Annotated in this window: 40 protein-coding genes and 3 pseudogenes; 23 read left to right on the top strand and 20 right to left on the bottom strand. The window is 71.6% G+C overall.

Features of this window, described 5'->3' with window-relative positions; all coding sequences use genetic code 11:
• Positions 1–129: 129 nt before the first annotated feature.
• Positions 130–1,914 (bottom strand): serine hydrolase, encoded by a 1,785-nt coding sequence (locus AB0A61_RS36870; RefSeq protein ID WP_361302640.1) that lies wholly within the window; start codon positions 1,912–1,914, stop codon positions 130–132.
• 172 nt (positions 1,915–2,086) lie between these two features.
• Here AB0A61_RS36870 and AB0A61_RS36875 point away from each other — a divergent pair, with 172 nt between their 5' ends.
• From AB0A61_RS36875 to AB0A61_RS36885, 3 genes are all read left to right on the top strand, one after another.
• Positions 2,087–3,196: a nitronate monooxygenase gene (locus tag AB0A61_RS36875; RefSeq protein WP_361302643.1), complete on the top strand. Its 1,110-nt coding sequence runs from the start codon at positions 2,087–2,089 to the stop codon at positions 3,194–3,196.
• Positions 3,193–4,770: an acyl-CoA synthetase gene (locus tag AB0A61_RS36880; protein WP_361302646.1), complete on the top strand. Its 1,578-nt coding sequence runs from the start codon at positions 3,193–3,195 to the stop codon at positions 4,768–4,770. Before AB0A61_RS36875 ends, AB0A61_RS36880 begins: the two co-directional genes overlap by 4 nt.
• A 119-nt stretch (positions 4,771–4,889) precedes the next feature.
• Positions 4,890–6,410: an acyl-CoA synthetase gene (locus AB0A61_RS36885; protein ID WP_361302649.1), complete on the top strand. Its 1,521-nt coding sequence runs from the start codon at positions 4,890–4,892 to the stop codon at positions 6,408–6,410.
• A gap of 114 nt (positions 6,411–6,524) precedes the next feature.
• Here AB0A61_RS36885 and AB0A61_RS36890 read toward each other — a convergent pair whose 3' ends face one another.
• On the bottom strand, positions 6,525–7,739 hold the full coding sequence (locus tag AB0A61_RS36890; RefSeq protein ID WP_361302652.1) for an MFS transporter: 1,215 nt from the start codon (positions 7,737–7,739) through the stop codon (positions 6,525–6,527).
• A gap of 121 nt (positions 7,740–7,860) precedes the next feature.
• Positions 7,861–9,153 carry a phenylacetate--CoA ligase PaaK gene (paaK, locus tag AB0A61_RS36895; protein WP_361302655.1) on the bottom strand — a complete coding sequence of 431 codons (1,293 nt, stop codon included), beginning with the start codon at positions 9,151–9,153 and terminating at the stop codon, positions 7,861–7,863.
• 191 nt (positions 9,154–9,344) lie between these two features.
• Between paaK and AB0A61_RS36900 the strand changes: the two genes are divergently transcribed.
• Positions 9,345–10,202, top strand: coding sequence for an alpha/beta hydrolase (locus AB0A61_RS36900; protein ID WP_361302658.1), 858 nt, complete (start codon positions 9,345–9,347; stop codon positions 10,200–10,202).
• A 287-nt stretch (positions 10,203–10,489) separates the two neighbouring features.
• On the opposite strand, the gene AB0A61_RS36905 is transcribed toward AB0A61_RS36900, so the two are convergent.
• Positions 10,490–12,109, bottom strand: a complete 1,620-nt coding sequence (locus tag AB0A61_RS36905; protein ID WP_361302661.1) for an acyl-CoA synthetase — start codon at positions 12,107–12,109, stop codon at positions 10,490–10,492.
• A gap of 187 nt (positions 12,110–12,296) precedes the next feature.
• On the opposite strand from AB0A61_RS36905, the gene AB0A61_RS36910 reads away from it, so the two are divergent.
• The 7 genes from AB0A61_RS36910 (at position 12,297) to AB0A61_RS36940 (ending at position 17,897) form a co-directional block, all read left to right on the top strand.
• Positions 12,297–13,097 (top strand): crotonase/enoyl-CoA hydratase family protein, encoded by an 801-nt coding sequence (locus tag AB0A61_RS36910; protein ID WP_361302664.1) that lies wholly within the window; start codon positions 12,297–12,299, stop codon positions 13,095–13,097.
• 24 nt (positions 13,098–13,121) lie between these two features.
• The gene (locus tag AB0A61_RS36915; RefSeq protein ID WP_361302667.1) at positions 13,122–14,072 is read left to right on the top strand and encodes an OB-fold domain-containing protein; all 951 of its coding nucleotides are present in this window, start codon (positions 13,122–13,124) and stop codon (positions 14,070–14,072) included.
• The gene (locus tag AB0A61_RS36920) at positions 14,069–15,118 is read left to right on the top strand and encodes a thiolase domain-containing protein (RefSeq protein ID WP_361302670.1); all 1,050 of its coding nucleotides are present in this window, start codon (positions 14,069–14,071) and stop codon (positions 15,116–15,118) included. Before AB0A61_RS36915 ends, AB0A61_RS36920 begins: the two co-directional genes overlap by 4 nt.
• A complete protein-coding gene (locus AB0A61_RS36925) occupies positions 15,115–16,281 on the top strand; it encodes a thiolase domain-containing protein (RefSeq protein WP_361302673.1) in 1,167 nt (388 codons plus the stop codon). Before AB0A61_RS36920 ends, AB0A61_RS36925 begins: the two co-directional genes overlap by 4 nt.
• Before the next feature lie 82 nt (positions 16,282–16,363).
• Positions 16,364–16,606: a DUF397 domain-containing protein gene (locus AB0A61_RS36930; RefSeq protein ID WP_361302676.1), complete on the top strand. Its 243-nt coding sequence runs from the start codon at positions 16,364–16,366 to the stop codon at positions 16,604–16,606.
• 116 nt (positions 16,607–16,722) lie between these two features.
• Complete coding sequence (locus AB0A61_RS36935; protein ID WP_361302678.1) at positions 16,723–17,322, top strand: ABATE domain-containing protein; 600 nt, start codon at positions 16,723–16,725, stop codon at positions 17,320–17,322.
• Positions 17,323–17,399: 77 nt separating this feature from the next.
• Positions 17,400–17,897, top strand: coding sequence for a hypothetical protein (locus tag AB0A61_RS36940; protein WP_361302681.1), 498 nt, complete (start codon positions 17,400–17,402; stop codon positions 17,895–17,897).
• A 104-nt stretch (positions 17,898–18,001) separates the two neighbouring features.
• Here AB0A61_RS36940 and AB0A61_RS36945 read toward each other — a convergent pair whose 3' ends face one another.
• Together AB0A61_RS36945 and AB0A61_RS36950 are read right to left on the bottom strand one after the other, a co-directional pair.
• Positions 18,002–19,981 (bottom strand): peptidoglycan recognition family protein, encoded by a 1,980-nt coding sequence (locus AB0A61_RS36945; RefSeq protein WP_361302684.1) that lies wholly within the window; start codon positions 19,979–19,981, stop codon positions 18,002–18,004.
• Positions 19,982–20,252: 271 nt separating this feature from the next.
• Positions 20,253–21,395: an aminoglycoside phosphotransferase family protein gene (locus AB0A61_RS36950; RefSeq protein ID WP_361302687.1), complete on the bottom strand. Its 1,143-nt coding sequence runs from the start codon at positions 21,393–21,395 to the stop codon at positions 20,253–20,255.
• On the opposite strand from AB0A61_RS36950, the gene AB0A61_RS36955 reads away from it, so the two are divergent.
• Both AB0A61_RS36955 and AB0A61_RS36960 read left to right on the top strand, forming a co-directional pair.
• Positions 21,394–21,633, top strand: a complete 240-nt coding sequence (locus tag AB0A61_RS36955; RefSeq protein ID WP_361302690.1) for a hypothetical protein — start codon at positions 21,394–21,396, stop codon at positions 21,631–21,633. The two genes, AB0A61_RS36950 and AB0A61_RS36955, sit on opposite strands and share 2 nt — an antisense overlap.
• Positions 21,630–23,123: a hypothetical protein gene (locus tag AB0A61_RS36960; RefSeq protein WP_361302693.1), complete on the top strand. Its 1,494-nt coding sequence runs from the start codon at positions 21,630–21,632 to the stop codon at positions 23,121–23,123. Before AB0A61_RS36955 ends, AB0A61_RS36960 begins: the two co-directional genes overlap by 4 nt.
• 82 nt (positions 23,124–23,205) lie before the next feature.
• Here the strand turns inward: AB0A61_RS36960 and AB0A61_RS36965 are convergent, their stop codons facing one another.
• Positions 23,206–24,636, bottom strand: coding sequence for a SpoIIE family protein phosphatase (locus AB0A61_RS36965; protein ID WP_361302696.1), 1,431 nt, complete (start codon positions 24,634–24,636; stop codon positions 23,206–23,208).
• A 434-nt stretch (positions 24,637–25,070) separates the two neighbouring features.
• On the opposite strand from AB0A61_RS36965, the gene AB0A61_RS36970 reads away from it, so the two are divergent.
• Together AB0A61_RS36970 and AB0A61_RS36975 are read left to right on the top strand one after the other, a co-directional pair.
• Positions 25,071–25,484 carry an SsgA family sporulation/cell division regulator gene (locus tag AB0A61_RS36970; protein ID WP_361302699.1) on the top strand — a complete coding sequence of 138 codons (414 nt, stop codon included), beginning with the start codon at positions 25,071–25,073 and terminating at the stop codon, positions 25,482–25,484.
• Between the two features lie 140 nt (positions 25,485–25,624).
• Positions 25,625–27,652: a phosphocholine-specific phospholipase C gene (locus AB0A61_RS36975; RefSeq protein ID WP_361302701.1), complete on the top strand. Its 2,028-nt coding sequence runs from the start codon at positions 25,625–25,627 to the stop codon at positions 27,650–27,652.
• Here AB0A61_RS36975 and AB0A61_RS36980 read toward each other — a convergent pair.
• Both AB0A61_RS36980 and AB0A61_RS36985 read right to left on the bottom strand, forming a co-directional pair.
• Positions 27,642–28,667: a Gfo/Idh/MocA family oxidoreductase gene (locus AB0A61_RS36980; protein ID WP_361302704.1), complete on the bottom strand. Its 1,026-nt coding sequence runs from the start codon at positions 28,665–28,667 to the stop codon at positions 27,642–27,644. The two genes, AB0A61_RS36975 and AB0A61_RS36980, sit on opposite strands and share 11 nt — an antisense overlap.
• A 72-nt stretch (positions 28,668–28,739) precedes the next feature.
• Positions 28,740–29,840, bottom strand: coding sequence for a chemotaxis protein (locus AB0A61_RS36985; protein WP_361302707.1), 1,101 nt, complete (start codon positions 29,838–29,840; stop codon positions 28,740–28,742).
• A 361-nt stretch (positions 29,841–30,201) separates the two neighbouring features.
• On the opposite strand from AB0A61_RS36985, the gene asnB reads away from it, so the two are divergent.
• Entirely contained in the window at positions 30,202–32,043 is a 1,842-nt protein-coding gene (gene asnB / locus AB0A61_RS36990) for an asparagine synthase (glutamine-hydrolyzing) (RefSeq protein ID WP_361302710.1), read from the top strand.
• Between the two features lie 69 nt (positions 32,044–32,112).
• Here the strand turns inward: asnB and AB0A61_RS36995 are convergent, their stop codons facing one another.
• The gene (locus tag AB0A61_RS36995; RefSeq protein WP_361302713.1) at positions 32,113–33,708 is read right to left on the bottom strand and encodes an alpha/beta hydrolase; all 1,596 of its coding nucleotides are present in this window, start codon (positions 33,706–33,708) and stop codon (positions 32,113–32,115) included.
• 268 nt (positions 33,709–33,976) lie between these two features.
• Here AB0A61_RS36995 and AB0A61_RS37000 point away from each other — a divergent pair, with 268 nt between their 5' ends.
• Entirely contained in the window at positions 33,977–34,648 is a 672-nt protein-coding gene (locus AB0A61_RS37000) for a chaplin (RefSeq protein ID WP_361302716.1), read from the top strand.
• 134 nt (positions 34,649–34,782) lie between these two features.
• On the opposite strand, the gene AB0A61_RS37005 is transcribed toward AB0A61_RS37000, so the two are convergent.
• Positions 34,783–34,947 (bottom strand): GNAT family protein, encoded by a 165-nt coding sequence (locus tag AB0A61_RS37005; protein ID WP_361302719.1) that lies wholly within the window; start codon positions 34,945–34,947, stop codon positions 34,783–34,785.
• Between the two features lie 65 nt (positions 34,948–35,012).
• A pseudogene (locus AB0A61_RS37010) lies at positions 35,013–35,408 on the bottom strand (hypothetical protein); the annotation flags it as partial.
• Positions 35,409–35,460: 52 nt separating this feature from the next.
• Between AB0A61_RS37010 and AB0A61_RS37015 the strand changes: the two are divergent.
• Together AB0A61_RS37015 and AB0A61_RS37020 are read left to right on the top strand one after the other, a co-directional pair.
• Positions 35,461–36,315, top strand: coding sequence for a GNAT family N-acetyltransferase (locus tag AB0A61_RS37015; RefSeq protein WP_361302722.1), 855 nt, complete (start codon positions 35,461–35,463; stop codon positions 36,313–36,315).
• Between the two features lie 68 nt (positions 36,316–36,383).
• Entirely contained in the window at positions 36,384–37,160 is a 777-nt protein-coding gene (locus tag AB0A61_RS37020; RefSeq protein ID WP_361302725.1) for a GNAT family N-acetyltransferase, read from the top strand.
• A gap of 14 nt (positions 37,161–37,174) precedes the next feature.
• Here AB0A61_RS37020 and AB0A61_RS37025 read toward each other — a convergent pair whose 3' ends face one another.
• The gene (locus AB0A61_RS37025; RefSeq protein WP_361302728.1) at positions 37,175–37,768 is read right to left on the bottom strand and encodes a TetR-like C-terminal domain-containing protein; all 594 of its coding nucleotides are present in this window, start codon (positions 37,766–37,768) and stop codon (positions 37,175–37,177) included.
• On the opposite strand from AB0A61_RS37025, the pseudogene AB0A61_RS37030 reads away from it, so the two are divergent.
• Positions 37,710–37,936, top strand: a pseudogene (locus tag AB0A61_RS37030) (epimerase); the annotation flags it as partial. The gene AB0A61_RS37025 and the pseudogene AB0A61_RS37030 sit on opposite strands and share 59 nt — an antisense overlap.
• Before the next feature lie 659 nt (positions 37,937–38,595).
• Here the strand turns inward: AB0A61_RS37030 and AB0A61_RS37035 are convergent.
• The 4 genes from AB0A61_RS37035 to AB0A61_RS37050 all read right to left on the bottom strand — a co-directional run bounded on the left by AB0A61_RS37035 (position 38,596) and on the right by AB0A61_RS37050 (position 42,965).
• Positions 38,596–39,993 (bottom strand): pyridine nucleotide-disulfide oxidoreductase, encoded by a 1,398-nt coding sequence (locus AB0A61_RS37035; RefSeq protein ID WP_361302731.1) that lies wholly within the window; start codon positions 39,991–39,993, stop codon positions 38,596–38,598.
• A 26-nt stretch (positions 39,994–40,019) separates the two neighbouring features.
• The gene (locus AB0A61_RS37040; protein ID WP_361302734.1) at positions 40,020–41,195 is read right to left on the bottom strand and encodes an MAB_1171c family putative transporter; all 1,176 of its coding nucleotides are present in this window, start codon (positions 41,193–41,195) and stop codon (positions 40,020–40,022) included.
• Positions 41,196–41,259: 64 nt separating this feature from the next.
• A complete protein-coding gene (locus tag AB0A61_RS37045) occupies positions 41,260–42,441 on the bottom strand; it encodes an MAB_1171c family putative transporter (RefSeq protein ID WP_361302737.1) in 1,182 nt (393 codons plus the stop codon).
• Complete coding sequence (locus AB0A61_RS37050; protein WP_361302752.1) at positions 42,438–42,965, bottom strand: toxin; 528 nt, start codon at positions 42,963–42,965, stop codon at positions 42,438–42,440. The genes AB0A61_RS37045 and AB0A61_RS37050 overlap by 4 nt, the downstream gene beginning before the upstream one ends.
• Before the next feature lie 663 nt (positions 42,966–43,628).
• Between AB0A61_RS37050 and AB0A61_RS37055 the strand changes: the two genes are divergently transcribed.
• Entirely contained in the window at positions 43,629–44,537 is a 909-nt protein-coding gene (locus tag AB0A61_RS37055) for a hypothetical protein (RefSeq protein WP_361302740.1), read from the top strand.
• A 27-nt stretch (positions 44,538–44,564) separates the two neighbouring features.
• Here AB0A61_RS37055 and AB0A61_RS37060 read toward each other — a convergent pair whose 3' ends face one another.
• Both AB0A61_RS37060 and AB0A61_RS37065 read right to left on the bottom strand, forming a co-directional pair.
• Positions 44,565–45,287, bottom strand: coding sequence for a polysaccharide deacetylase family protein (locus AB0A61_RS37060; protein ID WP_361302743.1), 723 nt, complete (start codon positions 45,285–45,287; stop codon positions 44,565–44,567).
• Positions 45,284–46,699, bottom strand: coding sequence for a glycosyltransferase (locus AB0A61_RS37065; RefSeq protein ID WP_361302746.1), 1,416 nt, complete (start codon positions 46,697–46,699; stop codon positions 45,284–45,286). Before AB0A61_RS37065 ends, AB0A61_RS37060 begins: the two co-directional genes overlap by 4 nt.
• Before the next feature lie 205 nt (positions 46,700–46,904).
• Here AB0A61_RS37065 and AB0A61_RS37070 point away from each other — a divergent pair, with 205 nt between their 5' ends.
• Both AB0A61_RS37070 and AB0A61_RS37075 read left to right on the top strand, forming a co-directional pair.
• Positions 46,905–47,318 carry a BlaI/MecI/CopY family transcriptional regulator gene (locus AB0A61_RS37070; RefSeq protein WP_361302755.1) on the top strand — a complete coding sequence of 138 codons (414 nt, stop codon included), beginning with the start codon at positions 46,905–46,907 and terminating at the stop codon, positions 47,316–47,318.
• 4 nt (positions 47,319–47,322) lie between these two features.
• The gene (locus AB0A61_RS37075; protein WP_361302749.1) at positions 47,323–48,324 is read left to right on the top strand and encodes a M56 family metallopeptidase; all 1,002 of its coding nucleotides are present in this window, start codon (positions 47,323–47,325) and stop codon (positions 48,322–48,324) included.
• A gap of 364 nt (positions 48,325–48,688) precedes the next feature.
• Here the strand turns inward: AB0A61_RS37075 and AB0A61_RS37080 are convergent.
• A pseudogene (locus AB0A61_RS37080) lies at positions 48,689–49,227 on the bottom strand (alpha/beta hydrolase); the annotation flags it as partial.
• Positions 49,228–49,351 lie beyond the last annotated feature (124 nt).

Consider the following 49,351-nt stretch of genomic DNA (forward strand, 5'->3'; position numbering starts at 1 on the left):
ACCGGCCGAAAGCCCAAGTACGTCCAGTACGAGGACTTCCGGCCGGCACGCCGAGAGCACGCACCGGACGTCACTCCTTGACGGGCGAACGTTGCATGCCGGGGCACTAGGAACTTCCGGCGCAGGACACTAGTCAGCGCGGGCCGTCCACCCCCTGGCCTCGATGCGGGCCGCGTCCGCCGGGCGTGCCTCGTCGAACAGGATGTCGCCGGCCGTCTCGACCCGCAGCGCGTCGACGTAGGCTCCGCGGCCCACGTACAGCCGGTCCGTCGTGTACCGCCAGCGCAGGGCGACCTGGCGGGCCGCCGGGAGACCGGCCGTCAGCCGGTGCCAGACGCGGCCCGAGAAGCCGGTGGCGCTGCCCGCCGGGTGCTGCTCGGGTTCCTCGCCCCGGCTCTCGGTGGTGAACGGGACCGGCTGCCAGGTGGCGCCGCCGTCCGCCGTCGATTCGAGCACCAGCACGTCCGACTGCGGCTCGGTGTCCCACCACAGGGCGCACCCCAGCCGCGCCCCGCCGGCCGAGGTGTCGAGCGCGGGAAGGGTCAGGGTCGCCGTGGTGGCGCTCGTCATGCCCGAGAACCAGGCCGTACGGCCCCGCGCCGGGCGTACCGGTACGGCCCGCGCCAGGTTGTTACCGGCCGCGACCCGGGGCGCGGATCCGGAGCGCCAGCTGCGCACCGGGTGCACGGAGTTGCCGAGGACGATCAGGAAGGAGTCCGTCGTCGGGTCCAGGACCAGGGAGGTGCCGGTGAAGCCGGTGTGCCCGGCGGTGCGCGGGGTCGCCATCGCGCCCATGTACCAGTGCTGGTACAGCTCGAAGCCCAGGCCGTGCTCGTTCCCGGGAAAGGCGGTGTTGAAGTCGGTGAACATCAACTCCACCGAGTCCTCCTGCAGGATGCGGGTACGCCCGTAGGCGCCGCCGTTGAGGAGCGTACGGCCGAGGACCGCGAGGTCCCACGCGCAGGAGAACACCCCTGCGTGACCTGCCACGCCACCGAGGCTGAAGGCGTTCTCGTCGTGCACCTCGCCCCAGACCAGTCCGCGGTCCAGCCCGGACCAGGGCCTGCGGGCGTCCTCGGTGGCCGCGATCAACGGGCGCCAGGAGGCGGGTGGGTTGTAGCGGGTGCGGTCGAGGCCGAGGGGCCCGGTGATCTCCTCGCGCAGCAGCCTGTCCAGCGCGCGTCCCGTGATCTGTTCCAGGACGAGTTGCAGGGAGATCAGGTTCAGGTCCGAGTAGAGGTAGGCGGTGCCGGGCGGGTTGACGGGCGCCTCGTCCCGGATGAGCTCCAGTTTGCCCTCGTGGGTCGGCGCCTCGTACAGCGGGATCCAGGCGCGGAACCCCGAGGTGTGGGTGAGGAGTTGACGGATGGTGATGTTCTGCTTGCCCGCGCGGCCGAAGTCCGGGAGGTAGGAGGCCACCCTGCCCTCCAGCGCCAGGGCGCCCCGCTCGATCTGCTGCACGGCGAGCAGGGAGGTGAACAGCTTGGAGACGGAGGCCAGGTCGAAGACGGTCTCCCGGGACATGGGGATCCGACGGTCGGGCGGGAACTCCACGCCGGTGTCGGTCTTCTCGTCGTACGCCGAGTAGCGCACCGCCATGCCGATCGGCTGGTGCAGCGCCACGATGCCGCCGCGCCCGGCGAGCAGCACGGCGCCCGCATACCAGGGGTGCCTGGGGGAAGGGCCGAGGAACGTCTCCGCGTCTGCCACGAGTTGACGCAGGTGGGCGGGGAGGAGACCGGCGCGTTCGGGTGAGCCGTGCCGCAATGTGGGGTGACCGGCCGCGGTCGCGGCGCCGGCCGGCCCCGCGGGAAGGGCGGCGAGCGCCAGGGCACCACCGAGGACCAGGGAGGCCCGTGCCAGTTGGCGGCGGGTCAGCCCGCCGTCGCCCATGCCTGCCGCATCGTCGGTCATGGTGGGGGCCTCCCGTCGCACCGCCTGAAAGTATCTTTCGGGGCTTGTTGCGCGCGGTGAAACTTTCGTGTCAGTCGGGGCGGGTGTCAACGGTGAGTACCGGCCGAAGAGAATCTGACGGCCTATCAGAAAAGGTCTTCCGTCGTCCGGAGGACTGCGGCATCCTGCGCCCATGCAGACGGAGCTGAGCCAGCAACTCGGAGTCGAGCACGCCGTCTTCGGCTTCACGCCGTTCCCCGCCGTCGCCGCGGCCATCAGCCGGGCCGGCGGCTTCGGGGTGCTCGGCGCGGTCCGCTACACCGCCCCGGACGAACTCAAGCGGGACCTGGACTGGCTGGAGGCACACGCCGAGGGCCGGCCCTACGGCCTGGACGTCGTCATGCCCGCCAAGAAGGTCGAAGGAGTCAGTGAGGCGGACGTCGAGGCGATGATCCCCGAGGGGCACCGGCAGTTCGTCCGGGAAACCCTCGCCCGGCACGGCGTACCCGAACTGCCCGGGGGAGAGACGTCCGGCTGGCGCATCACCGGCTGGATGGAGCAGGTCGCCCGCACCCAGCTCGACGTCGCCTTCGACTACCCGATCGGACTGCTCGCGAACGCTCTCGGCTCCCCGCCCGCCGACGTGGTGACCCGCGCCCACGACCGGGGCGTCCTGGTCGCCGCGCTCGCCGGCAGTGCCCGGCACGCCCACAAGCACAAGGACGCGGGCATCGACATCGTGGTCGCCCAGGGCTACGAGGCGGGCGGCCACACCGGCGAGATCGCCACCATGGTGCTCACCCCCGAGATCGTCGACGCCGTCGCCCCGCTGCCCGTGCTGGCCGCGGGCGGCATCGGCAGCGGGCAGCAGATGGCCGCCGCGCTCGCCCTCGGTGCCCAGGGCGTGTGGCTGGGCTCCGTCTGGCTCACCACCACCGAGGCCGACCTCCACTCGCCCGCCCTGACCCGCAAACTGCTCGCCGCCGGCTCCGGCGACACCGTCCGCTCCCGCGCGCTGACCGGCAAACCCGCACGCCAGCTCCGCACCGAGTGGACCGACGCCTGGGAGGATCCGGACGGGCCCGGCACGCTGCCCATGCCGCTGCAGGGCCTGCTGGTCGCCGAGGCGGTCTCCCGTATCCAGAAGTACGAGGTCGAACCGCTGCTCGGCACTCCCGTCGGCCAGATCGTCGGCCGGATGACCGGCGAGCGCAGTGTCCAGGCCGTCTTCGACGACCTCACCCGCGGCTTCGAGCAGGCGGTCGACCGCATCAACCGCATCGCCGGAAGGAGCGGCAAGTGACGAGCAGCCCCCGTGCAGGCGCCGAGAGCGCACCCCCCACCGGCTTCTGGGCCCAGGCCACCGCCGACGCCGACCGCGGGATCCTGGTCGCCCCGGACGGCGCGGAGTGGACCGCCGGACGGCTGCACGCCGCCGCCAACCGGCTCGTCCACGGGCTGCGCGCGGCCGGCCTGGAACGCGGCGACGCCTTCGCGGTCGTCCTGCCCAACGGCGTCGAGTTCTTCACCGCGTACCTGGCCGCGAGCCAGGCCGGCTTCTATCTCGTCCCCGTCAACCACCACCTCGTCGGCCCGGAGATCGCCTGGATCGTCGCGGACTCGGGTGCCAAGGTGCTCATCGCGCACCAGCGGTTCGCGGAGTCCGCACGCCAGGCGGCCCACGAGGCGGGGCTGCCCGCCACCCAGCGGTACGCGGTCGGGGCGGTCGAGGGCTTCCGGCCCTACTCCGAACTCCTGGAGGGGCAGCCGGACTCGGTGCCCGCGGACCGCACCCTCGGCTGGGTCATGAACTACACCTCGGGCACCACCGGCCGCCCGCGCGGCATCCGGCGCCCGCTGCCCGGCAAACCGCCCGAGGAGGCCTACCTGGGCGGCTTCCTCGGCATCTTCGGCATCCGGCCCTTCGACGACAACGTGCACCTGGTGTGCTCGCCGCTCTACCACACGGCCGTGCTCCAGTTCGCGGGCGCGTCGCTGCACATCGGGCACCGGCTGGTCCTCATGGACAAGTGGACACCACAGGAGATGCTCCGTCTCATCGACGCCCACCGGTGCACCCACACGCACATGGTCCCCACCCAGTTCCACCGGCTGCTGGCCCTCCCCCAGGAGGTGCGGGCCCGCTACGACGTCTCCTCCATGCGGCACGCCATCCACGGCGCGGCACCCTGCCCCGACCACGTCAAACGGGCCATGATCGACTGGTGGGGCCACTGTGTGGAGGAGTACTACGCGGCCAGCGAGGGCGGCGGAGCCTTCGCCACCGCCGAGGACTGGCTGAAGAAACCCGGCACCGTGGGCAAGGCCTGGCCGATCAGCGAGCTCGCGATCTTCGACGACGACGGCAGGCGGCTGCCGCCCGGGGAACTGGGCACCGTCTACATGAAGATGACCACCGGCGGCTTCTCCTACCACAAGGACGAGGCGAAGACGCGCAAGAACCGCATCGGGGACTTCTTCACCGTGGGCGACCTGGGCTACCTCGACGAGGACGGCTACCTCTTCCTGCGCGACCGCAAGATCGACATGATCATCTCGGGCGGCGTCAACATCTACCCGGCGGAGATCGAGTCCGCGTTGCTCGCCCATCCCGCCGTCGCAGACGCCGCCGTCTTCGGCGTGCCGCACGACGACTGGGGCGAGGAGGTCAAGGCCGTCGTCGAACCCGCCCACGGGCACCGGCCGGGCCCGGATCTGGCCGCCGCCCTCCTGGACCACTGCGCCCGCCGGCTCGCCGGCTACAAGCGGCCCCGGAGCGTCGACTTCATCGCCGAGATGCCCCGCGATCCCAACGGCAAGCTGTACAAGCGGCGGCTGCGCGACCCGCACTGGGAAGGACGCACCCGGCCGGTCTGACCGTGGACACCGGGCGGGACGTGCCCGCGGCCGAACCGGGACGCGAACCGCGCAAAAGGGTGTGCGAGGGAAGGCCGAGTGCTTGACCTGTCCGTGCGGCAGGCCGAGGATCACGTGTCATGACGCCTGGACAGGGGAGCACGGTTGACGGAGTCCTGCGCCGCAGCGCCCGGCGCACCCCGGCGCGGGTCGCCGTCGAGTACGGCGAGCGCTCCTGGACGTACGGGGAACTCGACGACGCCGTCTCCCGGGCGGCCGGCGTCCTGCTCGACCAGGGTCTGACGCCGGGCGACCGGGTGGGTGCCTACGGGCACAACTCCGACGCGTATCTGATCGGCTTTCTCGCCTGCGCCCGCGCCGGCCTGGTGCACGTGCCGGTCAACCAGAACCTCACCGGCGACGACCTCACGTACATCGTCGGCCAGTCCGGCTGCACGCTGGTGCTCGCCGACCCGGCCCTCGCGGGCCGGCTGCCCCAGAGCACGAGGACCCTGCCGTTGCGCGACACCGGCGACTCGCTCCTGGCGAGGCTGGCGCAGACACCGCCGTACGACGGGCCCGAGCCGCGCGCCGAGGACCTCGTGCAACTGCTGTACACCTCCGGCACGACCGCCCTGCCCAAGGGCGCGATGATGACCCACCGGGCCCTGGTCCACGAGTACCTGAGCGCGATCACCGCGCTCGACCTCGGCGCGGGCGACCGGCCCGTGCATTCGCTGCCGCTGTACCACTCGGCGCAGATGCACGTCTTTCTGCTGCCGTACCTCGCGGTCGGCGCGACGAACATCGTCCTCGACGCGCCCGACGGCGACCGGCTGTTCGACCTGATCGAGGCCGGTCGGGTGGACAGCCTGTTCGCGCCGCCCACGGTGTGGATCGGTCTGGCCAACCGCCCCGACTTCGCCACCCGCGACCTGGACGCGCTGCGCAAGGCGTTCTACGGGGCCTCCATCATGCCGGTGCCCGTCCTTGAGCGGCTGCGCGCCCGCCTGCCCGAGCTGGCGTTCTACAACTGCTTCGGACAGAGCGAGATCGGCCCCCTGGCCATGGTCCTGGCACCCGACGAGCACAAGGGCCGCATGGACTCCTGCGGGCGGCCGGTGCTGTTCGTGGACGCCCGGGTGGTGGACGAGGACGGCAAGGACGCGCCCGACGGCACACCCGGCGAAATCGTCTACCGCTCCCCGCAGTTGTGCGAGGGCTACTGGGACAAGCCCGAGGAGACCGCCGAGGCCTTCCGGGACGGCTGGTTCCACTCCGGCGACCTCGCGGTGCGCGACGCGCACGGCTACTTCACCGTGGTCGACCGGGTCAAGGACGTCATCAACTCCGGTGGTGTGCTGGTCGCCTCGCGTCAGGTCGAGGACGCGCTGTACACGCATCCGAAAGTCGCCGAGGTGGCGGTCGTCGGCCTGCCCGACGACCGGTGGATCGAAGCCGTCACGGCGTTCGTCGTTGCGAGCGGAGAGGTCACCGAGGCCGACCTGATCACCCACGCCCGCGAGCACCTCGCCCCCTTCAAGGCGCCCAAGCGGGTCCTGTTCGTCGACGCACTGCCGCGCAACGCCAGCGGCAAGATCCTCAAGCGGGAACTGCGGGACCGGTTCGGCGGAGAGCGGACGAACCCCGTCCAGACCTGAGTCTCCCGCAGGGCAGACACGAAGGCGGGGGCATGAACGGCGACACGCTCGGCTCGAACAGGCCCTGCCCGCGCACATCGCCGACGGCCGGCGCACCGGCGCACGGCAATCGCGTCATCGCCGCACCTCCTCGCCGCGGGGCTGCTCCCCGCGGGGCCGGCCGCCGGCCGTCAGGCACGCCAGCACGGCCACGGCGGCGCCGATGTACAGCAGCGCCGGGTAGCTGAGGGCGTCCATGATCTGCCCCCCTGCGGCGCCCGCCAGGGACAGGCCCACGAACAGCGCGCTGTTGTTCCACGACAGCATCGCCGTCGCCCACTCGGGGAACAGGTCGACCAGGTGGCGCTGCTGGGCGGGGAAGAAGGCATACGCGGCCAGCGCGAAGAGCCCCAGCGCGCAGGCCAGGGCCCAGGTGACGGGGTACATCAGCGCCACGACGGCCTCCAGCACGGCGGTCAGCGCCAGCGCCGACCTGGCGACCCGCACGGCCCCCGCCCGGTCGGCGAACCGGCCGCCCACCTGACCGCCCACGACGGCGCCGACGCCGTAGACCACCAGCAGCCACGTCTCGCGGCCCGCCCTGCCGTCGGCGTGCAGCGCGACCGCCAGGAAGGTGTAGAGGCAGTACACGGAGAAGGCCCACAGCGCGGTGACCGCGACGGCGGACATCGCGACGCGGGTACCGGTCCGCCCGCCCGGCTCCGGCGTCCGCCCCGGGGCCGCGGCCGCCGGGACCGGCCGGGCACGCCAGACGAACGCGTGGGGGAACGCCAGCAGGAACGTGCCCCCGGCCAGGATGACGAAGGCGGCCTGCCAGCCCAGATGGCGGCCCAGCAGCGACCCGGCCGGGGCGCCCACCCACAGGGCGGTCAGCAGGCCCGATCCCACGACGGCCAGCACCTGGGCCCGGGCCTGGGGCCGGGCACGGGTGCTGACCAGTGCGTACACAGTGGGGCCGGTGGCGGCTGCTGCGACGCCGGCCACCACGCGGGTCAGCAGCAGCAGGCCGAAGCCGGGAGCCAGGGCGGTGGCGGTGTTGGCCAACGAGAACAGCACCAGGGCCCCCACCAGGACCGTGGCACGGTCCCTGCGGTCGGAGAGCCAGCCCGCGAAGGGCGAGGCCACCACATAGGCGATCGAGAAGGCCGTGACCAGCAAGCCGGTGCTGGTCGCGGAGACGCCGAACGACGCGGCGATGGCGGGAAGCAGCGGTGCCACCACGAACAGATCGGTTCCCACGAGGAACTGGGTGAGCCAGGCCAGCGCGACTGGTCCGGCGGAGAGGCCGGGTGCCGTCTGAACGACCTGCTTGCCGCCCGCCGAGTGCATAACCTGACGCTAGAGGCTCCGCCGAGAGGCGGCCACCGGGGCCCGGCGTGCATGCCGCCCGCTCAGGAACGCGCTGTACTCTCGCGTCCGTGGCCGGGCGCGAACCACACACGGACGTCCGTCACGAGCGCAGATCCACGATCCGCCTGATCTTGCCCACCGACCGCTCCAGCGACTCCGGTTCGACGATCTCCACCGCGACCGACACGCCGATGCCGTCCTTCACCGCCGTCGCGATGGCCCGTGCGGCGGCCTGCCGCACCTCGGGCCCGGCGTCGGGGCGGGCCTCGGCGCGCACCGTGAGGGCGTCGAGGCGGCCCTCGCGGGTGAGCCACAGCTGGAAGTGGGGTGCGACGCCCGGGGTGCGCAGCACGATCTCCTCGATCTGGGTGGGGAAGAGGTTCACGCCGCGCAGGATCACCATGTCGTCGCTGCGGCCGGTGACCTTCTCCATGCGCCGGAAGACGCGCGCCGTGCCGGGCAGCAGCCGCGTCAGGTCCCGCGTCCGGTAGCGGATCACCGGCATGGCCTCCTTGGTGAGCGAGGTGAACACCAGCTCGCCCTGAGCCCCCTCCGGCAGCACCTCACCCGTGATCGGGTCGACGACCTCGGGATAGAAGTGGTCCTCCCAGATGTGCAGGCCGTCCTTGGTCTCCACGCACTCCTGCGCGACCCCCGGACCGATCACCTCCGACAGCCCGTAGAGGTCGACCGCGTCGATCGCGAACCGTTCCTCGATCTCCCGCCGCATCTCCTCGGTCCACGGCTCCGCACCGAAGACGCCGACGCGCAGGGAGGTGCCGCGCGGGTCGACGCCCTGGCGTTCGAACTCGTCGAGGAGGGTGAGCATGTACGACGGGGTCACCATGATGATCCGGGGCCGCAGGTCCTGGATCAGCTGCACCTGACGGGCCGTCATGCCCCCGGACGCGGGGACGACCGTACAGCCGAGCCGTTCGGCGCCGTAGTGGACCCCGAGGCCACCGGTGAACAGCCCGTAGCCGTAGGCGACATGGACGGTGTCGCCGGGACGCCCACCGGCTGCGCGGATCGAACGGGCCACCATGTCCGCCCACATGGACAGGTCGCTGTCGGTGTAGCCGACGACCGTGGGGCGTCCGGTCGTACCGCTGGAGGCATGGATGCGGCGGATGCGGTCCCGCGGTACGGCGAACATCCCGTACGGGTAGTTCTCCCGCAGGTCCGCCTTGGTGGTGAAGGGGAAGAGGGCGAGGTCGGCGAGCGAACGGCAGTCGTCGGGACGTACCCCCGCCTTGTCGAAGGAGTCGCGGTAGAAGGGCACGTTCTCATAGGCGTGCCCCAGCGAGGCCCGCAGCCGCTCCAGCTGCAGCGACCGCAGCTCCTGCGCGTCCAGCCGTTCCCCCGAGTCCAGCAGCTCCGTCGCATCCGCCATCGGGGTTCTCCCTCACCAACCATCTCCCTACGGGCGACCGATCATTCGGTCGAGGCGCTGGAGATCAGTAATCCAGGCCGCCGCTCCCCGGGCAAGACTTTGGCGGCCACTTTCTCGACGACACCGGTGGGGCCGTCGTCCTGCGGAAAAGGCATTGTGGCGGGAGCCGGCGCGCCGGGATGATCGAGCCCGTGCCGACCTTCACCGCGCCCGACGGGACACAGCTGGCCTACCACGTGCGTGGGGAGGGTGAGCCTCTCGTCGTGCTGCCCGGAGGCCCGATGCGGGCCTCCGCCTACCTCGGCGACCTGGGCGGCCTTGCTGCCCACCGCCGGCTGGTCCTGCTCGACCTGCGCGGCACGGGGGACTCCGCGGTGCCGGCGGACCCCGCGACGTACCGCTGCGACCGGCAGGTGGACGACGTGGAGGCCCTGCGCCTGCACCTGGGCCTGGACCGGATGGACCTGCTCGGGCATTCGGCCGGTGGCAGCCTGGCCGTGCTGTACGCGGCCCGGCGTCCCCGGCGGGTCGCACGGCTCGTACTGGTCAGTACCGCCCTGCGGCCTCTCGGTATGCGCGCGGGTGCCGAGGACCGGCTGGCCGCGGCCCGGATGCGCGAGGACGAGCCGTGGTTCGACCAGGCGTATCCGGCGCTGCGGTCCTGGCTGGCCGGTACGGGCGACTACGACGCGGCGTGCGCCCCCTTCTTCTACGGTCGCTGGGACGAGACCGCCCGCGCCCACGCCGAGGCCGACGAGCAGCAGACCAACGAAGAGGCCGCCGACCGTTACTTCGCCGAGGCCGCGTTCGACCCGGTCGCCACGCGTGCCGCACTCCAGGATCTGACCGCCCCGGTTCTCGTTCTCACCGGCGGACTTGACGGCGGACCCCGCCCCGAGCCGGCCCGTCGTGCCGCCGAGGCCTTCCCGCACTCCGAGGTCGCGGTGCAGCCCGGCGCCGGGCACTATCCGTGGCTGGACGACCCCGACTGGTTCGTACGGCGCGTCGGCACGTTCCTCGGCGGCCCCGGACTGCCGCCGACGAAGTAGGTGCGGCTGAAGGGCGAGTAGGCATACCTGGTGCAGGTCGTGCCGTGCCCGGGAGGTCGTGTCGTGTCCCGGACTGGATTCCGGTGCCGGCGAGAACCGCGTCGGCCGGTGAGCAACGCCGCGGGTGCGTGGCGCCGATCGGTCGGCGCGCCGTCCGGCCGCCTCCAGGGCGGCCCGGGGCCGTGAGCTGGTTGCAGCCGCGTGAGGCCGACCGCCGGGCCAACAGCGCTCGCTGTACGACGTCTGCGCTCCTTCACACGAGACGGTCCGGTGGGGCGGGAGATCAGTCAGCGCGCGGCCGCCGCCGCCACCTGCCGCGCCCACCGGTAGTCCGCCTTGCCGCTCGGCGAGCGCCGGACGGACTCGGTGATCACCAACTGGCGCGGGATCTTGTAACCCGCCAGCTGGGCGCGGCAGTGTGCCTGGATCTGCTCGAGTGACGGCTGGGGGGCGCCCTCGCGCAGCTGCACCACGGCCGCCACGTGGTTGCCCCAGGTCGCGTCCGGCACCCCGGCCACCAGCGCGTCGTAGACGTCCGGATGGGACTTGAGCGCCTGCTCGACCTCCTCGGGGTACACCTTCTCGCCGCCGGTGTTGATGCACTGCGAGCCCCGGCCGAGCACCGTGACCACACCCTCCTCGTCGACGGTTGCCATGTCGCCGAGCAGCACCCAGCGCTCGCCGTCCTTCTCGAAGAACGTCTCGGCCGTTTTCCCCGGATCGTTGTAGTAGCCGAGCGGCACGTGGCCGCACTGGGCGACCCGGCCCACCTCGCCGACGGCCACCGGCTCGTGCGTTGCCGGATCGACCACCCGCGTACGGGAGTTGACGCGGATGCGGAAGCCGCGCCCGGGTCCGGAGTCCTCCGTCGCCGTGCCGTTGAACCCGGACTCCGAGGAGCCGAAGTTGTTCAGCAGCATCGCGTCGGGTACCAGTTCGCGAAACTGCCTGCGCACCGTCTCCGACAGGATCGCGCCCGACGACGACACGCTGAACAGCGAGGAGCAGTCGGTGCCCTTCATGGGTCCGTTCAGCGCGTCGATCAGCGGCCGCAGCATCGCGTCGCCCACCAGCGACATGCTGGTGACCTTCTCCTTCTCGACGGTCCGCAGTACTTCCTCGGCCACGAACTTGCGGTGGACCACGATGCGTTGCCCGAAGTGGAAGCCGATGAACGCCGTGAGGGTGGAGGTGCCGTGCATCAGCGGGGGAGTGGGGAAGAAGGTGATGCCGGCGCCGCCGGCCGCCACCCTTTCCGCCAGCTCCTGCGGCCGTTTGACCGGCTCCCCGGTCGGTGCGCCGCCGCCGAGCCCGGAGAAGAACAAGTCCTCCTGCCGCCACATCACGCCCTTGGGCATCCCGGTCGTGCCGCCGGTGTAGATGATGAACTGGTCGTCCGCCGACCGCGCGGGAAATCCGCGTTCGGGCGACCCCGCCGCCTCGGCGTCCCGGAAGGCGGCGGCCGGCACCTCCCGGCACCCGGGCTCCGGCGCCCCCGCCCGCACCAGGTGCCGCAGTCGCTCCGCGCGCGGCAGGGCGGCCGCCACCCGGTCGGTGAACTCCGCGTCGAACACCAGCGCCACCAGATCGGCGTCCCGGTAGAGGTACACCAACTCCTCTTCGACGTAACGGTAGTTGACGTTGACCGGGACGACCCGGGCCTTCAGACAGCCCAGCACCGTCTGCAGGTACTCGACGCCGTTGTACAGGTGCAGACCGAGGTGCTCGCCGGGGCGGATCCCGCTGTCGATCAGGTGGTGGCCGATTCGGTTCGCGGCCGCGTCCAGCTCCGCGTACGTGAGCCGGCGTTCGGCGCCCGTTCCCGGGTGATCGACGTACACGAGTGCCTCGCGGTCCGGGACCACGTCGACGACCGACTCGAACAGGTCGGCAAGGTTGTACTCCACCGCTCCTCCTGACCCAGGCAACGCTCGGCGAAGAAAGGCGCATGCGTCGGCTCGCCGGTCATCAGAGCAAAGGGCACCGCAACTGTGAAGGGCCCGCGCAGCAGAAATCTGACTGCCTGTCAGAAAACTCTTGAAGTGCCCTCCCCACTCCTGCAACCTGTTCTCGTTCAGCAGACGGGAGACCGCAATGGGTGGGACGGAACACCTCACCGTGCGGCGCGAAGGCGCCACACTGGTGCTCACGCTCAACAGGCCCGACGCCAAGAACGCCCTCTCGCTTCCCATGCTGGTCGGCCTGTACGACGGCTGGCTGGCGGCCGACGAGGACGACGCGATCCGCTCGATCGTGCTCACCGGCGCCGGCGGAACGTTCTGCGCCGGGATGGACCTCAAGGCCCTGGCCGGCCAGGGCATGCGGGGGGAGCGGTACCGCGACCGGCTCAAGGCCGACCCGGACCTGCACTGGAAGGCGATGCTGCGCCACCACCGCCCCCGCAAGCCGGTGATCGCCGCCGTCGAGGGGTACTGCGTGGCCGGTGGCACGGAGATCCTCCAGGGCACCGACATCCGGGTCGCGGGCGAGTCCGCGACCTTCGGCCTGTTCGAGGTCAGGCGCGGCCTGTTCCCGATCGGTGGCTCCACGGTCCGGCTGCAACGCCAGATCCCGCGCACCCACGCCCTGGAGATGCTGCTCACCGGCCGCCCGTACGGCGCCCGCGAGGCAGCGGACATCGGTCTCGTCGGCCATGTCGTCCCCGACGGCACCGCGCTCACCAAGGCGCTGGAGATCGCCGGGCAGATCAACGTCTGCGGCCCTCTGGCCGTCGAGGCCGTGAAGGCGTCCGTGTACGAGACCGCCGAACTGACCGAGACCGAGGGTCTGGCCGCCGAACTCAGGCGCGGCTGGCCGGTGTTCGACACGGCCGACGCCAAGGAGGGCGCCCGCGCCTTCACCGAGAAGCGGCCGCCCGTCTACAAGCGTGCGTGACCGAGGCGAAGGAGCAAGCCCGCCATGCCCGACATCCTCAAAGCCCCCCTCGTGGTCGAGTTCCCCTTCACCCGTTCCCTCGGCCCCGTGCAGAGCGCCTTCCTGACCGGACTGCGGGAACGCCTCGTCCTCGGGGTGAGGGCCGCGGACGGCAGGACCCTGGTGCCGCCCGTCGAATACGACCCCGTCACCGCCGAGGAACTCCGCCACCTCGTCGAGGTCGCCGCCACCGGCACGGTCACGACCTGGGCGTGGAACTCCGAACCACGCCGTGGCCAGCCCCTTCCCACGCCCTTCGCCTGGGTCCTGGTCCGCCTCGACGGCGCCGACACCGCCCTGCTGCACGCCCTGGACGCGCCCGGACCGGACAGCGTCCACACCGGCATGCGTGTGCGGATCCGGTGGGCCGGCGAACGCTCCGGCGCGATCACGGACATCGCCTGCTTCGAACCGTACGAGGGCGACGCGTCCGCAACGACCGGCCACAGCGGTGAGTTCGCGGATCCGGTCACCGGCATCGTCGCAGCCGCCCGGCTCGACTACACCTACTCGCCCGGCCGCGCCCAGTCCGCCTACATCGACGCCCTCTCCGGCCGGCGGACCGTCGGCGAGCGCTGCCCGTCCTGCCGCAAGGTCTACGTACCGCCCAGAGGCGCCTGCCCCACCTGCGGTGTCGCCACGACGGACCAGGTGGAAGTCGGTCCCCGCGGCACGGTCACCACCTTCTGCATCGTCAACATCAAGGCCGCACATACACCGAATCTCGACATCGAGGTGCCGTACGTCTACGCGCACATCGCCCTCGACGGTGCCGACCTGGCCCTGCACGGCCGCATCGGTGGAATCCCCTACGACCAGGTGCGGATGGGGCTGCGGGTCGAGCCGGTGTGGACCGACGGGGCCCGCTACCCCGACCACTACCGGCCCACCGGCGAACCCGACGCGGACTACGAGACCTACAAGGAGCTGCTGTGACGCGGAAGATCGCCGTTGTGGCCTTCGCACAGACCGACCACCGGCGCACCAGCGACGAGCTCTCCGAGGTGGAGATGCTCATGCCGGTCCTGCACGACGTCCTCGCCCAGACCGGCCTGAAGACCGCCGACATCGGCTTCACCTGCTCCGGCTCCAGCGACTATCTCGCCGGACGGGCCTTCTCCTTCACCCTCGCCCTCGACGGTGTCGGCGCCTGGCCGCCGATCTCCGAGTCGCACGTCGAGATGGACGGCGCGTGGGCGCTGTACGAGGCGTGGACGAAACTGCTGACCGGGGACGCCGACACCGCACTGGTGTACTCGTACGGCAAGTCCTCGCCCGGCTCGGTGCGCGACGTGCTCACCCGGCAGCTCGACCCGTACTACCTGGCGCCGCTGTGGCCGGACTCCGTCGCCCTGGCCGCCCTCCAGGCCCGGGCCCTGATCGACGCGGGGGAGACCGACGAGCCCGCGCTCGCCGCCGTGGGCGCCCGCAGCCGCGCGGCCGCGGCCGCCAACTCCCATGCCCAGCTGCGCGGTTCGGTGCCCCACGGCGACTACGTGGTACGGCCCTTGCACACCGGCGACTGCCCGCCCATCGGCGACGGCGCCGCCGCGGTGATCCTCGCGGCCGGGGAAAGGGCCCGCGACCTGTGCCCCCGGCCCGCCTGGATCCGGGGTGCCGACCACCGGATCGAGGCGCACGGGCTCGGAGTGCGCGACCTGACCGACTCACCGTCCACCCGCATGGCCGCCGAACGGGCCGGTGCCTTCGACCGGCCGGTCGACACCGCCGAGCTGCACGCGCCCTTCACCTCGCAGGAAGTGGTGCTGCGCAAGGCGCTCAGGCTCGGCGCCGGCGTCCGCGTCAACCCGTCCGGCGGGGCCCTCGCCGCCAACCCGGTCATGGCCGCGGGGCTGATCCGCATCGGCGAGGCGGCCGCCCGCATCCAGCGGGGGGAGTCCGACCGCGCCCTGGCCCACGCCACCTCCGGCCCCTGTCTGCAGCAGAACCTGGTCGCCGTACTCGAAGGGGATCCCCGATGAGCAAGGAGCCCGTGGCCGTCGTAGGGATCGGCCAGACCAAGCACGTGGCGGCGCGGCGGGACGTGTCCATCGCCGGGCTGGTCCGGGAGGCCGCCCGCCGGGCCCTGGACGACGCCGAGTTGACCTGGCAGGACGTCGAGGCCGTCGTCATCGGCAAGGCGCCCGACTTCTTCGAGGGCGTGATGATGCCGGAGCTGTACCTGGCCGACGCGCTCGGCGCGGTCGGCAAACCCATGCTCCGGGTGCACACCGCCGGCTCGGTCGGCGGATCCACCGCCCTCGTCGCCGCCGGCCTGGTCGCCGCCCGGGTGCACGGCACCGTGCTCACCGTGGCCTTCGAGAAGCAGTCCGAGTCGAACGCCATGTGGGGGCTGTCCCTGCCGATCCCCTTCCAGCAGCCGCTGCTCGCCGGCGCGGGCGGCTTCTTCGCCCCGCACGTCCGCGCCTACATGCGGCGCAGCGGAGCGCCCGACACGATCGGCTCCCTGGTCGCCTACAAGGACCGGCGCAACGCCCTGAAGAACCCCTACGCCCACCTCCACGAACAGGACATCACCCTGAAGAAGGTCCAGGCCTCGCCGATGCTGTGGGACCCGATCCGCTACTCCGAGACCTGCCCGTCCTCCGACGGCGCCTGCGCCATGGTCCTCACCGGCCGCACCGGAGCCGCCCGCGCGCCCCGGCCGCCCGCCTGGATGCTGGGCGGAGCCATGCGCAGCGAGCCCACCCTCTTCGCGGGCAAGGACTTCGTCTCGCCGCAGGCCGGCAAGGACTGTGCCGCCGACGTCTACCGGCAGGCCGGCATCGCCGATCCGCGCCGGGACATCGACGCCGTCGAGATGTACGTGCCGTTCTCCTGGTACGAGCCCATGTGGCTGGAGAACCTCGGTTTCGCCGAGGAGGGCGAGGGCTGGAAGCTCACCGAGTCCGGGGTGACCGAGCTCGACGGGGACCTGCCCGTCAACATGTCGGGCGGTGTCCTCTCCACCAATCCGATCGGCGCCTCGGGCATGATCCGCTTTGCGGAGGCGGCCCTCCAGGTGCGTGGGCAGGCCGGAGAACACCAGGTGGAGGGGGCCAGGAGGGTCCTCGGACACGCCTACGGCGGAGGGTCCCAGTTCTTCTCCATGTGGCTCGTGGGATCGCGGCGTCCCGACTCCTGAAAGGTCCCCCACACGTGGCCTGTCGGCGGTCCGACGCGATCGCTAGGCTGGCCGCGGACGACGATTCGGGAGGAGCACGGACGTGGCCGAGAGCACTATCCAGCAGCACCCGCTCGCGGGATGGGACAAGCCGGACCTGGACCTGAGCAACGCCGAGTGGCAGTCCAGCAGCCGCGGCCTGGGGGATGTCCAGATCGCCTTTGTCGAGGGATTCATCGCGATGCGCAACAGCGGCCGCCCGGAAAGTCCCTCCCTGATCTTCACTCCCGCGGAGTGGGGCGCGTTCGTCTCGGGGGCACGAGAGGGGGAGTTCGACCTCACCTGACAGGTGAACCGGTGAACCAAGGCCCTGCCGTGGCCGACGCCGGTGCCCGGCCGGTCCCGGCAGGGAGCCAATGGACGGCGGTGCGCCTGTCATCAAGGGCGCCCAGCATGCGGGGCATGAAGGACCCGCCCGGCACAGACGCGCGCCCCACCCTCGACCTGGCCCTCACCATCCGCCACGACGGCCAGGGCGGCCTCGCCGACGACCTGGCCGACCCGCACGGGCTCACTGCCTGGGTCCGCGCCCACCCGTCCGTCGTACCGCACGCCGACCTCTACCTGGCCGACGCGGCCGTCCTCGCCGCCGTCCACGACCTGCGCGCCGCAGTCCGCGCCCTGTTCACCCGCGCCGTCCGCCCCGCCGAGCCGAGCCCCGCCGACGCCGGCCGGCTGATGCCCGTGGCCGACGCCGTCGAGCGGCTCAACGCGGAGGCCGCCCGCACACCCACCGTGCCGGCCCCGAACTGGGACGAGGACGCCGAACCCGTCGTCCGGCGCCGGGCCGTCAGCGGCCCCGGCGAGCCGACCCCGGCGCTTGCCCAGGCCGCCATCGCCTTCCTCGCCGGCCCCGACCGGCTGCGGCTGCGCGCCTGCCACGCGCCGCGCTGTGTGCGCTACTTCCTCAGGGAGCACCTCCGCCAGGAGTGGTGCAAGCCCTCCTGCGGCAACCGGGCCCGGGTCGCCCGCCACCACGATCGTCACCGGAAGACCGCGTAGCCCGCTCCGGTCGATTCCGCGCCCCCCGGTGGCCTACCGCACGTCACACCGCAGGCCGGGACACGTACCATGGCCGCATGTCGTTCCTCCGTCGCCGCAGCGCCACGCCCGCCGGGCCCGACTTCGACGTACTGGCCATGGACCCGGGCGACTGGCCCGGCAACCTGGGTGCCGGGCTGCTTCCCGCGCCCGACGGCACCTGCCAGGGTGTCTTCCTGCGCTACGACCTCTTCGGCGGCCGCGGGACCGCGATGATCATCGGCAATCTGCCGGAGGGCTCCCCGGCCCGCGACGTCGCCGAGGGCGAGATCCCCTTCGAGGCGGCGCAGCTGCTCCTGGCCCTGGGGAACGACGAGGAGATCACCGTCGTCGGTGTCGAGGACATGCCGGTGCTGCAGGGCGACAACCTCCTGATCGTGCGGCGTCTGAAGCTCTCCGAGAGCCGGATCTCCTGCGTGCAGTTCGACCGCAGCGACGGCGTCCTGGTCACCATCGCCGCCTGGGACCGCCCGATCACCGACGACCTGTACGCCCTCCTCAAGCCGCTGCCCGCCGAGCTCTTCCAGCAGGGCTGACAGCCCGGCCCCTCGATTCCTCGGCTCCCGTCCACCGCCGCCCGACCGGCGCAGGAAGGGCCGGCCCCCGCCCGAGGGGGGACCGGCCCTTCCGGATGCGCGTGCTACGAGCCCGACGGCCGCACCACCACGTCCGCGGCCCGCACGAACGCGACCCGGTGGCCGAACTGGATCTCGTAGTACGGGTCCTTGCCCACCACGACCCGGTGCGAGTCCGTGGTGAAGGTGACCGCGTACAGGTACTCACCCGGCACCGTGTCGCCCACCACGTACTTCTGGCCCGCGAGCAGCTTGTACGGCAGCGCGGAGACGGGCTGGGCGGGGACGCCCGCCGGATAGGCCGCCTTCTCGGGATAGGCGCGCCCGTACACCGGCACGCTGTCCAGCCCCGCCTTCGGCGTCACCACCAGACCGGCCGCGTCCACCGCCGCGGGCTGCTTCGCCGGGTTCTGGAACCACGCCTTCTGCCCCAGGTACCAGATCGCCGTCCAGTCGCCCTGGCGGTCGGCGACCGCGTACTGCTGCCCGGTCTCCGCACGTGATCCCACGTCGTTCACGTCGATGGTGGATCCGCTGCCGTCCGGCCGCAGACCGATGTCCTTGATCAGCGGTGCGGAGGTGTCGGGCTGTGAGTACAGCCGTACCTCGCTGGAACCGTGCGCCGCGCACGGCACGCCGCCGGCGTCGCAGCCGGTGTACTCCGGACGGTTGGCCGTGTAGTCGGGGCGGATCGTGACCAGCCCGCCGTTCTTGCCGGCGGTGGGCTCCAAGGGGTGGTCCAGCAGCTCGAAGTAGTGCCGCCAGTCCCAGTAGGGGCCCGGGTCGGTGTGCATCCCGGGGATGCCCGCGGTGGTCGGGCCCGGCACCGTGTCGTGGCCGAGGATGTGCTGCCGGTCCAGCGGAATGCCGTACTTCTCGGCGAGGTATTTCACCAGCCGCGCCGAGGACCGGTACATCGCCTCCGTGTACCAGGAGTCCGGCGAGGCGAGGAAGCCCTCGTGCTCCAGGCCGATCGACTTGCCGTTGATGTACCAGTTACCCGCGTGCCAGGCCACGTCCTTGGCCTTCACATGCTGGGCGATGTGCCCGTCGGTGGAGCGCAGCGTGTAGTTCCACGACACATAGGTGGGGTCCTGGACGAGGTTGATGACGCCGTCCCAGCGGCCTTCCGTGTCGTGGATGACGATGTACCGGATGCTCTGGGACACCGGCCGGTCACCGAGGTCGTGGTTGCCGTAGTCGTTGTCGCCGAACTGCTGGTACGGCGCCGGAATCCATTCGCAGGAGACCGCGGCGGGGCACTCCGTACCGGCGGAGGAGACATGGCGCAGCCCCGTCCGCCGCAGTTGGGCGGTGTCGGGGGCGAGGTGGGGCCGCGCGGCCAGGACGATCCGCTGCCCGGCGTCCGTGGTGCGCTGCCGGCCGGTGCGGATCACGTCGTACACGTCGTTCGCGTAGGCCGCCGCGGTCGCGCTGTCGTCCGCGCCGGAGAACTGGGCGACCGCCCCGTACCAGGCCGCGGGGTCCTCGCTCAGCGGCTCATGCAGCTTCTTCTGGGCCGCGACCAGCAGCGCGGCACCACCCGCCACGTTCGCGGCCTCGTCGGTGCGCAGCCGCTCGGCCGGGATGCCGGAGAGCTCGGCCGCCCTGGTCAGCGTCTTCAGCCGGGCGGGCAGCGCGGAGGCCTTCGGCAGCTTCGTGGCCGGGTGCAGGGCCCTACGGGCGGCGTCGCCGCGCGCGTCCTCGGCGCCTTCGCTGTGGTGCGGGGCCCGGCTCAGCGCGGTGCGCGCGTCCGTCAGGTGCATCGGGCCGTACCCGCCGGTCACACTCGGCGCGCCGCCGTGCGCGTCCCAGCGGGACTGGAGGTAGGAGACGCCAAGCAGGATGCTGAGCGGCACGTGGTACCTGGTGGACGCGGCGGAGAACGCCCGCTGCAGCCGGCCCGGGTCGGACGCGGCGGCACGTTCCGCCGGGGCGGCGCCCAGCAACGGCAGCAGCAGGACCGCGGACGCGAGTGCGCCCGCGGTCTTGCGGGTGCGTCTGTGGCCCGGCTCGGGTCTGGGGTCGGTGACGGATCCTCGCAATGCAGCCTCCTGGGGCACTCAAGCGTGACGGAGCGTGCGGGGCCGGCGTGGGTCAGTGGTACCGGCTTGCCGACGATCCGTCAATCATGCGCACAGGAAGGTGATTTCCCACGTCAAGCGGGGTTCCGGCGAGTTTCGTGGCGGCGGCTCGCGGGCCTGCGGGGCGTCAGTGGCTTATACCAATGGCCCCCGTGAGGGTGCTCCGGAAGCGGGATACGACAAAGTCCGCGGCGCGCCGCCTTCGGTGGCGCGCCACGGACCGTCGTCCCCGTCAGCGAGTGCCGACCGCCGCACGCACGGCCCGCCGGGCCAGCTGGCAGTCGTCGTGCAGCCGCCGCAGCAGCAGCCGCTGTTCCTCGCCGGACGGCGCAGCACCAGGGTGGGCCGGGCCCGGTGCCGCCGGGGCCGCGTCGTGCATCGAGCGCTGCACGGCCGTCTCGTAGGTGCGGATCTCACGGGTCAGCACCAGCATGAGGTTCACCAGGAAGGCGTCGCGCGCGGCCGGCCCCGCCGCCTGGGCCAGCTGGCTGATCTGCCGCCGCGCCACGGGCGCGTCGCCGAGGACCGACCACAGCGTCGCCAGGTCGTAGCCCGGCAGGTACCAGCCCGCGTGCTCCCAGTCCACCAGCACTGGACCGGCCGGTGAGAGCAGGATGTTCGCGAGCAGCGCGTCGCCGTGGCAGAACTGGCCCATGCCCTGTCGGCCCGCGGCGTGCGCGATGCCGTGCAGCAGCTTCTGCAGGTCGCCCATGTCCCGGTCGGTGAGCAGCCCCAGTTCGTGGTAGCGGGCGATCCGGGCGGCGTAGTCCAGCGGGGCGTCGAAGGTGCCCGCCGGCGGCCGCCAGGCGTTCAGCCGGCAGATCGCGGAGAGGGCCGCCCTGATGTCCGCCCGCGGCGGGGCCTCCGCCGGATGCCGCTGGAGCGCGGCCACCCGGCCGGGCATGCGCTCGATGACCAGCGTGCAGTTGTCCGGGTCCGCCGCGATCAGGCGGGGCGCCCGTACCGGCGGCCGGTGCCGGACGAACGAGCGGTATGCGGCTATCTCGTGCCGGTAGCGCTCGGCCCACGCCGGGGAGTGGTCCAGTAAGCACTTGGCGACGGCCGTGCTGCGTCCGGTCGTACCGACCAGGAGCACGGAACGTCCGCTGCGGCGCAGCACCTGCACGGGGGCGAACTCCGGGCAGATCCGGTGCACCGAGGCGATCGCCGTGCGCAACTGGCTGCCCTGGGGGCCGGACAGGTCCAGCCGTCCGCTGAGCGGCGGGGTGCCGAGCCCCGCGGGACGCCTGGGCCGGCCGGCACCGAGTACGGGCGCCGCCGGACGTGCGGCAGGGTCGAGGTAGGGGCCGCCGCTGCCCGGGCGGGGGCGCAGCGACCGGGGCGGGGCGGACACGGAGGACGATGCTGCGTACATGGGCGAGACAGATCCCTTCGTGTGCCTGCTGGTGGTGCGCGCTGCCCGGCCCGGCCGCCCGGGTGCACCCTGGGGAATGTCCCTCGGTGACCGGGTCGGGGTGGCGCGGTTCTACCTGACACCCGACCGCCACTGGCACACCATCTGGCGCACCCTGGCGAACCCTGGCGAATACTCGCCCGGCAACTCCGGGCGGGTCTACTGTCAACTCAGCCGAGTACCTGGGGGCTTGACGTGACAGGACAACCCAACACCCGTCTCGCGGACCTGTTCGGCCTGGCCGGCTGGTCCAAGGGAGAACTCGCGAGGCTGGTCAACCGGCAGGCGGCGGCCATGGGTCACCCCCAGCTGGCGACCGACACCTCGCGGGTGCGGCGTTGGATCGACATGGGGGAGATCCCGCGCGATCCGGTGCCGAGGGTGCTGGCGGCCCTGTTCACCGAGCGTCTCGGCCGTGTCGTGACCATCGAGGACCTCGGTCTGGTACGGCACGGGCGCACGGGGAAACGGCAGGGCGGCGGGAGTGCGGAACATCCCGACGGAGTGCCGTGGGCGCCCGAGCGGACCGCCGCGGTCCTCACCGAATTCACGGGAATGGACCTCATGCTCAACCGACGCGGCTTGGTGGGCGCGGGTGCCGCGCTCGCCGCGGGATCCGCACTCAGCAGCGCCATGCACGACTGGCTGCAGACCGATCCGACCCTCACGGCCGACGCCCCCGGCCCCGACCAACCCCTGCACGCCGACCCCGCCGGGTTCGACCGCTACGAGGCCGCCCCCATCGGGTCGCAGGAGATCGAGGAACTGGAGCGCTCGGTGGAGGTGTTCCGAGCCTGGGACGCGGCCCGCGGCGGCGGGCTGCAGCGCAAGGCGGTGGTGGGACAGCTCAACGAAGTGGGCGGCATGCTCGCCTACCACCACCCACCCCACCTCCAGCGGCGCCTGTGGGGCGTCGCCGCCAACCTCGCCGTCCTCGCGGGCTGGATGTCCCACGACGTCGGCCTGGAACCCACCGCCCAGAAGTACTTCGTCATCGCCGCCCATGCCGCACGCGAGGGCGGCGACCGGCCCCGCGCCGGCGAGGCGCTCTCCCGGGCGGCCCGCCAGATGGTGCACCTGGGACGGCCCGACGACGCGCTGGATCTGATGAAGCTCGCCCAGTCCGGCTCCGGCGACCAGGTGCTGCCCCGCACCAGGGCGATGCTCTGCACGATCGAGGCCTGGGCGCAGGCGTCGATGGGCAAGGGCCACGCCATGCGCCGCACCCTGGGGCAGGCGGAGGACCTGTTCGTCTCCGACAAGGGCGACGTGCCGCCGCCGAGCTGGATGCAGACCTTCAAGGAGGAGGACCTGTACGGCATGCAGGCCCTCGCCTACCGGACCCTGGCCGAGTTCGAGCCCGGCGCGGCCGCGCACGCCCAGTACTACGCAGAGAAGGCCCTGTCCCTGCGCAATGACGGCAGGCAGCGCTCGAAGATCTTCGACTTCCTGTCGATGGCCTCGGCCTGCTTCATCGCCGACGACCCCGAACAGGCGGACCGCTACGCACGGCTGGCCCTTGTGTCGATGGGTTCCAACTCCTCCCACCGCACCTGGGACCGCCTGCGCCAGATGTACCGGCTCACCGCCCAGTACGCCAGCTATCCGAAGATCCATGAACTGCGGGAGGAGATCCGACTGGCGCTGCCCAAGGCGAAGGGCAGAAGCGCCACCGGCGCACAGGTCTGACGGCGCGGGTTTGACGAACGGATACGGGCACGGGCACAAAGAGGTCTGTGCCGCGCTCTCCTCGGGTCACCCCGGTGACCGGTTATGAAGCCACCCGGGCGACGAGTACGCACGCGTCGTCCTCGCGCTCGATCTCACCGAACTCCTCCACGACCGTCCGCACACAGTCCTGCGCGCCTCGCGCCCCGGCCAGCCGCGGGGCGAGGTCCAGCAGCCGGTGCACGGCGGCCGCCCGGCTGCCCCGGGGCACCAGCCCGTCGGTGTGCAGCAGGAGCAGGTCGCCCACCACGAGGGTCTCCTCGGCCTGCCCGTAGCAGGCTGCCGAGGTGGCGCCGAGCAGGACGCCGTCCGGTGGGTCCAGCACGCGCCCCGCCCCGTTGCGGAACAGCAGCGGGGCGGGGTGTCCTGCCTGGGCCCACTGCAGGGTGCGGGTGGCGGGGTCGTAGCGGCCGCACACCGCGCTGCCGAGGGCCGGTTGCACGGTGGAGTCCAGCAGCTGGTTGAGGAAGGCCATGAGCGGTCCCGGCCGGGTGCCCGCCATCGCCATGCCGCGCAGGGCGCCCAGCAGCATCGCCATGCCCGAGGTCACGCTGGGCCCGTGCCCGGTGAGGTCGCCGACGCTGAGCAGGGTGTCGCCGTCGGACAGTTCCAGCGCGTCGTACCAGTCGCCCCCGATGAGGGAGCCGGTCGCGGAGGGCAGATAGCGGGCCGCGAGGTCCAGCGCCTGGCGTCCGCGGCGCGGGAGCCGCAGGGAGCCCCGCCACGGCGGCAGCACGGCTTCCTGCAGCTCGACCGCGAGCCTGCGCTCGGTCTGCGCGAGGTGCTGGTGGTGCTGCAGCGAGTCACGGGTCTCGCGCACCGCCAGCTGGCTACGGCGCAGTTCGCTGACGTCGCGCAGCACGGCCCACATCGAGGCGGTGCTGCCGTCGGCGTCGAGCACGGGCTCGCCCATCATGTGCACGGTGCGGACGGCGCCGTCGGGCCGCACGATGCGGAACTCCCCGTCGATGGGCTTGGCGTCGACCAGGCAGTTCGTGACCATCGAGGTCAGGCCGGGCCGGTCCGCGTCGAACACCAGCGAGGGAAGTTCGTCCAGGGTGAGCGGCGGGGCGGTGGGATCGCGGCCGAGGATCTCGTAGAGCTCGCCGGACCAACTCGCCTCGTCGGTCAGGAGGTTCCACTCCGCGCTGCCGACCCGGCTGAGCAGCGAGGTGGGCGAGGGACCGGCCGGTGGGACGGGGGCGACGCGCACTGCGCCGACCGCCGCGGGCACCGGCGGCGGGCCCTCCCGAAGCTGCGCCAAGTGCTCGTCCAGGTCGTTGAGTTGGTGCAGGGCCAAGTCGTAGAGCGCGCGTTCCCACCGGCCCTGCGGGTCCGATCCGTCGCCCTGCGCGTCCCGCCGCACGGCGTCCACCTCGCCCTTGAGCCGGCGCGCCTGTGAAATCAGGGCGTCGACCGGGCCGCGCCCGGGCGGCTGGGCGGATGAGCGGTCCGCGGAGACGTGGGACGGCATGGCGCACTCCGATGCGGGAACGGTACGGCCAAGGAGGACGGAGGGGATGGAGGGGACGGCAGGACCGTTACGACTGTTGCACAGCCCGCGACGCCCCGTAAGGGATTTGGCAACACACGATACGGTGGTGCTTCTGACATATGCCACAGTCTTCCCGGTGTGATTGTCCAGCCTCTTTGTCTAGGTGGCCGGAGGAGTGAAGTCGCAGACGGGCTACGTCATATGACGGAGCGTCGGCGTCATCGGCCCGTCATTCAAGTGGGCGTTCGACGGCACTTTGTTCCAGCTCGGTCGATGGCGAGGCTTCCATGATGGCGACGTGACCGAGCTCACATCAATTGATGGGGCATCAGGCGTAATGCAAACCGCCGCTGCGGGCTCCTAACAGCACACGGCACAACCGGCCGACCTTCGACCCGCAGGGGAGACCGACCATGGACATCACCCTCGAACAGTCCGCCCACGCCCGCCTGATCACCGCGGACGAGCACGAGCTCTCCGTGCCCGCCACGCTTCGCTACGTCTCGGCGGACCCGCTGGCCGTGCACCTGGACTTCCCGCCCGAGGTGTCCCTGGACGGGTGCGCGGTGTCATGGACCTTCTCCCGCGCCCTGCTGGAGGAGGGGCTGGAGCAGCCCGCCGGCTGTGGCGACGTGCACATCTGGCCCAGCGGCCGGGCCCGAACGGTGCTGGAACTGCACTCCCCGCTCGGCCTCGCCCTGCTCCAGTTCGACACGGGCGCGCTGCACCGCTTCCTGCTGCGCAGCTACGCCGTGGTGGCGGCCGGACAGGAGGACGTCGGCGCGGCGGTCGACCGGGGCCTGAGCGTCCTGTTCGGCACGGTCTGACCCGGGGGCGGGCGGACCGAAGGCCGCGTCGACTCCTGTTCACCTCCGTCTCACCGCACGGGTATGGACCTCGACGATCACTGCGTGCACCCTGGCGCGCGGTGTGCCGCAGGGGCACTCCTGCGACGAGGACGGGGCGTATGACACCGATCAGCCGAAGAGGCTTCGTGGGGCTCGGCGCTTCCATGGCGGCGGGCGTGGCGGTGGGCGCGGGCGTACCCCAGGCGGCGGCCGCGGCGCAGAGGGCGACGACCGGCACGATCTCGGACGTACGGCACGTGGTGATCCTCATGCAGGAGAACCGAAGCTTCGACCACTACTTCGGGCGGCTGAAGGGCGTCCGCGGCTTCGACGACCGCAGCGGGATCACGCTCGGCGGCGGCCACCCCGTCTTCGACCAGCCCAACGGCCTGGACCGTCAGTACCCGTGGAAGCTGAGCGCCACCCCGGCGGCGGGCGGCAAGGACGGCGAGACCCTGGCGCAGTGCAGCGGCGACCTTCCGCACTCCTGGGCCTCGCAGCACTCCGCCTGGAACAAGGGCCGCCTGGACAACTGGGTGGCGGGGGTCGGCAGCGTCCGCTCCCTCGGCTACCTGGACCGCTCCGACATCCCCTTTCACTACGCGCTCGCCGACAACTACACCATCTGCGACGCCTGCTTCTGTTCCGCCCTCAGCGCGACCGGGCCCAACCGCACCTACCTGTGGAGCGGCAAGGTCGACTCCGCCAGCTACGACGGCGGCGACGAGTCCGGCCTGACCTGGCAGAACTACGCCGAGGCGCTGCAGAACGCCGGCGTGACCTGGAAGGTGTACCAGAACGCCCAGGACAACTACGGGGACAACGGCTGCGCCTACTTCAAGAACTTCGCCAACGGCCGGCCGGGGAACCCGCTCTACGACCGGGGCATGTCCTCCGTCCCGAAGGTGACCGGCTCGACCCCCGACGACATCGCCGCCGCCATCAAGGCGGACGTGCTCGCGGGCACACTTCCGCAGGTCTCCTGGGTGGTCGCCAACCAGGCGTTCTCCGAGCACCCGTACGCCCCGCCCGGCGACGGCGCCCACTTCGTCCACCTCGTCTACCAGGCCCTGGCCGCCGACCCGGATGTCTTCGACTCCACGGTCCTGCTCCTCAACTACGACGAGAACGACGGCTACTTCGACCATGTGCCGCCGCCGGTCCCGCCCGCCGGAACCGCTGGGGAGTTCCTCAACGGTGTCCCGTACGGATTCGGCTTCCGGGTCCCGATGATCGTGATCTCGCCCTGGACACGCGGGGGCTGGGTCTCCTCCGAGGTCTTCGAGCACACGTCGGTGCTGCGCTTTCTGGAGACCTGGACCGCGTCCCTCGGCAAGCCCGCCAACTGTCCCAACATCAGCGCCTGGCGGCGCGCGGTCAGCGGCGACCTGACCGGCGTCTTCGCCTTCGCCAACCCGGTGTACGGCCCCGTGCCGCTGCCCGCGACCGGCGTCGTCGGCTACAGCACCTGCGGCCCGCTGCCCAACCCGGTCCCGACCACCAACGCCCTGCCGGTCCAGGAGGCGGGCACCCGGCCCGCCCGTGCGCTGCCGTACCAGCCCAACGGCTTCCTGGACCACCTGGAGTTCGGGTCGAACGGGAAGATCCTGGCCTGGTTCACCATGACCAACCAGGGCGCCCCGGCCACCAGGGCGGCGCACTTCTCCGTCCATCCCAACGCCTACCGCGACACCACGCCCTGGCAGTACACGGTGGCCGCGGGAGGCACCGCCTCCGACTACTTCAACATCGGCTTGGGCTCCGGCGGCGGCAGGTACGACCTCACCATGGTCGGCCCCAACCGCTTCCTGCGCCGGTTCCAGGGCGACGCCACCAAGGCGGGCAGGTCGGCCGAGGTGAGTTCACGCTACGCCGTCGAGCCCGGCACCGGGAAACCGGCCGTCTACTTCAAGATGGCCAACTCGGGCTCCTCCCCGGTGAAGTTCACGATCACCTCGAGCCACTACCGGAACGACGGTCCGTGGACCTACCCGGTCGCCGCGGGCGCGTCGGTGGAGGACTTCTTCAACGCCGTCGCGTACCAGAACGGCTGGTACGACTTCACGATCACCGTCGACTCGGACACCACCTGGTCACGCCGGTTCACCGGGCACCTGGAAACGGGCGCGCCCAGCGTCAGCGGCTGACGGTGGCGTACAGCTCCGGGCGCTGCCCCAGGTCGACGGTCACCCGCCGGCCCTCCTGCAGTGCCCGGACCCCGGCCTCGGCGACGACCGACGCGGCGTAGCCGTCCCAGACGCCGGGGCCGGTGACCCGCCCCTGCCGGGTGGCGTCGACCCAGGCCTGCACCTCGCGGTCGTAGGCGTCGGCGAACCGTACGAGGTAGTCCTGCGGAACCTCCTCGCAGGCGCTGCCCCCGGCGGTGACCACCATGGCGTGGTCGTCGCCGATCCGGGCGCTGCCCGACTCGCAGACGGCCTCGCAGCGCACCTGGTAGCCGAACCCGCTGTTGACGAAGACCTCCACGTCCACCAGGGCGCCCCGCTCGGTCTCGAAGAGCACGAACTGCGGGTCCAGCAGTCCGGAGGGGGCACCCGCCGACGGGGTGGGCCGCAGCACGGTCACCGCGGTCAGTTCCTGCCCGAGCAGCCAGCGGGCGGCGTCGATCTCGTGCGAGACCGAGCTGTTGATCAGCATGGCGCTGGTGAAGTGGGGCGGTGAGGACACGTTGCGATGGGTGCAGTGCAGCATCAGCGGGCGCCCCAGCCGCCCGCCGTCCAGCAGCGACTTCAGACGCCGGTACCCGGCGTCGTAGCGTCGCATGAACCCGATCTGCGCCAGCCGGCGGCCGAGCCGCGCCTCGGCCTCCACGACCCGCAGCGCGCCGGCCGAGTCGGGCACCATCGGCTTCTCGCACAGCACCGGGAGCCCGCGCGAGAAGGCCGCGAGCAGCGCCTCCTCGTGCGCCGGACCGGGCGAGGCGATCAGCACGGCCTGGACCCCGGGCGCGTCGAGGGCAGCCACCGGATCCGCGTGCACCGGCACGCCCTCGATCCCGGCCACGGCCTCCCGTGCCCGCTCCGGGTCGGGGTCGGCCACGGCGGCGACCCTGGCCCCGCTGACCACCCGCTCCAGACGTCGTATGTGATCGGCCCCCATGTGTCCGGCACCCAGCACGGCCACGCCCAGCAGGTCACCCACGTGCATGCTCCCTCTTCGCCGACGGTCCGGCCGTAGCGTAGGCCCCCGCGGGAAGCAGGCGTGCGACCCCCCTCAGTAGCGCAGCACTCCGGCGATCCCGTCGGCTTCGCCGAGGGTGCCGTCCGGGACGAACCGGATTTCCGCGCCGGTCTCCAGGCACTGCTCGACGATCTCGTCCACGATGTCCTCACGGGCGGTGGGGTCACCGCTCTCGGCCGGGATCAGATGGTCACCGGCGTCGTCGCGCACCCTGATGCGGTAGTTCTCCTCGACCACCAGCAGCCGGACACGGCCCTCGCGAGCGTTCTGCCAGACCTCGTCGACCCCGGCCGCGAACTCCCTGCGCCCGCGTGCCGTCTGCAGTTCCCGGGTCGCGGCCGCGGTGCCCCTGCGGGCCTCGTCCTCGTGCAGCGGCCGGATCGCGCGCCACACGGCCTCGGCGGTGCCGTGCGCCAGACCACCGTGCGGGAAGTGCACGGCGCCCTTGGTGACGCTGCCGACCTCGTCCAGGACGGACAGCGCGGCCTGCTCGCCGGTGACGTACAGCGGGCGGGGCAGTTCTCGCAGCACCGCGCTCAGCGCGGTGTCCGCCTCGCGCAGGAACTGGCGGGTGCGTTCGTCGCTGAAGGTGCTCGGCCGGCCGCCGGTCCGCTCCTCCCGCTCGGCGTCGAAGTTCTCGACGAGTCTCCTGGTCAGTGGGAATCCGCCGGTGTACTCCTCGGTGACCCGGTCGGCGCCGCCGCTCCACAGGGTCACCCGATCGGCGGAGACCGACATGACCCAGAACGGGTGTTCGGCGACCTGTGCGGAGACCAGGTTGCGGGTCAGGAAGGTGTCCGAGAGCACCACGCGCTCGGGCACGCTGCGCGCCAGTGACCACACCTGGTGTTCGCCCGGAGCGGCGAAGATCACCAGGCCGTCCTCGGCATGCGCCAGGTCCACCTCGGCGAGGGCCTGGTCGAGCTGCCGGACGACGTCGGCGCGCCGTTCCCGGGTGACCGCGGGATCGGTCTCCAGCTGCTTCTTGGCCTCGGCCACGACATTGCGCAGCCGGACCGGATCCTGTGCGTTGTCGGGCTCACGGCGGTGCGTCGGCGTCAGCACGGACACCGCGGGATAGGGCCGTGGCCGTCGCAGCTCGACGAGGGTGGCGGGACTCAGCTCGTGCTCCATGACAGCACGATAGGACTGATGAACAGATCAGGCATTTGGAGCAATGTGTGCACTGTGCAATGGCGTATCGGGTACGGGCCGGACGGCCGGTAGGGTTGGAAAAATCTTTGCCCTTGGCCGATTTCCTACCGATCACTCCTGGTCCGGGCGGGCTCCCTGGATGTCGCGGAAGCAAAGTCAGGCCGAAAGTGCGGGGGTCGCCGCGCCGTCCGGGTGGCGGCCGCGTTGACCGGCCCGGTGCGGGTGACACACGCTCGCCATATAGGTGCTCGATACAACTGGTTCGGCGGGATCCCGGCTTCCACCAGAGTTGCGCAGGTGAGCGGCCCCATTCCGGCGAGCCGACCGCCAGGAGGTACACATGTGCGGCATCACCGGCTGGGTCTCCTACGACCGCGACCTGCGCGCCGAGGCCGCGACATTGGACGCGATGACCGAGACGATGGCCTGCCGCGGTCCCGACGACCGCGGCACCTTCACCGACGGGCACGCCGCGCTCGGGCACCGCAGGCTCGCGATCATCGACCTGCCCGGTGGCCGCCAGCCGATGACCGCAGGCACCCCGGACGGCACCGTCGCCCTCGTCTACTCGGGCGAGACCTACAACTTCACGCAACTGCGCCGCGACCTCGCCGCGCGCGGCCACCGCTTCACCACCGACTCCGACACCGAGGTCGTGCTGCGTGGCTACCTCGAATGGGGCGACACCCTCGCCGAGCGGCTCAACGGCATGTACGCCTTCGCCGTCTGGGATGGACGCCATGACAAGCTCGTCATGATCCGCGACCGCATGGGCATCAAGCCGTTCTACTACCACTGGACCCCCGACGGCGTGCTCTTCGGCTCCGAGCCCAAGGCGATCCTCGCCAACCCCCTGGCCCGCCCCCGGGTGACCCTCGACGGCCTGCGCGAGCTGTTCACCTTCGTCAAGACGCCCGGACACGCCGTGTGGGACGGCATGTGCGAGGTCGAGCCGGGCACCGTCGTCACCCTCGACCGCAGCGGTCTGCGCACGCGCGTCTACTGGCAGTTGGAGACCCGGCCGCACGCCGACGACCGCGCCACCACCATCTCCACCGTCCGCTCGCTCCTGGACGACATCGTGCGCCGGCAACTGGTCGCCGACGTGCCGCGCTGCACCCTGCTCTCCGGCGGCCTGGACTCCTCCGCCATGACCGCGCTCGCCGCCCGGCAACTCGCCGCGCACGGGGAGAAGGTACGCAGCTTCGCCGTCGACTTCGTCGGCCAGACCGACCACTTCGTCGCCGACGACCTGCGGGCAACCCCCGACACCCCCTTCGTGCACGACCTGGCCCGCGCCGCCGGCACCGAGCACCAGGACATCGTGCTCGACGCGCACACGCTCGCCGATCCCGACGTACGGGCGAAGGTCATCCGGGCCCGCGACCTGCCCATGGGCTTCGGCGACATGGACTCCTCGCTGTACCTTCTGTTCCGGACGATCCGCGACCATTCCACGGTCGCCCTGTCCGGCGAGTCCGCCGACGAAGTCTTCGGCGGCTACCAGCAGTTCTTCGACGAGGAGGCGCGCCGCGCCGACACCTTCCCCTGGCTGGTGCGCTTCAGCCGGGACTTCGGGGACGACACCGACGTCATGCGCCCGGACCTCACCCGGGCCCTGGACCTCCCGGCGTACATCGCCGACGGCTATCGCACCGCCCTCTCGGGCGTCCGCAGGCTCGACGGCGAGAGCGACTTCGAATTCCGGATGCGGCAGATCTGCCACCTCCACCTCACGCGCTTCGTCCGCGCCCTGCTCGACCGCAAGGACCGCATGAGCATGGCGGTGGGCCTGGAGGTCCGCGTGCCCTTCTGCGACCACCGGCTCGTCGAATACGTGTACAACACGCCCTGGTCCCTTAAGTCCTTCGACGGCCGGGAGAAGAGCCTGCTGCGGGAGGCCGCCGCGGACCTCCTGCCGAGGTCGGTGTACGACCGGGTCAAGAGCCCGTACCCGTCCACCCAGGACCCCAAGTACGCCGTCGCCCTCCAGGACCACGTCAAGGACCTGCTCGCCCGGCCCGGCCACCCCGTCTTCGACCTCGTCGACCGGGAGCGCGTGCACCGGGCCGCGTACCGCGACACCCCCGTCAGTACCCAGGCGGCCCGCCGCGGCCTGGAGAAGACCCTCGACCTGGCCCTGTGGCTGGACCTCTACCGGCCCGAGCTCGTCGTCGGCTGAGCCCGGTCGCCCGGCCCGGGGGCGGTGCGGACGGCGACGGCGCGCCGTCGCCGTCCGCCGCCCGGTCGCTCACCGGTTCGTGGTCGCCGCCGGGTCCGCCGGGCAGGAGCTGCCGTCGGGAGGCAGCGAGCCGTAGAGCAGGAAGTCGTTCACCTTCCGGTGCACACAGCGGGAGGACCCGTATCCGGTGTGCCCGTCGCCCTTGTTGTCGAGCACCACGGCCGACGAGCCGAGCCGCCGCGCCGTCTCCACGGCCCACCGGTACGGGGTCGCGGGGTCGCCACGGGTGCCCACCAGGAGCATCTTCGCGGTGTCGACGTTCTTCACCTTCTCGCGGATGAAGTCGGAGCCCTTGGGGCGGCCGTAGCACATCAGCAGCTCGCTCAGCCGGTACTGCCCGAAGACCGGCGAGGCCTGCTCGTAGTCCGCGCGCAGCCGGGGGAGGTCCCTGGTGATCTGCCCGGCGCCCGGCCGGTCGGGGTCGTCGGCGCAGTTGATCGCCATCATCGCGGCGAGCGTGTTGTCCAGCGGGACGTCCGCCGGGTCGACGAGTCCACCGTCCCTGCGCTCCGCGGGCTCCCGCCGCGTCGGCAGGGCGACCCCTCCGGGGACGAACGCCTCGATCCTCCGGGTGTCGCCGTCGTCGACCAGCGCGGCGACGGCCCGCTCCAGGGACGGCCACGTCCGCTTGCTGTAGAGCGCCTGGCCGATGGCGCCCACGAGGTCCTGGCCGGACAGCCGGCCGCCGACGTCCGTCGACACCGGGTTCTTGTCGAGCGAGCGGACGAGCCGAAGGACCTGGGCGTCGGCCGCGCGCCGGTCCTGTCCGAACGGGCAGGTGACCTCCCGGACACACCAGTCGAGGAAGTCGTCGAGCGCGGTCTGCTGTCCCTCGGCGGCCACCACACCCTGTTGCGCCAACGATTCGGTGAGCGTGTCCACCCCGTCGAGCGCCAGTCGGCCGACCTTGTCGGGGAACTGTGCCGCGTACACCGCGCCCAGCCGGGTGCCGTAGGAGAAGCCCAGGTAGTTGAGCTTCTTGTCGCCGAGCGCCTGGCGTATCACGTCGAGGTCCCGCGCCGCGTTCACGGTGCCTATGTGGGCCAGGACCGGCGACGAGCTCCGGGCGCACTCGGCGGCCACCCTCTGCCACTGCTTGATCAGGGCCTGCGGATCCGAGTGGTCGGGGCTCCCGCCGGTGGAGGCCGGATCCTGGTCGCCCCCCCGGCCGCAGGTCACCGGAGAGGACCTGCCGACACCGCGGGGATCGAAGGAGACCACGTCGTAGCCGTTGGTCAGGTCCATGAAGTCATCGGCACCGGTGGCCAGTTGCTGGACGCCCGGCCCCCCGGGGCCGCCGAAATTCAGCAGCACCGAGCCGCGCGAGGGCCCGGTGGCGCGGTAGCGGGCCAGCGCCAGGTCGAGCGTGCGCGCGCCCGGCCTGGCGTAGTCGAGGGGCACGGTCACCTTGCCGCACTGCATGTCCTTGGGCATGTCCGCGCCGCACGCCGACCAGCTCACCTTCTGGCGGTAGAACCGGCTCAGGTCCGGCCGGTCACCGCCCCCGGCCGCCAGGGGCGGCCCCGCACCGAGCAGGGCCAGCGCGACGGCTCCGGCGCATACGCAGCGCCGGGCCGTGCGTCGCGTCGACAGCATGGCCAGCATCGATGCCTCCAGGAGCGGTCCGCCACGGCCCGGGAACAGCGCCCCTCGCTCACCATATGCGGCCCTCCCGGGGCCTCGCCTCCCGGCAATGTCACGCACGGTGACGGTGTTGCCGTCCCGCGCGACCGGGCCGCGGTCGTACGTGCAGTTCGATAACGGTGCCGCTCGATGGGGTGAAAGGCCGCTGAGCCATAACTCGGATGGCTCAACCGGCGTTTTACCCGGTGCGGGCGAGCGCCCGCGACCATGTCTGGAAGGCAGGGAACCTATGAAACGGGTTACGCGAAACGGTGTGATCGCCGTCGCTGCCGCCTCCGGCGCGATGGCCGTGACGGTGCCGATGTCCGCCGCTTTCGCGGCCGACGGCGGCGCCGCGGCGGACGGTGCCGCGGCCGGCTCGCCCGGGTTGATCTCCGGCAACACCATCCAGCTCCCGGTGCACCTCCCGGTGAACGTGTGCGGGAACACGGTGAGCGTGGTGGGGCTCCTGAACCCCGCGTCGGGCAACCGGTGCGCGAACGAGTCGTCGGGGAGCGATCGGGCGCCGTCGGCCGGCCGGGCCGGCCGAGCGACGGCGAGCGGCAGCGGAAAGGATTCACCCGGAGTGCTCTCCGGCAACGGGATCCAGCTTCCGGTCCATGTGCCGGTGAACGTCAGCGGCAACAGCGTGAGCGTGGTCGGCGTCGGCAACCCGGCCGTCGGCAACAGTTCCACGAACTCGGGCTCGCACCCCGACCAGCCGGCGCCCCAGCCGGTGGCACCGCCCAGGGCGCAGCCTGCGCCCGCGCCGCGGCCGATGCCCCACCCCGCTCCGCGCACACAGGCCTCGCTCGCCCACACCGGCACGGACCTGACCGTGCCCGCCGTCGCCGCGAGCGCGGCCTTCGTACTCGGCGGTACCGCCCTGTGCAGGCGCTTCCGCCCCAGGGCGTCCCGCTGAACGCGAGCCCGCGACCGTAACCGTGACCGTGACGGAAGGCCCCACCGGATCCATGGCCGGTGGGGCCTCCGCGGCCACCGGAACACGGGCGGATGTGCGAAGGAAGCGTCACCTCGACCGTCCCGTACGGTGTTTCACCACCCCTGGTCCCCCCGCAGGACGCTGTAGCGCACCCCGTCCCGCCAGCGCCCGTCCCGGAACACGACGCTGCGCAGGACGCCCTCCCGGGTGAAGCCGGCCTTCTCCAGGGCGCGTTGCTCGGGAAGGTTGACGGCCTCGGTGCCCGCCTCGATGCGCATCGCGACGGTGTGGCGAAGAGGTAGCGGACCAGCTGCCGCTGTGCCTCGGTCCCGGCGCCCCGCCCACGGGCCTCGGACACCAGGGCTGTAGCGATGTTCCAGTAGAACGAGTTGGGGGCCGGCGTCACCTTCCGCCAGGCGGCGAAGCCGAGGCGTTCCGCCCCGCGTACCACCATCAGGTGCTGCCCCTGGTCGTCGGTGATCAGGCCGTTCTCCAACCACTGACGGCGCCAGCGGCCGGCATCCCGCCGGCCGAACCACTGGAAGGCGGACGCTGCCTCCGGTTCGAGCAGAAAGCGCTCCATGACGGACAGGTCGTCCTGGTCCACGGGGCGAAGTGCGACGTTCACCGACGTCATGGGGTGAAACCCCAGGCCCGATTCCCTTGCGGCAGCGGCCGGTTGAACCACCGTCCGGGCCGGTCCCGCGCGGCTTGATCCCGCCGTGGCGCGCCCGGGCATGATCCGGAAGGATGCTGCGGGCACCCGACCCCCACCGAACTGGAGCGTACCGATGGCCTCCGAGGGCCCCGAAGACCTCGTCGTCTCCCAGGCGACTTTGGCGGACTGGCCGGTGATCAGGGGCTGGGCGGCGGACGAGGGATGGAACCCCGGGCTGTCCGACGGCCCCGCCTTCTTCGCGCAGGACCCGGAGGGATTCTTTCTGGGCCGGATCGACGGCGATCCCGTCTCGGCCATCTCGGTGGTCAACCACGGCCCTGACTTCGCCTTCCTGGGCTGCTATCTCGTCCGCCCCGACCTGCGTGGCCACGGTCACGGCCTGGCCACCTGGAAGACCGCCCTGGCCCACGCCGGAAACCGCACGATCGGCCTCGACGGCGTCGTCGCCCAGCAGGGCAACTACCGTCAGTCCGGCTTCCGGCCGGCCCACCGCACGGTGCGGTACACCGGTCCGGCGCCCGCCGCGCAGGCGCCGACGGGCATCCGGCCATGTGGGCCCGAGGACCTGCCGGCCGTCACCGCCTACGACACCGTGTGCCACCCGGCCGAGCGCCCGCGGTTCCTGGCCCACTGGCTGACCGCCCCGGGACACCGCGCCGTCGTGCGCCACTGCGGCGAACGCGTCACCGGGTACGGAGTCCTCCGCCCCGGCCACGACTGCTTGCGCATCGGCCCACTGTTCGCCGACACCGCCGAGGACGCGCACGCCCTGTTCGCCGCGCTGACCGCCAAGGCCGAGGGACGCGAGATCGCCATCGACGTGCCCGACACCAACGCGGCGGGCATCGCCATCGCGCGGGAAGCGGGTCTCACCCCCTCCTTCGAGACGGCCCGGATGTACACGGGCCCGGTACGGCCCTACGCCCATGACCGGGTCTTCGGCGTCACCACGCTGGAACTCGGCTAGGAGGTGTCGAGCGCCGCCTCCCCGTAATCCCGTTGCCGTCGGGGCCTGCCGTTTGCTGGGGTGGGCGCATGGACCACACCGCGGTACTCGCCCTGCACGACCGGCACCTGCGCGAGGGCGCCCGGCCCGACGGCCCCACTGCGCGCGTGGAGCGCACCGCAAACGTGGTGCGCCAGGTGGGCGCGGAGCGGGACTGGAACGGCGTGCTGTGGTCCGGTCTCCACGAGGGCGACGCGGACGCGGCGATCGCCGGGCAGGTCGCGTACTTCACCGCCCTCGGCCGCGCCTTCGAGTGGAAGCTGTACGGGCACGACCTGCCCGTGGACCTCGGAAGGCGGCTGCGGGCCGCCGGGTTCACCCCCGAGCCGGAGGAGACGCTGCTGGTCGGCGAGGCGGCCGACCTGGTCCTGGACATCGAGGCGCCGAAGGGCGTCCGGCTCCTCCCCGTGACCGACGCGGCCGGCGTCGATCTGCTGGTCGACGTGCACGAGCAGGCGTTCGGGGTGGACGGCTCGCGGCTGCGGCACCGTATCCTCGCCCAGCTCGCCGCCGACCCGGAGCGGCTCGTCGCCGTGGTCGCGCTCGCCGGTGACGCACCGGTGAGCGCGGCCCGGATGGAACTCGTGCCGGGCACCGGGTTCGCGGGCCTGTGGGGCGGGGGCACGGTCGACGGCTGGCGGGGTCGCGGCATCTACCGCGCCCTCGTCGCGCACCGCGCTCGCATCGCCATCGAGCGCGGTTGTCGCTACGTCCAGGTCGACGCCTCCGACCAGAGCCGCCCGATCCTCGAACGGCTCGGCTTCGTACCGCTGACCACCACGACGCCGTACGTGTACGTGCCGTAGCGGCGGGCGGTCGTTCAGGCGGTCCGGGCCAGACCGAACGTGTCCGCCAGCGCCTCGACCTGCGCCGTCAGGAGTGTCGCCCCGTCGTGGCCCATGCCCTCGAACTGCCCGGAGACCTCCAGGCCGACGGCGCCGTGCAGATGGGCCCGGGCGAGCACGGCTCCGGCCAGTGCCGTCCCGGCCGCCTGCGCCGGCACGTGTTCCCGGGCCCACGCGTCGACCGCCGCGTTCCCTGCGGCCCATGCCGTCGTCTGGTCCACCAGCGGCAGCACCGCCGCGGAGGGCTCGGCACCGTCGAAGCAGGCCAGGAACGGCCCCAGCACCGCTCGCGCACTGTCGAGCGTGTCCGGCGGAGCCGTGTAGCCCGGCACCGGTGTGCCCTGAGTGAGCAGGTAACGGTGCGGCTCGGCGACCGCCCAGTCCCGAACGGCCGCCGCAAGGGCCCGCAGCCGCGTCCTTGCAGCGGTGCCCGTCGGCAGGGCGTCCGCCGCCGCGGCGACGGCGGCCGCGAGGTCGGCGTACGCGTCCCGGATCAGATCGGTCAGCAGCAACATCGACCTGCCGCACAGCCACACCTGCATCGGCGATGTGGCCGCCGGCCTCGCCACCCTGGGTGAGCGTCCGGCGGTGACGGCCGTGTGTGGCACCTGCCCACCGCGCCCGCCGTCAGCACGCGTGAGATCCACACCGTGATCGAGAAGCGGGTGGCGCGGCCGCTGAACCTCATGGTCCTCGAACAGCCGCGTCCCTTCGGGCCGTTCGACGAGCAGTTCATGACCGTTGGTGCCGCTCGTCTCGGTGCCTTGAGCGCCATGGTCCGCGCTGCCAGAGGTGGCGATCAGTGCCGCGACCACCGTAGCCAGCGCCGCGATAACGGCCACCACGATTGCCTGCCACCGCAGGAGCGTCGCCGCCGGTGAGGGTTGCGGGCCCGGCTCTGGTTGAGGAGAAGGCCCGTTGGCGGCCGGATCGCGGTTGCCTGAAGAAGGTTCTGGTGCTGTCACTGACGTCCCCCGGTCCTGCGCTCTGCCTCGCCCATCATTCCGGAAGCGCCGCCGCGAAGGGACGATTCGCTCCGGCCGAGCCGCGCCCCGGTCGCAGCTGGCTCGGCGCCCGCAGAACGTCGCGGCGAGGACGTCGGCCGCCACGCCGGGCTGCCCGACGCACGCCGAGGCCACGGCCGACCGGAGCATCGGTGACCGAGCCGCCCTCGCTCGTGCGGACTTCTTCCGTGGCGGCGCAGAATGCGGGCGCGGCGTGTCTGAAGTAGTCGAAGATCACCCGCACCCTGTTCGCCGAATCACCCCACCAGGCTCGGCATCCAGGCCCTCGGCACGGGCGGTGACCGCCCGGATATGGGCTACGTCGTTGGCGGCCGCCTTGGCCGCGGAACACCTCGGTCATGTCCGGTTCGGCGTCCAGGGCCCAGACCGAGTCAGCGTACGGTGCGATCGAGACCGACCAGGATCTGCCGCTCATTGACGGTCAACGGCGGCCCCGACAGGGAGGGCAGCGGGGAGCCGTTGAGGGTGGCCAGCAATGCTCCGGGCCGCACCAAGCGTGTGGGACCGGACTTGAGGCTGGTGACGTCCCAGAGGGCAGATGCGGCCGGGTAGGAACCCGTGGCGGCCCGCGTCAGGCGGCGTGCGTACCGCGCGGCGAGTTTGTCCGCCTGGGTGGGCGTGCCGCCCCGCACGCCGGGATACAACAGGTCCTGGCTGACTGCAAGGGTCCAGGCGGCGTTCACCGACTTCGCCGCTTTGCGCTGGGTACGGCGGGCCAGTCCGGGAGCGGCCAGACCTTCCCGGGTCACCTCGCGATGCAGCACCCGCGCGCCGAGTGCGGCCACCGACATGCCCTGCCCATAGGCCGGGTTGAAGGTGGCCAGGGCGTCACCGAGCGCGACAAATCCTTCCGGCCACAGCCGTGCGTTTTCCAGGTAGCGGCGGGCATTGCTGGTGCTGCGGCTGACGAACACGTCGGTCAGGGGCTCGGCGCCGGAGATGAGCCGGCCCACTATGGGGTGCGGCAGATCGAGCGCGTACTGCAGGAATCCGGCCGGGTCGGCGTTTGGTTCGCCACCACGGCTGCCTGCCAGGCTCACCATCCAGCGGCCGCCCTCTATCGGCACGACCGTGCCACTGCGGGCCGGCCGGGACACGTAGGGGTTGGCCTGCACGACGGTGAGGGGAAAGTCCTGGGCCCCGGCGGGGACCCTGTAGATACGTGTTGCGTTGACCAAGCCGGAGTCGATGGCGCGTTCGCGTACGCCGAAGCAGCCGAGGAGGCCGAGCCAGCGTACGATGCGGGAGCCGCGCCCGCTCGCGTCGACGACGAAATCGGCGTCCAGCCCCACCTCTTGGGCCCCACTGGCGATTCGGACGCCGCACACCCGGCTCCCGCTGCCCATCGGTGAGGTGACCTGAGCCTTGCGGATCTCCACATTGGTGTTGGCCAGCACCGCCACGCGCACGACCCAGTCCAGCAGGGCACGGCTGCAAGTGATCATGCTGGGTCCGTCGTGACGCCAGCGCCGCAACCAGCCCTCTGAGGTGAGCGCCACCAAGCCTGAACTCAGGGATGTCTCGTGAGCGCCGGCGGCCAGCAGATGCTTGCGCATGCTCACCCCCGGCAGCAGTCCGTCCATGGCGTACAGGCCGCCGGGCATGAGCAGGTGGGCGTGGCGCCCTTGGGGGAGCCCTTTGCGGTGCTCCGGTCCGTCGGGCAGGTCGTCGCGCTCCAGCACGATCACCTCGTCGGCCACCGTCGACAATGCGGCTGCGGCCAGCATGCCTGCCAGACCGGCGCCGATGACGACAGCTCTACGCGACATGAGGCTCCTTGTATTCAGCCAAGTGTTCAGCCAAGCGAGGTCTTCACCGTACCTTCACGGAAAGCGTCAGTGGCAGGGGAGCACGTGAGGGCGTGCGACAACTCCAACAGCCCGCTCGTGCCGGATACTTCAGCCGCATTCAGCCGGTACGTGCTCGGGGCTTCCAGAGGCTCCTCGTGTGCGGCAGCGCGGCAGGCTGCGTCGGCGAGCATGACCGCTTCGGAGACGACGCGGGCCTGGTGCGGGGTGCGGCCGGCATTGAGGGCGGCCTCGAACGCCGTCTGCCGGACCGTCTCGTCGAAGTGGTGTGCGAGGTCGAGCAACGCGTCGTGGATGGACACCTCCAGCCAGTGCAGCCGCTGTTGTGGAAGATGCCACCACGACGGGGAGGGCTTGGGGGCGGTCGACGCGAACTGCACCTTGCGCCACAGCGGTCGCAACTCGCGCAGAGCGCCCATGCTGTGCCACTGGGCAGCGGTTGCGGGCACCAGCCGGGGCAGGACGAACCCCACGGAGCAGATCAGGGCTGCCAGGGACGCCATCGGCGGCGCGACCGTGGTGGAAAGGAAATCCAGGTCGTGATCGGTCCAGCGGGCCATGACCGCGGTGTACTTGGTCAACAGGAAGCCCACGAAATCCACCAGGGCGCCGATGAGGATCAGCCGCAGTCCGGTTCGCAGCAGGCCACCGACTTCACGCCCCCACTTCACGCACACCGAGCACATCGTGAGGATGGCCGCGCCGTGCCCGATCAGGTACAGCAGGATCGTCTCCCGCATGTACGCCGTGTTCGCGTAGTACGTGTCGAGGTCCGACAGCCGCTCGGTGGGCGCGTCCGACTTCGCGAACAGCACCACGATCGCGATGATCAGAAGGCTGTAGGCGGCGACACAGCGCCTCACCATCTTCCGGCGCTGGTGACGGGAGCCTCCTCTCCAGTGGACCAGGAGAATCAGCAAAGAGCAGCTGTAGGCGGACATCGTGCCGTAGGTGAGGGGCGCGCCGAAGTTCGGTATGCCGGTGAGTCGGTTGACGGCGCCCAGTGTGAGCGGGGCGGAGCAGACGAACACCAGCGCCCCGAGTGCGATGGCGACACAGGTGGAGGCTGTCAGCGGGTCCCGCAGCGCCGTACGGGGCCGGCGGAAGAGCAGGACGGACGCGGTGGCCAGGCCGATGGCCGCCAGGTACACGACGAGACTCATGCCCGAGTACTCCGTTCAGGTCCGCGTAAGTGGAGGACGGCGAAGCTGGTGATGGCGGACCGTCTCATTTCGTGCCGTTCGCGGGCATGGCTGTGCGTTCGCGGCCTTCGGCGACCGAGCAGGAGGTGGCCAGTTCATCGGCTATCCGTACCAGCGCGGCACGGTCAAGGGGTTGGCTCGACAGCCGGCGGACCGCGCCGGGGGAGGAGGAGCCGGTCAGCGGGGAGTGCTCATCGCGTGCTGCCGCGCTGATGACTGCCGCCCAAGCGGCTGCCTCTGCCCTCTGTCCGTCTCCCGTGACCTGGAAGGCTGCCGCACGGGCGCTTTCGAACAGGTCGAAGTCCAAGAACGCGTCAAGGTGGTGCAGCGCGTTGTGGATGCTCGTCTGGCGCCACATCAGCCGCGTGTCCGGGGAGGGCCAGCGAGGGCGTGGGTTGCGCAAGACCTGACGGACGAGGACACCGTCCAGTTCGCGTTCCAGCGGGCCAAGGCGCACATAGGTACGCCACGAGCGCGCCATGACGGACAGGCGGTGTCCGGCCAAAGGGATCACGATCCCCGCGGTCGACAGCAATGCCCCGAACCCGGCGGCGGCGGGCGAGACGGTCGTGCCGAGCATCGACCAGTCCCGTCCGCACCAGCGGGCCACGACAGCGGTCAGTTTGGAGATGCTGTAACCGCAGTTGAACGCCATGCCGATGCCGAGGGTGACCATCCCCGCCCGCAGCCATCCGTGCACCTCGCGAGCCCACCGCAGTGACAGCACGGTGGTGACGCCGGCGGCCGTGAGATGGCCGACCAGGTACAGAACGATCATCTCCCGGATGAAGGGGGTGGTGGCGTAGAAGGTGTCGAAGTCGGTGCGGCGCTCCAGCGGAGTGTCCCCGATGGCGAAGGTGGCGGCGATACCGCCGAGGAGGATCGCATAGCCGGTTATCCAGCGGCGAGCGGTCCGCTGCACGTGATGTCCGCCTCGCCAGTAGACGATCAGGACCAGGGAGGACGCGCTGACCGCGGTGATCGAGGCATAGGTGAGGGGGGCAGCGAGGTTCCGGATGCCACTTACGTCGTTGATTGCACCCACAGTCGGTGGCGCGCCGAGGAAGAAGGAGAGCCCGGCAAAGCCCAGGACCGAACATATGGCGCGTAGGAAGGGGTCCCGTCGGTGGCGGACGAGGTCGGGAATCTTCACAAGCAGTCCGAGCCACAGCAGGCCGCCGCTTGCATAGTTGATCAGACTGCTCATCGTCCCCGTGTCCCCCGGTAGTTGAGGGCGGCCCCGATGCGTCCGGCGAGCTCATCAGGCCCGTTGCAGTCGGCTGCGTAGACCGAGTCGGCGGAGGCCTCCAGCCAGTGCCGCAACCGACGGCCGACGAGCATGCCGAACTTGTCGGCTTCCTGCTCGGCCCGCAGGCTGAAATCCGTGCGTGCGGCGGCCGGTTGAGCAGAGGCGTCAGCAAGAACATGGTGCAGCGCGTATGCGTCGCCCTGATTCATGTGCCACACCTCGTGACAGAAGATCACGATCTGGTGCCAGATGGCCGCGCGCGCCTCGATGATGACGTCGTCGTGCGCCTCGCATTCGAGCCAAAGTCCCGTGGCCGTGTGGGGCGGGAACGTCTTCTTGTGGACGTAGACCGGACGTCCTCTCCACCTGCTGACCGACTCCACGAGGGCGTCGAAGACATCAGCGGGGTCCGCAGGGAACGGAACGCGGATCGGGTCAATGAGCGCGTTGGCGAGCCGACGCATCTCCTTGCTCGTACGCACCATTCTCCCCAGGAAGTACCAAAGCGTCGGCTTCGGGCAGAAGCCGACCGGGCCCGTCCGACGCCGCTCATGCGTGGCTCAGCGGACATTGAGATCGCAAATATGCCAAGCCTGCGGCCTCTTGCGCCAGTTGCTTCCCGTGCCCGTACAACACCCTGGGGGAGGGGTAAATCGGAACTCGGAGTGGGAATCGGAAGACCACGGCTGTCGTGGTTGGCCAAAACTGATCGACCACCCGAGCACAGCGCGTACGCGGCAGCCCACTCCATCAGGGCATCCGGCCTCTGCTGCGACACGCAGGGGAGGCGTCGAGCGAGCCGGTAGAAGACTCCAGAGCGCCCAGGCCCCAGAAGGGGCGTCCACCGCGCCGCAGACGGCCAGGCTCACCCCGGTGAAGGTGAAGCCGCCGCCCCCCAGGCACTGGTGAGGCGCAGGCGTGGCTGACACCGGGCGGCGGCCTCGGCGCAGGTGCGTCACCGAGCCGGAAGGGGACGCCCCTCGGACGACCCGAGCCTGCCTCATTGCGGACATTCATGCTGTTTTCGCGGTATGTCTGCCATCGTGGGACCCTCGCCCGCCCAACGTGGTCGACCCCACTCGGCGGGGCGCTCGTCCCGCTCGGGAGTGGGCGCCCCGCCGTTCGACGGACAGGAGCATTCGACGGTGGAGCAACCGGAAGTCCTCACCGACCTCGGTGCCGCGAGCACGCACGGCTCGTCGGCCCGCCCGCCCACGTCGGTGACGAAGAAACTCCCCGAGGTCACGCTCGCGTTCTGGATCATGAAGATCGCGGCGACCACTCTTGGCGAGACCGCCGGAGACCTCTTCGCCCAGACCCTGAAGCTCGGCTATTTCCTCACCACGATCGCCCTTTTCCTGGTTTTCGTGGTCACCCTGGTCGTCCAGCTCAGGTCACGCCGCTACAACCCGTTCTTCTACTGGACCGTGATCCTGTCGACCAGCATGGCCGGCACCACCATGTCCGACTTCATGAACCGCGACGCCAGCGCCAAGTACCTCGCGAAGGGCGCGACGTCGCTGGGCTGGGGACCGCAGGGGCTGGGTCTGGGATACCCGGCCGGCGCCGCGATCCTCGTCTCGATCCTGCTGGCCATCTTCACGATCTGGAAGCTGTCCGGGATGACCTTCCAGATCTGTGACATCGTCACCTTCCGTGGTGAGGCGCTGTTCTGGTCGGCGATCCTCGTGTCCAACACCCTCGGCACCTCCATGGGCGACTTCCTCTCCGACAGCTCCGGCCTCGGCTACGCGGGCGGGGCACTGCTCGTCACCGGCCTGCTGGCCGTCCTGGCGGCGCTGATGAAGGTGCCCGCGGTGCCGAACGTGCTGCTGTTCTGGATCGGGTTCGTTCTCACCCGCCCCCTGGGAGCCACCGCGGGTGACTTCCTGACCAAGCCGGTCGCCAAGGGCGGTCTGAATCTGGGCACGGCGGGTTCGTCGGCGGTGCTGCTCGCGATCCTGTTCGGGCTGATGGCCTACGCCCAGGCGCGGGAGCGCAGGACCGCCATTGCGCGGCGGGAGGCGGTCACCCGGCGGGCAGACCGACCCTGACCTACCGGCACGCCGCTCGAGGTCACCTCACCCGTGGTCACGCAGCGGGCCGACGTCGTAGCCGCTTCGGCCGCAGGTGTCGAGGAGACGGGGCAGGGCCCCGAGCGTGGAGCGCCAGGCGCCGGGGGCCGAGGTGCAGTCGGAGTCGTGCAGGAGGATCGTGCCGCCGCCGCGCAGGTCGCGGACGACCGTGCGGTGGACCGACTGCGGCGTGGCGCGGGCGGTCCAGTCCTCGCCCCAGCAGGTCCACAGGACCGGAGTGAGGCGCAAGCGGCGGGCGGCCAGGTGGGCGGCCGTCGACATCACACCGTAGGGGGGCCGGAAGAGCGCGGGAGCCCGTCCGACGAGGTCCCCGACGGTGTCCCGGGCGCGCGCAAGGTCGTCGTAGGTCGCCCGGGGGCCGCGCAGGAGCAGCGGGCGGTGGAGCCAGCCGTGGACGGCGATCTCGTGTCCGGCGGAGGCGATCTCGCGCACCAGTCCGGGTCTTTGGTGTGCCTCGCGGCCGAGGAGGAAGAAGGTTGCGTGCACCTGGCGTTCGGCCAGCACCTTCAGGAAGAGGGGTGTGGACAGCGGGTCGGGGCCGTCGTCGAAGGTGAGGGCGACATGATCGCCCCTGCCCCGGCCGGACAGGCGGGGCATGACCCGGTTGCGCAGCGGCCCGAAGGTGGAGGCGACGGGTGCGGCGTGGGCGGCGGCGAGTGCGGGCAGTACGACGCAGGCGGTGGCGCGGAGCAGGCGTGTGGGGGTCACGGACGACGATCCTCCTGGTGGTGGCCCTCCGGGTGGTTCGCGTGGGTGCGGGGAGCGTCGTCCGGGTCCAGTTCGTGGCCGAGGGCGCGTACCAGGCGGGGGGCCTCGCCGGTGGTGGCTACCGCGGTGCCGAACGCGCCCGCCCATATGGCGCAGGCCACGGCAGTGGTGGCGGCAAGCCGCCGCACGGCCGGGCGGGTCCGCCGGGTGGGGGCGGGCGGGACGGCGGGGCGGCCGCCCGCTCGGCACGCACGGCTGATCTCGGCGGCCGGGCCGCATGCCGCCGCGGTGAACAGTGCGAGGCCCGCCTCGCGCTGGAGCAGCCCGCGCGGTCCGGTGATCAGGTCACCGACGGTCTCCTTCAGGTCGGCGCAACGGCGGATCCAGACGGCGAGCCCTGCTTCCTCCAGTGCGGCGGCGTTCGTCAGCCCGTGGCCCGCTATGCAGCGGTAACTTGCGACCGGCAGGCCCGCGGCGAACGCCTCCAGGGAGGTCAGGCCGCCCGCGTTCTGCACGAGCACGTCCGCGGCCTGCATCAGGCCGGGCATGTCGTCCACCCAGCCGAGGGCATGCTCGATGCCGTCCGCACGCAGCCGCGCCGCCAGTGCCGTGTTGCGGCCGCAGACGACGACCGGCACGGCGGCTCCGCAGTCGCGCAGTTCCAGGGCGACTTGCCGGACCGGCCCGACACCCCAGGACCCGGCGACCAGCAGCGCCAGCGGGGCGTTCTGAGGCAGCCCGAAGCGGATGCGGGCCGCTGAGCGCTCGCGTGAGTCGGCGGGGCGGAACCGTGGATTCGTCACCGGTCCGCACACCCGGACGTCCGGCGCACCGGCGGCGCGGGCCTGGGCCGCGGGCACCGCGTGCGCCGCGAGGTGGATGTCGATGCCACCGGTCACCCACAGCGGGTGTACCGAGAAGTCCGTGAGGTAGGTCAGGGCAGGAACGGCCAGCCGGCCGGCGCGTCGCAGATTGCCCAGCACCCGGCTGGCACCGGGATAGGTGGAGACGACCGCCCCGGTGCCCGGTGGCAGAGCGCGCAGTACGCGGTGCTCCGCCGTACGCAGCAGGGTGCGGGCCAGCGGGCCGCCGCCTCCGGCGCGCTCGGAGCTGCGGTAGATGCGCTGGTACGCCCAGGGCGCGTGCACGAGCATCCGGTGGTAGCCGTCCCGGACGAGCGGGCCGATCCGGGCGGGCAGCAGGTCCAGCAGGTCGATCCGGTCCACGGCGAGGCCGTCGGCCGTGAGCCGGCGGGCCAGTTCGGCCGCGGCGCCGTCGTGGCCGGCGCCGATGCTCGCGGAGACGATCGTGACGCGCTCGGTGGGCGCCGCCGCCGTCGTCGGCGCCGGTGCGGTCCGCAGAGCGGCGGCCGCGAGCGCGCGCAGGTGCGCCGTGCTTCCGAAGTGGGGCATGGGCGTGTTCTTCCGCAGAAGGGCAGGAGGAGCGAGCGCTCCGCGGTTCAGCGATGGCGGAGCGAGGCGGCGAAACTCTACAACATGTAGTAGGTAAGCTCGTACAACATGTAGTAGCTCGCGTGGGTCGCTCCCGACACCCTCGTCCTACAAGCCGTAGTAGTTCAGGGGTAGGCTGGTGCGCCGAATGGAAGGGCGGTGCGTGGTGCGCGACCGGAGGAGCGACGAAACCGGCGAGGCATCCGGCAGGCGGGCCCGCGGCGAGTTGGAGAGCGGTGTGCTGGCCGCCCTGTGGGGTGCCGACCATCCACTGACGGCCCGTCAGGTCATGGAGCGACTGCCCGGGGACCTGGCCTACACCACCGTGCTGACGATCCTGACGCGGTTGTACGACAAGGGTCTGCTCGTCCGGCACCGCGCTGGCCGCGGCTATGCCTACGCGCCGGCCCGTGACGAGGCGTCCCACACCGCCGCACGGATGCGTACGCTGCTGGAGCGAGGCTCCGACCGAGAGGCGGTGCTCACCCGCTTCGTCTCCGAACTCTCCCAGGAGGACGAGCAGTTGCTGCACAGGCTGCTGGCCGGACACGACGCCGGCCACAGCGACGAAGGACAGTGAGCCGGTGGCAGTCAGCGTCTACATCCCCCTCGTGGTCACCGTCGTCCTCGCAGTGCTCGCTCCCCGTGCGGCCCGGCGGCTGCCGCCGCGGCCCGCGGCCTGGTCCCTGGCCTGCGCGGCGCTGGTGTCGGCAACCGGCTGGCTCGGATCGCTGGCCCTGCTGGCGTTCACCGGCTTCGCGCAGATTCCCGAGGTGGCTCGGGAAGGCCACTGGTCGGTGTCCGCGCTGCGTGCCGAGGACCCGGTCTCCTTCGCCGTCGTGACAGTCAGCGCCCTGGCCCTGGCCGCGGGAGTGCTCTCGCTGGGGGTGGCCGCCGTACGGCAGGTCCGCCACGTGCTGTGGGCCCGGAAGGAGTGCGCCCGGGTGCCCGGCGTGACAGAGCTGGCCGTGCTCGACGACGATCTCCCGCAGGCGTTCGCGTTGCCCGGCTCACCCGGCCGGATCGTGGTGACCAGAGGCATGCTGCGCTGTCTCGACGACCGGGAGCGCGAGGCCCTGCTGGCGCACGAACGGGCCCATCTTCGGGCCCGGCACTACCTCTTCCAGGCCCTTTGGCGGCTCACCGCCGCCGTCAACCCACTGCTGCGCCCGATGGCCGGCGCAGGCGCCTTTGTGCTGGAGCGGTGGGCCGATGAGGAGGCGGCGACCCACGTCGGCAGCCGCACCCTGGTCGCCCGCGCCGTCGGGCGGGCGGCCCTGGCCTCCTCCGCCGTGGCCCGCGCCACCGCCCTGGCCGCGACCGGCGGTGCGGTACCCCAGCGGGTACGCGCCCTGCTTGCCCCACCGCCTCCCCGTCGCACTCTGCCCCTGGCGCTGGGCGCCCTCATGCTCACCGTGTGCTGCGCCAGCCTGGCCAACGCCGCGTCCGACAGTGACCGCATGGTCGAGCGCGCACAGCGGGCCCAATGCGCGGCGCAGACCAGCGCGGGCAACGCCCTGGGAGGTGCACCCACTCCACAGGCATTCGACGAATGCTGCGCACATCGTGGTCACCGACACCACTGAGACCGAGGAGCGGGTGAGCCGTCGCTGAGCGGCTGACGGCCGTGCGTGAGTGGGCGGCTCATACGGCGTCAAGTGCGGCTCCGCGCTCGATGAAACGCAGGCCGATCCGTATCACCGAAAGCAGCGTCCAGCACAGGGACGCCCAGTGCGTGACCAGCGCGACGGTCTGGCCATGGTGTGGCCCGCTCAAAAGAGCCAGATCTATGGCTACGGCATCACCGACACCGGACGCGCGGAACTGCGACGCTGGCTCACTGAGCCGGATCTCGACCTCGCGTTCCGAAGTGCCGCCCTGACACCTGTAGCCCCGCGCCCGGCTGAACCCCCGCGCCCCTCGCAGGCGCCAAGATCCGGCAGGCCGGGCTCAGGAACAAGCTTGGAGGAATTCGATGAGTGCCGCGTCACCTCCTCCGGGCGTTCCTGCTGAGTCCAGTGTCCGCAGCCCTCCAGTTTGAGGGGCTTGCGCAACAGGCTGGGCATCAGGTGGGTGAGTTTCTCGATGAGTTCGGGTGTGCCGGGGAAGGCGGGCACGACGTCGCGGTCGCCGTAGATGTACAGGGCGGGCCGGGTGACGGCAGCGCCGTGCCACGGGGCGGTGAGTTCCCAGTTGCGGTCGAGGTTGCGGTAACAGTTGAGAGCCCCGGTGAAACCCTCGGTGAAACTCTCGGTGAGCGCGTCGAGGTCGTCCTCGGTGAACCACTGCGGCAGCGTTTCGGGGTCCGGCATGGCCGCGAGCCAGCCGCGCTCGGGATCAACCAGTGGCTGCTTGCGCTCGCCGGCGTCGGGGGCGTCGCCGGAAGCCCAATAGACGAACTTGCGCAGAGCGGTGCGTGTATCCTGCGCGAACTCGGCGTCGGCGACACCGGGGCGGTTGAAGTAGTTCCATTGACATCCTCGCCCCCCTAACGGAGGGCGATTCCCGTCTGCCGTGTCGTTGTCGGGCGTGGCTCCGGGCGGGTTCCTGCTTCAACGCGCTGTGCCGGTAGGGGTACCGGTCTTACCTGCGCTCCACGGGCTGACACGGCCA

Origin of the sequence: Streptomyces sp. NPDC046197, assembly GCF_040646295.1 — a bacterium.
GTDB lineage: Bacteria > Actinomycetota > Actinomycetes > Streptomycetales > Streptomycetaceae > Streptomyces.

Coding starts and splice junctions, on each gene's coding strand:
- AB0A61_RS36955 (WP_361302690.1), top strand. CDS start 21,394: ATGGGCGAGACAGATCCCTTCGTGTGCCTGCTGGTGGTGCGCGCTGCC.
- AB0A61_RS37045 (WP_361302737.1), bottom strand. CDS start 42,441: ATGAGCAGTCTGATCAACTATGCAAGCGGCGGCCTGCTGTGGCTCGGA.
- AB0A61_RS36940 (WP_361302681.1), top strand. CDS start 17,400: ATGTCGTTCCTCCGTCGCCGCAGCGCCACGCCCGCCGGGCCCGACTTC.
- AB0A61_RS36935 (WP_361302678.1), top strand. CDS start 16,723: ATGAAGGACCCGCCCGGCACAGACGCGCGCCCCACCCTCGACCTGGCC.
- asnB (WP_361302710.1), top strand. CDS start 30,202: ATGTGCGGCATCACCGGCTGGGTCTCCTACGACCGCGACCTGCGCGCC.
- AB0A61_RS36985 (WP_361302707.1), bottom strand. CDS start 29,840: ATGGAGCACGAGCTGAGTCCCGCCACCCTCGTCGAGCTGCGACGGCCA.
- paaK (WP_361302655.1), bottom strand. CDS start 9,153: ATGGCGGATGCGACGGAGCTGCTGGACTCGGGGGAACGGCTGGACGCG.
- AB0A61_RS36885 (WP_361302649.1), top strand. CDS start 4,890: ATGACGCCTGGACAGGGGAGCACGGTTGACGGAGTCCTGCGCCGCAGC.
- AB0A61_RS36915 (WP_361302667.1), top strand. CDS start 13,122: ATGCCCGACATCCTCAAAGCCCCCCTCGTGGTCGAGTTCCCCTTCACC.
- AB0A61_RS36970 (WP_361302699.1), top strand. CDS start 25,071: ATGGACATCACCCTCGAACAGTCCGCCCACGCCCGCCTGATCACCGCG.
- AB0A61_RS37015 (WP_361302722.1), top strand. CDS start 35,461: ATGGCCTCCGAGGGCCCCGAAGACCTCGTCGTCTCCCAGGCGACTTTG.
- AB0A61_RS36965 (WP_361302696.1), bottom strand. CDS start 24,636: ATGCCGTCCCACGTCTCCGCGGACCGCTCATCCGCCCAGCCGCCCGGG.
- AB0A61_RS37005 (WP_361302719.1), bottom strand. CDS start 34,947: ATGCGCATCGAGGCGGGCACCGAGGCCGTCAACCTTCCCGAGCAACGC.
- AB0A61_RS37040 (WP_361302734.1), bottom strand. CDS start 41,195: ATGAGTCTCGTCGTGTACCTGGCGGCCATCGGCCTGGCCACCGCGTCC.
- AB0A61_RS36995 (WP_361302713.1), bottom strand. CDS start 33,708: ATGCTGGCCATGCTGTCGACGCGACGCACGGCCCGGCGCTGCGTATGC.
- AB0A61_RS37065 (WP_361302746.1), bottom strand. CDS start 46,699: ATGCCCCACTTCGGAAGCACGGCGCACCTGCGCGCGCTCGCGGCCGCC.
- AB0A61_RS36875 (WP_361302643.1), top strand. CDS start 2,087: ATGCAGACGGAGCTGAGCCAGCAACTCGGAGTCGAGCACGCCGTCTTC.
- AB0A61_RS36975 (WP_361302701.1), top strand. CDS start 25,625: ATGACACCGATCAGCCGAAGAGGCTTCGTGGGGCTCGGCGCTTCCATG.
- AB0A61_RS37020 (WP_361302725.1), top strand. CDS start 36,384: ATGGACCACACCGCGGTACTCGCCCTGCACGACCGGCACCTGCGCGAG.
- AB0A61_RS37035 (WP_361302731.1), bottom strand. CDS start 39,993: ATGTCGCGTAGAGCTGTCGTCATCGGCGCCGGTCTGGCAGGCATGCTG.
- AB0A61_RS36950 (WP_361302687.1), bottom strand. CDS start 21,395: ATGTACGCAGCATCGTCCTCCGTGTCCGCCCCGCCCCGGTCGCTGCGC.
- AB0A61_RS36890 (WP_361302652.1), bottom strand. CDS start 7,739: ATGCACTCGGCGGGCGGCAAGCAGGTCGTTCAGACGGCACCCGGCCTC.
- AB0A61_RS37000 (WP_361302716.1), top strand. CDS start 33,977: ATGAAACGGGTTACGCGAAACGGTGTGATCGCCGTCGCTGCCGCCTCC.
- AB0A61_RS36910 (WP_361302664.1), top strand. CDS start 12,297: ATGGGTGGGACGGAACACCTCACCGTGCGGCGCGAAGGCGCCACACTG.
- AB0A61_RS36925 (WP_361302673.1), top strand. CDS start 15,115: ATGAGCAAGGAGCCCGTGGCCGTCGTAGGGATCGGCCAGACCAAGCAC.
- AB0A61_RS36870 (WP_361302640.1), bottom strand. CDS start 1,914: ATGACCGACGATGCGGCAGGCATGGGCGACGGCGGGCTGACCCGCCGC.